Origin of the sequence: Erysipelatoclostridium sp. MSK.23.31, assembly GCF_019125875.1 — a bacterium.
GTDB lineage: Bacteria > Bacillota_I > Bacilli_A > Erysipelotrichales > Coprobacillaceae > Thomasclavelia > Thomasclavelia ramosa.
Map to the genome: position 1 here is coordinate 1 of NZ_JAHOCB010000022.1, position 57,671 is coordinate 57,671.

Below are 57,671 nucleotides of genomic sequence, written 5' to 3' on the forward strand. Positions count from 1 at the left end.
TCCAATCTGAAATTTTGGTAAGAAAAAAGCAGTCAATCCTAAGACTAACTGCTTTAAAAGCTATTAAACTGTATTGTATAGAAAATTATTTTTTTGACGTTCCCCAGTCAACCAGCATAAACAAAGCGATACCCATACCTGCAATCAAAAAGAAAATACTTATACTTTTCTTTTTTACTAATCCAACAATACCTATGATTATTAAAAGGATAGAAACTATTAACGACATATAGAAACAGAACTTCGCCCATTTTCCACCTTTATTACTAAAATATTCTTGTCTTTTGTCACTAACTCTACATTCTAAGAAATATTCTACTAATCCACTACTTAAATATTTTACAATATCTTTAATAAGTTCCACAATATCACTTCCCATATAAAATTATAATATCTGCTATTTGTGGGGTATTATAACACTTCTATGTATGCTTTACAACAATTTATGCACCAATAATCTTGTTGAACAGCTCTAACAGTACATCTTTCACACCGCCAGCGTTGAATACCAAACCGACAGCAATCAAGGCAACTACTAAGAAGCCGATAAGTTTGGAAAACTCACGCTTGAACCCTAAGTAGATACCGATAACCACAATCGCCATAAGCACTAAGCTCTGTGCGTTTGATAAAAACCATTGATATAAATTTTGTCCGAAATTCATTTAATTGTCCTCACTTTCTTTTAATTGTTTCATTTCACAGTCAGCTTCTTTGCCGACATTCAAAATACACATCAAGACTACGCCGATACCCATTCCCATAGATACCAGCAGGAAGTCTTTTAATAATACCCACATTTTTTATCACTCCTAACTTTCTATCAAATCTTTTGCAGGGGTCGTCTGCTGTTTGATTATCATTTCATGCTTTTCTGTGAGTTTTGCCTGCTGTTCGATTGTTTCCATGTAGTCTGTACCGTTTCCCTTATCAATCTTTTTCAGCATTTTCAAGGTTGGTGCTACCTGCCTTTGTACCCAACGTAATGTACGGTCTAAGGTGTAAGGCTCTGGCTTTGTCGTCAGCTTCAAACTCTGTCTGTTATCGCCGATAAACCAAGCCCAGCGGTCATTGAGTTTCCAGTCATTTTTTCGCTTGTCGGGTTCTTCATCAACAAACCGCACATACTGGTTGATGATAGAAAAGGCGGTCTGCTCTGCGTCATAATAGGTCAGCAAATCTCGTACTGCATAATAGGCACGTTCATTTCTAAGCCGTATCTCAAAACGGTTGATAATGTCGGCTTCTTCCAGAGGTGTCCCTAACTTGACATACTGCTCATAGTCCTTTTCATAGATACAAAAATACACATCTGATTTCAGCGACCCAAGATAAAGGGTACGTCCCATATATTCTCTGTCGTCCTCTCTGTGCTTGATAAGCTCGCCCGACTGGTAAAACTTATAACTTCTGGACTTTCCGATATATTCCCGTTTCCTGCATTTTTCCGCAAGCTCTGGAATATCCAAAATGCCCGTATGGTCGTTGATAGCAAGGTCGATACGCTTCATCACGCCACCGTCTATGAGTGCGTCCATGAGGAAGTCATACCAGCTTCGTTGCTGTGCCAGCAGGTAACTTTCAAACTGTCGGCAACCACGCCCCTTTAACTCTAAAAGGACACCTTTTTCTTCGTCAGCCGACGTATAGATAAAGATGTCCCCTAAAGAATAATGCTCCGTATAACTGTAATGTCCGTAATCTTCATGGAGCATATAATTGATATTCAGTTTTAATATATCTTTGATGATGTGCTGTATATCCAGCGTGGGAAAACGAATTTTTACATAATCAAACAGCATGGTAAGCGGTGCTTCTGGATTGAACCTTGCCACTTCCTTGTGCAGAGTTTCCAGAAGCTCCTTTGACGGCTTCATTTTTCCGCTTTCTATCTTGTTGAGATATTCCCTTGTGATACCAGAAGCCAACGCCAGCCTGCCTTGTGAGATACCGTAAGCAATCCGTTTCTCCCGTAATTCTTTTATCCATTGTTCTTCATTCAGAACCATACCCCCAATCTGTAAAGTGTGAAGTTTTTTAAGGCGACTTCACAACTGATTTTTGCTAGAAAACCATGCCAGAAGCCTTATGTTTCCTATGTTTTTTGTCTATTGTCTATTTGCAAACGTACCCCTCTGTTAGATACCGAGGGGTTTTACCTGCTGGCGTGGCTTCGCCACACCAGCAACGGCTAGTCCGTGCCGTCGCCTTTCGCTTCGCACGTCGCCGTCCCGTCCTGCCTTGCTTGAGCAAGAGAGCCGATAGTCTGCAAAAAATCATGTCCTTTCGGGACTAAAGGCGTGTAAAATTCGCTTATCACGCTTGTTCCCACATCACAATAGCCACGCCCCTTGATACGTTTCTGGAAAAACTGCTTTTTCACATCTGAACCAAAAAGCATACCGTAACCTAATTCGCTGATACGCCCAAGTCCCACACGGAAATTGAAGTTATCTCTGATACCGTCCGAGAAATACTTTGCGTCTGGACGCTGACAGGCAACGATAAGGAAATAACCTGCTTGTCGTCCTAACATAACGATTTTCTTTAACTGGCTAAGTAAGCCCACGCTTTCTTTCGTCCCCAGCATTTCAAAAAATGCCACATATTCATCAAAGATAAGAAAGCAGGGTGGCAGTCCCAGATAGGCATAGTTTTCGCCCGTCTTATAGTTCGGGTGTCGCTTCATTTCCTCACTTCGCTGTACCATGCCCTCATAAAAGGCATTGACGCAATCAATCATTTCTTCTTTGGTGTGATACACATTTTCCATAACTGTCCCTAAGTCTGCAAGGTCAGCGTTCTTCGGGTCTAAGATATAAAGGATAGCGTTGGTATGCAGTAAGGCTTCAATGAGTGTCAGCAGAAAATAGGTTTTACCGCCACCAGTCCCACCAGCAATCAAAGCGTGAGGGAGTGCGTCATATTCCCAGACAAGATTTTTCATCAGTCTAAGACAGCCGTTCTCTGCCCGTACTTCATCAATGGTAATGCGGTTCGCTATCATATCATAAAGCAGGGTATATTCGATATAGCCATCATGCAGGGTCTTGTCGGTCAGCTCACAATACAAGCCACTTTCCAATTTATCCTCTAACCGTAAAAGCTGGTCTTGATATTTCCCCAGCGTAATTTCACAGCGGATATGAAGCAGTCCCTTTTCCATTTGATAATAAATCTTTGGAAACCAGACTATTTTTTCCCTTGATCTGCTTTGCAGGTCAGTAAAAAAAACGCTGTCTTGTACGGTATCAGCTTCATACCACTTGTTTTCCAGTATCATTCGTGCCAGCTTTTGACGGTGCAGTAGCTTTTTGAAACTGTCGTAACAGAAGCGATAATACAGAAAAGCGACCAATGCACAAACACCAGTCGCTATCAGTATGGTTATGAAGTTGTAAAGGGAAAGCGTAAAGCCATTGTCTAATAAGCTGAAATGTTCCCAGTCGGTACGCATGAGCTGTTTTGTATTTAATAGCAGGATAACCGCTACGAACACAAACAGGAGTGTCCCCATTGAAAAGCGATAGACAAGGTTCTTATCGCTGGCTCTGATACGGTGTCCTTTGTTTAAAATCATTCTCATAAATCAATCACTCCTTTCTGGGTATAAAAAAAGCAGTCAATCGTATAGACTAACTGCTTTGTGTGCATGGATATGAAGTTGTCAAACTGGAATTTTTCCAACTCATCGACTTTTTGTAGGCTTTGAAAAAAATAAAAGATATATTCCAAAACCAATTTTAATCAGTCCGTCAATAAATGCTAAAACAATGAATGGAATTATTGGAAGAAATATTCCTATTATAGCATTAGCAGAACATAAAATTGCAATCCCTATCATTGAAATACCATGAACAAAATAGAATGGTATAAAATGAATTCCAACAGCAAGAAAAGTCATTAGCCAAATCATTCTCCAATTCTGCATTGGAAAAAATGAACCTGCTAAAACAAACATGAGTGGAAACAAAATAGCTATAGAAAAAATAGCCATATTATTTTGAAATTTCGACGATTTCCCATAGGATAATTTTGTTACCACTTTTTTGTTTATTACAGACAAATAAAATCCAACAATAAAACCTACAGTAAATATAATAGGGTGTATTTTTTTCTCTCCGCCAAAGATAGCAGAAACTATAATAACTACACCAATAATGATAAACCACAAACCACAACATCTTTTGTCATTATATTCTCGGATTTCATCTTTTTGATAGCCTAAAAATCCCACACACTTTCCTCCTCAAATTCCATTTGTCGCTTTCTTCATACCCATATTATAACAGTTCCGTATATCCTCTACAACGAAAATCTATTCAGCAAGTCTATTTTTTCGGTTGTCCCTGCGGTGTATGGTTCTGTGAAGTGCCTGTGTTCTGATTGCCTTTATTCTTCAGTACAATATCTTCTGCCTTTACATACCAGTCCACATCTGCACCCGTATAGGTTTTTCGTGATACCGTATCGGCTACGGGATTGACAAGCTCCACGACTGCATTGTAAGGAAATTCCCTTAACGGTACTTCTGGCGGTACGGACACGGGGATAATTCCACCATGCAGACTGCACTTCAAATCATAGATACGCTTTTTAAGCTGGGTACTCGGTGTCCCGTCCTCATTTTGCAAGAACACATCACGCACCGCTGTAAATTTTAATTCTCCAAATGTTTTCTCTTTGTCAATGACAAATCCATTTGATAATCTCATAAATTCTTCACTCCTTTACTTTTCTTCAACTGCTACAATATCATCAGCAACTAACACATAATCGGTATGTCCCATATCCCCGATTGCATAACCTCTGCCGTATAACTTTGGATTGACAAGTTTTACTTTCTGCTCATACTTGAAATGCTTTTCGCCAGCCTGCACGGGAATTTCTACCACAACATTTTCCCCTCTCTGTACATCTGAATAAAGGTTGTAGCTTCTTCTTGCGAAAAATCTGCGGTTATCTTTATCTCTCTCAAAAACATGGTCGCTTTCGCCTGCAAATTCAAGAGTTCCAAAAGACTGTGCCATATCTGGCACGACATATTTCATTTCCATAGTGTTTTACCTCGTTTCTTTCTATATTTGATAAGTTTTTTGATTGTGATTTCTTATTCTGGCGGTTCGGGAAGTACCAGCAATCCCACCGATAGTAAAGGGTAAAATAAATGCTTACGCACCCTTGACTATCCGTGTTCTTGCAGGTAAGTAGCAGACAAGCCAGAATAAGCGGAAGTCTGCCGTTTGACAGCTTCGGCGGAGAGCGTGATTTTTCTTTTCTCATATCGTTACCGCCTTATGATTTCTTCGTTTGACGGCGTTTGTAGAAGAAGATACCTGCCAGTCCAGCACCAGAAGTTAGTAATAATGCAAGCAGTCCGTAAAGGTTCGTGTTATCGCCCGTTTTTGGACTGTCTGTTTTATGCGGTGTATTTGGTGTCTGTGACGTTTCGGGTTTCTCTGGTTCTTCTGGGACTTCGGGTTTTTCCTTAAAGGTAATTGTCTGTCCCTCGTCCTCAATGTCCTTATGCTCGGTAACTTTCTTCGGCTCGTCTGGATTGCTCAAATCGTACAATTCTTCAAAGGTTACAAGCTGTTTACCGTCAAGAGAAGTAGCGTCAAAGGTAAAGGCAACTTCCACTTTCATAGTTTCGCTGTCTGCGGTAAAGGTGTAATCACTTTCCGCACGTTTTCCATTGATAAGAAGCTCTGCATTTTCTTCTTTCAACATCTGCCAGCCTACAAGTTTGTACTGTGTGCCGACTTCTAAGCCCTCTAAAGTTACGGTATCAATGATTGTTACCTCTTTTCCAGCTTCAAGCTCTTTGTTGCCGTCTTTATCGGTAGCAGTCGTATGTATCTTGATGATACGCTCTGTGATAAGTACCGTCTGCCCGTCGTCCTCAATGTCCTTATGTTCCGCAACTTTCACGGGTTCGTCTGGATTGCTTAAATCGTATAATTCCTCGAATGTTACCAGATTTTTACCGCCAAGCTCGGACGCATTGAATGTATAAGCAATTTCCACTTTCATTTCCTCATCATCAGCGATAAAGGTATAATCATTTTCTACACGCTTTCCGTCAATGATAAGCTCGGCGTTTTCTTCCTTTAACATCTGCCAGCCTTTCAACTTATACTTTGTGCCTTTTGTAAGTCCGTCTAATTTAACCGTATCAACGATTGTTACCTCTTTTCCAGCAAGGATTGTCTTTTCGCCGTCCTTGCTGGTCGCTGTGGTATGGATAGAGATTTCTTTTTCGTATTCATCAGTCAGCGTTCCTAAATCAATCACAAGATTATTTCTTGATACCACGATTTCAAAAGGTGGGATAAGTTCAAAACCTTTGTTACTGTCGCAACGCATTTCTTCAATGATGTAGGTATCATAAGGTAACGCACCCTTGCTGTCGTCTGGTTCAGAAGTTCCAAACCATACACCGTCCTCGCTGGTCTTGCCTGCGTTTGTATTGTGCTTATGAGAAGCCCATTCAGCAGAAGTGGAGAATTGCCCGTTATCATCAGTTACCACGACATGATTTTCGCCCGTCGTCTTGCTTGTGATCCTAAAGGGAACATCAGCAAGACGCTTGTGTGTGCCTGCACCGATTTTTACACCCTCAATATCTCCACGCTTAATCTGATTGTAGATAGAATGGTCTTCGTCGGTTAAGTCCACGATTTTTCCATTTTCTGTGATTGTAAAATCAATCGGTTTTGCACCGTCAGTTAAGTAACCGTTGGGAGCTTCACTTTCAACGATACGGAATTTTCCATAAGGTAAGAGGTCAGAAGAAGTAGAAGCGATACCCTCAATATCTGTACGAATAGTTTTTACGACTTCTTTTTTCTTGTATAGCTTGCCCTCAACCAATACTGCATTATCATTTAAGGAAATGATGTCAAAAGCAGTATCTTTCAAAGTGGCACTTCCTTGTGGCTTTGTATCGCCCGTTTCTAAATCTCGTTTCTGAATTTTGACACCGCCACGGATAACCTTGTCTGATACGGAAAACTGGTTACTTCCAGATAATACGGCAAGGTCGCCGTCCTCGGTAATCTGTGTAAGGTATAAGCCTTTTATCTGCTCGGACTTATCGCCAGCCTGCATATATGCACCCTCTAACAAGTAGCCGTTTGGAGCTTTTGTTTCTTCTACGGTTAGCGTTCCAAGTGGAAGAACCGATTTGCCGTCCTGCATATAGAAACTGTCGCCAGATACCTTGTATGCGTCCGCTAATTTTGTGATGTAATGAGTTGTCCCGTCGCTGTCTGTTTCAGCAATTGTCTTTGTAACCCATGTACGAGTAGCTTCGGCAGGGAGATTGTTTTTCGTATAGAAGCCTGCATAATACTTCCATGTAAATTCCGCACCTGCTAGAGAAGCGTTCCCTTGCGAATTGTCTTTCTGTGTTTCCATATCTATCTTGAAAAGCTCAATCAAAGTGTCTGTTACTTTCGGTGTATCTGATACTTTCAAAGTCGCTGTTTTTCCAGCTTCAACCTTTAAGGAATATACAGTTTTATCTACTTTATATCCTGCTGGTGCGGATAATTCCTTGATATAGACTGTGACTGCTTTTACCTCTACAATATCTGTATTGCCGTTTTCATTAGTCGTAAGGGTGGCAAGCTGTTTTGTGCAGTCCTTATCAGAAAAGACACCGTATGTTGCACCAGCGATAGAGTAATTCCCGTTACTGTCGGTAATGCTGGTATTACTGGAAGTCTTTTGCAGTTTCGCATTTCCGACATTTAATTTCGCCCAGAATTGTCCTAATTCCTGCCCCTCGCCAGAGTAGATATAACCGCCACATTCATAACGTCCTTTATTTTCTTTGACAAAGGCTTTTGCACCAGCGTACACTTCGTCCTGCGTCGCTTTTGGAATTTCATCATAAGAAGCTCTCACGTTGTCGCATTGCCAGCCAAGATGTACGCTCAATCTCTGCCAGACAACAAGCTGTCTTAAAAGGTAAGCGTGATTTTTACTTATTCCGCTGTGGCTGTCTGTGTACTGTTTTACATATTCGATAGATAAGGCAACGTCGCTTATCTGGTCGGCACTCATACGAGTGCTTGCGTCAGCTCTGGTCTTGTAACCATTCTTAAAGTCTGTGTTAATGTCGATACAGTAAGCGTCCTCGCCCTCAACGGTCAAATGTCCCTCATTAAAGGTAGAACCAATCGAGCCGTCATTCATTATTTTTTCAACGATACCGACACGTTCTGCACTTTCCGTCCAGTATTGCTTACTTTCTGCATGAACGGGTGTTGTCGGCAAAGCAGTAACGACAGTCGCAAGAGCTAAGAAGCCCGTACACAATCGTTTTAACATCTTTTTCATAAGTCTAATGCTCCTTTCATTTTGGGTAATAAAATAGCCGTCCAATAAGAACGGCTGGAAATAGAAAAGGAACGTCATTTTAGGCGTTCCATAATCTATAAAATATTCAATTTTTTATACTGATGTGTTGCTCATCAAAATCTCAAATTAAGGTTATTTGACACCAATTTTGACACCAATTTTTTGTATATTGACGATTTTTGATGAAATATGATAAATTCATAAAACCCGTGAAAAGCCTGTAAATAGGCACTTTACGGCACTCTATGAACTAAGACAAAAGCTACGCTGTAATAACAATAGGAAAGTGCTAAATTAGTCAAAAATAAAAAGTCTCTATTGAGACTTTTGGTTAATTATAAAGCTGCAACGTTTGCTGCTTGTTCACCACGATCAGATTCAACGATATCGAAGCTTACTTTAGCACCCTCTTCTAAAGATTTGAATCCACTACCTTGGATTGCAGAAAAGTGAACAAATAAATCTCCACCTGTATCTTTTGTAATAAATCCAAAACCTTTTTCACTATTAAACCATTTTACTGTACCTGTATTCATCAGACGTACCTCCTATTTTTATTATAAAAAGCATTACTATAAAAAAAGCAGATGCTAAGTTGCTTATAAATACAACTTTCACATCTGTAAGTTAAATATTCATTGCTCGTTACTCATATATAATATCACAGCAACAATAAGAAGTCAACCAATATCAGAATAATATTTCAATTTATATTTTATAATCTTTTTAACTTAAATTATTCCTAAATCAATAAATTCATAATAGACTCCGTCTTCATCAACACTTTTACAAATTCGATCAGCTATTTCCTTAAGCCGAGCACTGCCATTGTCCATGACCACTCCACATTTGACTGCATCGATCATTTCATAATCATTCATACTATCACCAAATCCAATTGTGTCTTCCATATCTATATTTAGATAATCAACAATTCGTTTGATTCCTGTTCCTTTATTATCAAGTTTTGACATTATTTCACCATTAATATTTTTACTGCCAAACATATCATGTACTACAAAGTTAAAGTTCTCTTTCAATTCTTTAAAAGCATGATCGAAATCTTCCTGCCTCATTGCAATAAAGGATATTTTATGAATTCCACGACCATCGTATTCATTCATATCTCTTACATTAAATTTATCACTTTGTTCAGCTTTTAAGCGTTCCATCTCCGAATTAGTCGCTTCCTCATTATTTCCACCTACAAAAAATTCCATCATTTTGGGTGACATATATGTAATATCGGTACACTCATAATTATATACGATATTATTACGATTAAATACATCGCAAGCTTTTTCAATTAATTTACGATCATAATAACGGCTATGGACTACTTCATCAGCAACTTCGATATAGCTTCCAGCACTAGCAATAAAACCATCAAAATTTACTTCCTCTAACTCATTTCTAATTCCTATCTTATTTCTTCCTGTACAAATAAATACTTTATGTCCCTGATTACGGGCTAGAGTGATTGCTTTTTTTACCTGCTCAGTCATTTTGCCATGATTAGCAACCAATGTTCCATCAACATCTAAAAAAATTGCTTTTTTCTCCATAACATTCCTCCTTAAGATTATTTATTATATAAGTATACCTATTTTAAAGAATATTTGTATTCTTTTTACAAAAAAAGAAAAAGGGAAGTACTAACACTTCCCGTGATCATGATGATAACTATCTACTAAACTATTAGTGCGGCTATGACAACCAGTACCACAACTACCACAATTTCCGCCACAACTAGATTTACCATTAGCTTTATCTTTTCTGATTGAATTGATTGCTAATAGGACTGCAAATAATAAAATGACACTAACGATGATAGTCGATAAATTTTCAATTAGCCAGTTCACTGTTATCACCCTTTCTATTTTTCAGTTACAGTTTTATTTAAATCGATATTTAAACGATTGTCTTCTTTATATGGTCGAACTAATAGATAAACAAAACCAATCACTACTAATATAGCAATTACTGTAGCAAATGTAAATGTTCCAGTAATAACTAAATTTCCAATTTGATAAACACTAAATGCTACTAAATAAGCAAATACAGTTTGATACACAATTGCAAACGCTGTCCAGCGACCATTATTCATTTCTCTTTTAATTGCTCCCATAGCAGCAAAACATGGTGCACATAATAAGTTAAAGATTAAGAATGAAAATGCTGCAATTTGTGTATAGCTTGCTGCTAAGGTTCCCCAGATTTCTGCTCCATCGTCAGCAACCTCTGCAAATCCATATAAAATACCGAATGTACCAACAACGTTTTCTTTAGCAACTAAACCTGTAATCGCAGCTACTGCAGCTTTCCAATCACCCCAACCAAGTGGTGTAAATATCCATGCAATTGCATTACCAATTGATGCTAAAATACTATGATCTAACTGAGTATCTTCTAACATTGTAAATTGTCCATCGACAAATCCAAAGTATGAAGTAAACCAAACTAAAATACTTGATAATAAGATAATCGTTCCAGCTTTTTTAATGAAAGACCATCCTCTTTCCCACATACTTCTTAAAACGTTAGTAATCGTCGGCATATGATACGCTGGTAACTCCATTACGAATGGTGCTGGTTCACCAGCAAAACGTCTTGTTTTCTTTAAAATAATTCCAGAAGTAATAATTGCAGCTATTCCAATAAAATATGCACTCGGTGCTACCCAAGATGCACCACCAAATAATGCACCTGCAATTAACGCAATAATTGGTAACTTAGCACCACAAGGAATAAACGTAGTTGTAATAATCGTCATTTTTCGATCACGATCATTTTCAATAGTACGTGATGCCATAATTCCTGGTACCCCACATCCAGTTCCAATCAACATTGGAATGAATGATTTACCTGATAATCCAAATTTTCTAAAAATTCTATCCATAATAAATGCAACCCGAGCCATGTATCCACATGATTCAAGCACCGCTAAGAAAAAGAATAACACTAACATTTGTGGAACGAAACCTAATACCGCACCTACCCCAGCTACGATACCATCTAAAATTAAGCCATTTAACCAGGCCGCAGTTCCTAAGGATTCTAATAATCCTTCAATTAAGCTTGGAATTGATGGAACTGCTAGTCCAAATAAACTCCATCCATCACCAAACACACCTTCATTTGCCCAATCAGTCGCCCAAGTACCAACAGTAGTTACTGAAATATAATAAACCACAAACATTACTACTGCAAAGATTGGTAAGGCTAACCAGCGGTTTGTAACAATGCGGTCAATTTTATCAGAAACTGATAATTGATCATGACTATGTTTTTTATAACAATCATCTATAATAGAAGTTATAAATTGATAACGTTCATTAGTAATAATACTTTCTGCATCGTCATCTAATTCTTTTTCACTTTGATCAATAATTGTTTCAACATTAGGTACACTACTCATTAATCCTGAAATTTTATCATCACGTTCAAATAATTTAATCGCATAAAAACGTCGTTGTTCCACTGCAATATCACTTGGCAACATTGCTTCAATCTGGTCTAATTTTTCTTCAACAGCACTATCAAATTTATGAATTGGTGCATTTATTCTTTTAGAATTAGCTAAAGTAACAGCACGATCAGCCGCTTCTTTTATTCCTTTTCCTTTAAGAGCAGAAATTTCAACAACTTGGCACCCCAATTCTTTTGATAATTTTTTTACATCAATCTTATCATTATTTTTAGCAACGATATCCATCATATTGATTGCCATAATAACAGGAATCCCCAACTCCATAATTTGTGTAGTTAAATAAAGATTTCTTTCTAAGTTTGTTCCATCAACAATATTGATAATTGCATCTGGTCTTTCTTGAATTAGATAGTTACGTGCCACTACCTCTTCCAAAGTATATGGCGACAAAGAATAAATACCAGGTAGATCCATTAATTTAACATCTTTATGACCTTTTAATTTACCCTCTTTTTTCTCTACTGTTACCCCTGGCCAGTTTCCAACAAATTGATTGGAACCAGTCAAAGCATTAAATAGCGTTGTTTTCCCACTATTAGGATTCCCCGCTAATGCAATTGTAATTGACATTTTTTCACCCTCCTATATATTTTACTACTATAATACTTCAATCATTGCTGCATCGGCTTTACGCAAAGATAGTTCATATCCTCGTACTTTAACCTCAATTGGATCACCTAATGGTGCAACTTTACGAACTAGTACTTCTGTCCCCTTAGTAATTCCCATATCCATGATTCTTCTTTTTACAGCTCCATCTCCATGCAGTTTCATGACTCTCGCACTAGTTCCACATTTTACATCTCTTAGCGTTTTCAATTAATTATCCCCCTTTTAATAGTTAAATCATAATTTTATTAGCCATCTCTTGACTAATCGCTACTCTTGATTCTTTAATTTTAGTAATTAGATTTCCTTGGTTCTTACTTACAATAGTAACTGTCGCTCCTGTTGTAAAGCCTAGCGATTCAAGAAATAATTTTACTTCTTGTTTTCCTCCGACTTTTTTTATGGTCTGTACTTCACCAATTGTCGCCATAGTTAAAGGCATCATCATCACTTCCTCGCTTTTTCTTGTTAGTCCTATCTAACTACTGTTATGTTATACCTGCCTAACTTAAAAGTCAATAGTTGCCAAGAAAAAAGTTAGGATATTTTAACTTTATCAGCAAAAAAAGAAGGATTTCTCCTTCTTAGTCTAAATCTTCTCCATTTGATTCAAATGCTTTTTTAACCCAATGATATGATTTTTTAGGAATACGTTTTAAATCACGAATATCCTTATTAGTACGGTTTACATAAACAAAACCATATCGTTTATCCATATTACACATACTTGCTAGAATATCAATTGGTCCCCAAGTAATGTAACCTAGACATTTAACGCCTTCTTCAAACATTGCATTTTTCATTTCTTTTATGTGATCACGATGATAATTAATACGATAATCATCTTCGATTGTTTTATTAGCTGCTAACATTGTATCAACTTCTTCTTGCGTCATATCTTCACGCCATCCAATTCCGTTTTCAAGAACGAAAACCGGTAAATCAGAACGTGTTGCTAAATCATTTAAAGTCCATCTAAAACCAACAGGATCAATTTCCCAACCCCATTCATTAGCTTCGCAATGTGGATTTTTAACTGTATGTTCTCCAACTACTTCATGATATGGTCTTGTATAATCAAATTCACCTTCAGTAACAGTATTAGAGCGATAATAACTAAAAGCAATATAATCTACAGTATACTTTAATAATTCATCATCGCCTTCTTCAAATGTTGGCATCCATCCACGGTTTTCTAAATATGCTATCATATAATCTGGATATTTTCCTTTAGCAAAAACATCACAGTGGAAACCATTCATATATTGATAAGCTTTCCATGCAAATAAATTGTTCTTTGGCGTATTTGAATATGGATAAATATTAGTAACTGCATTCATACCGCAGAATTGAGCATCTGGCTGTAATTCTCTTAATGCTTTGACAGCTTTACAATGAGCAATAAAAACATTGTGATTGACTTGATATAAATGTTTAGCTGGGTCCACACCTTCAGGAATTTCTTCAGCGTTAGATACACGCAACATCATCCCATGTAAATTTTGTTCATTAAAAGACATCCAGTGTTTAACTCGATTACCAAATCGTTCGATACATACACGAGCATATCTTTCAAAACAGTCAACAACATAGCGTGATGCAAAACCATTATGTTCTTTTACTAATTTATAAGGCATATCAAAATGCACTAAAGTTATCATAGGTTCTATACCAGCAGCAATCAATTTATCAATTAGATCACTGTAAAATTTAATTCCTTCTTCATTTACCGGTTCATCTAAAGTCCCATCAGGAATAATTCTTGACCAGCAAATTGAAAAACGGTAAAAATTGAATCCCATATCTTTCATTAAAGCAATATCTTCATCATAACGATGATATTCATCAATTCCTACTGACCAGTCAGAAAATTCTGGATCAGTTGGTCTAACGTCATAAATACAAACGCCTTTTCCACCTTCGTTACGAGCTCCTTCAGTTTGAAAACTTGATACTGAGCCACCCCAATAAAAATTATCTGGTAATTTCTTTTCCATTACAATACCTCTCTTTCATATACCATTTTAGTTAATCTGTAAAGATAAGTAAATGAGTTTTTCTGACCTTATAATCAAGTTTCATATTTTATTTAATAAATACCAGTTTTATGAAACAATGTTTCATGATATACTAAATAGAGGTGATTTTATGAGTATTATGACTCAATTAGAATTTGAATTAGATTTCTCCAGTTCTGAAAAAACAATTGCGAAATACATATTAGATAATGGTGAAGATATTCTTAATTTATCAGTAAAAGAATTAGCTAAACAAACTTATACTTCTCCAGCAACAATTGTTCGTCTTTGCCGTAAATTAGGACTTAATGGCTATGGTGACTTTAAAATCAAATATTCAGCTGAATTACAGTTTGATAAAAAAAACAAAAAACGTGTTGACGTCAACTTTCCTTTTGGAAACACCGACTCAAATAGCCAAATTGCATATCGGATTGCCAATCTGCATCAAGAAGCTATTGAAGACACCTTAAACTTAGTTGATTTTAAGAACCTTGACAAAATTATTAATTTACTCGATCAAGCAAGACGCATCTATCTTTTTGGAAATGGTAATTCTTTATTAGCTGGTTTTGATTTTCAACACAAAATGATGCGAATTGGTAAAATGGTGGAAATGCGAGCTCATGCTGGTGAGCAAGGTTTCTTATCATATACTTGTAGTCCTGATGATGTAGCCATTCTTATATCATATTCCGGCGAAACGAATGAAATGGTAGAACTTGCGAAATTTTTAAAAAAGATGCATGTTCCCCTTTTGGGTATTACTTCTATCGGGGATAATCAATTATCAAAATATTGCACTTATATTATGAATACAGGATCACGAGAAAAGATATTTTCTAAGATAGCTCCTTATTCATCCAAAACATCGATTTCTTATTTGCTTGATTTGATTTTTTCATGTATCTTTAGATTGAATTATGATCATTATATTAATGAAAAAATTAATCGTGATAAATTATTTGATCACCGTCATCCTTATAAAAGTCCCATCAATGATTAAAAGGCTGTTTGAGCAGCCTTTTAAATTTCAACAATTTGTCCGTCCTCTATTTTTAATTGAACATCACATTTTTGAGCCAATGATGGCGAATGAGTAACAATTATAATACATTTATTAGCTTGATGAGCTAAATCGATAAATGTTTTTAAAATTTCTTTAGAATTCTTTTCATCAAGATTACCCGTAGGTTCATCAGCTAAAATTAAATCAACATCTTTGGCAATTGCACGAGCAATAGCAATTCTTTGTTGCTGTCCTCCAGAAAGTTTGCGAATATCTCGTAAACTTTGTTCTTTTGAAAGCCCTAATTTTTTTAAAATATCCAGGCAATATTCTTTTTTATTCGGGATCTTCCGTCCAGCTATTTCAATTGCATTAGCAACATTTTCATAAGCATTCATATAATGAATCAAATTATATGATTGAAACACAATCGAAATGTCATTCCGACGATATTTATTTAATCCAATCCTTGCAGTATCTTGGCCTTTAAAAATAACTTTTCCACCTTTTGGCTTATCTAAACCACCAGCCAATACAATAGTTGTTGTCTTCCCGCTACCGCTAGCGCCAACAATTGCATAGATTTTTCCTTTTTCAAAACTATAATTAGCTTTATTCAAAATACTTACATTACTAGAACCATCTAAATAATGGTATGAAACATCTTCAAAATTCAAAATTGTTTCCATCTCTACCCCTCCTTCTTCACAAGAATCTCACGTGGTGATAATCGTAATACATAAGCAGATGGAATAGCGATTGAAACAAGACAAATTGCAATTGTAATCCCCGCTAATTGCATTACTGTAGTAGTTGTTAAAGACACATCTAATTCTGTATTTTCCGGTCCATTAAATGCTTGATCGAACATTTTATCATTACCGGATGTCGAATTAGTGTTATTGCTATCGTTATTTTGATCTCTGATTTCCGGCATCTGCATTTGAACTTGATTATTGTTCGTTCCAGATTCTAGCATATTTCCAACTACATTTGATACTAACTTTCCGGTACCTAGTGAAATAACAAAGGCAACAGCCGCAATCAAAAGCATCTCAAATAATTGTTGTAAAATAATTTTCACTTTACTTTGTCCTAATGATAAAAATACACCAATTTCATAATATCTGCTTCTGATTGTTAAAATTAAAATCAAGCATAGAATAGCACTTCCGGCACCAATTACAACGATTAAAAACATTGTTGCAAATGATTGAGTATTTTCTAAACTACTTACATTTTGCTGATATAAACGATCATTTGCATCAAGCGTATATGTCTCAAAATCGATATCACTCTTTTTTTGTGCTAAGGTTTGAAAAGCTTCAATATTCTCAGGGTCATCTAAATAATAAGTTGCCGATGTAATATTTGTTTCACTCCCCGATAATGTTTGACCAATAGATAAATCTGTATAAATTGTATTAAACGGATTACTTTGCCCAGGTCCACCCATTGTTTTAGCATCTGTCACCTCGTAGATTCCGACAATAGTTAATTGTTGTGTTACTATTTCTTCATTTATAGTAGTATAAACTGTAAATGTATCACCTACATTTAAATCATTATCAGTAGCTAAATTTGTTTCAATGACACAATTATTTGTTCCGGCATCATCACTTGATAATAATCGTCCCTGTTTTAGAGTACTACTTTCTTCTGTGAAACTATCTAAATATTCCATCGTCGTATTTGCACTGATTGAAAAATCTCCTTGATTTGCTGATTGGAAATTTTCTTGTCCATCAGGACGTTCCATTGTTTGATTATCTTGACTTGTGGTCAATTCAACAGCTGTAATATCATCGCTACTTGCTGTGGTTGAAATAGCATAATTATAATTTTTTACATATTTTAAATCTTTTAACTGGTCAGCCATCGCAATTGTAACACTTGCTGCTACTTCACTAACTGCTTGCCCTTTTTCACGTTGACCCATCATATTTTGCATATTTGTTGTCAATGTTACATCATTGCCAAGTGATGTTCTAATTTGCTCCATTGATTTTTTCGAAGCACTCTGGATTGACAAACCTGCAATAATCAAGTTCGCAATTACTGTCATTATTACAAATAATAAAACTGTCTTGCCAATATTCTTTTTAATACTTAGAAATGCATTTTTTAACATATCTTAACCTCCTGAAAAAAATATAGCAAACTATAGTTAAGGATAAAATCGTTCAATTATGTAAAAAAATAGGAAACTAAAGTTAGTTTCCCTTATCTATATTTAATTGTAGAATCTTCTTGATTTCCTGATACAACTATTTCATCATCACCTAATTGATCTTTAGCATTGTCATTACTTGACTGTTGCCCATGTTTTGGTTTTTTCATAAATTCACCTCAATAATATTATGTACTATTTTTAATATTTAATTCAAAATTTTTAAAAAAATATTATCAAATGGTACTTCTTATACTAGACTAATATCTACCGCAATAATAATTATTCATTTCGACTATCTTTGATTCTTTTTATGTAATAAAATAATCTTAATAGTTTTTATTCATATAATATTATTTACATTTTTATAAAAAATAAGACTGTTTTACAGTCTTATTCATCACCAAAGCAAATTCCAATCGCTTTTGCAGCTTTTACTAATTCACCATTAGGATCTACATGTTTTTGTTTTCCAAATTTAGCATCACCGATTACTTCCTCTAAAGATGTATAAGACATTTCTTCACCTTTTAAAGTAACAACATTACCAAATTTACCTTCTTTAATCAGCTCAAGTGCTTTTACACCAAAACGAATTGATAAAATACGATCATATGCTTGGATATCTCCTCCACGGATGATATGTCCTGGATTAACTGAACGAACTTCATGGTTAGCAATTGCCTGTTCAAGATCATCAGCTACCTTTGCAGCTAATCCTGAATAACGAACTGGATCAGGACTATCTTCAACGATTTTTCCAATCACCTTAGTCCCATCAGCATATTTAGCACCTTCTGCTACTGCAATTACAGTGTATGGATAACCTTCAGCGTCGCGTTTTGCAACGTGCTTAACAATGTTATCAATTGTAAATGGAATCTCAGGAATTAAGATACATGAGGCATTTCCTGCCATTCCTGAATATAACGCAATCCATCCAGCATCTCGTCCCATCAGCTCACAACAGATAACTCGATGATGTGATTTTGCCGTTGTATTTAACCGGTCAATAAATTCAGTTCCTACTGAAGAAGCACTGATAAATCCATAAGTTAAATCAGTCGCTGGCAAATCATTATCCATTGTTTTAGGGATACCAATTACATTAACGCCTTTTCTTGAAAAATCACGAGCACTTGTTAAAGTACCATCACCACCTAAAACAACCAGCACATCGACACCAGCTTTTTTTAAGTTTTCGACACCAACATCAGAAACGTCTTTTTTTACCTTTCCGCCATGACCATCATCAACAAGATAGTCGAATAAGTTATCTTTATTAGAACTATATAAAATAGTTCCACCTTCTTTATAAATATTCTCTACCTTATCAACTGTCAATTCTATGTAATCATTGTTATAAAGACCACGATAACCATAAACATAGCCAATAACTTCATACCCGTATTCATTAATAGCCGCTTTGGTTACTGCTCTAATAACAGCATTTAACCCGGGGCAATCTCCGCCTCCAGATAATAATGCGATTCTTTTTACGTCTGCCATAAACATCCCTCCATAAACTTTATTATATGATTTTTTATAATAAAACTCAATAAAAATGTTACCGTTTACATAAAATACGCAATATTTATAAAATTCAACAAAATATTATAAAAAATATTAACTTCTGCCTTAAATAAACAACATCTATTTATTATAAAGATGACTACATTACTTTTAAAGATTCAATAAATAATTAAATTATTATTATAAAAACAAAAATATCTACTTTACGTTATAATATCTTTATAGGAGGGGTCTCCATGAGAACAAATGAAGTTGAAAAAATCACAGGTTTAACTAAACATGCCATACTTTATTATGAAAAAGTGGGAATCATCCGACCCAAAAGAACAAATAATGGTTACCGTAACTACAGCCATGACGATTTACAAACGTTAAAACTTGTGAAATTTTTACGTAATTTAGATATTTCAATTGATGATATCAAAGCAATCTTAAATAATAAATGCAGTTTAGATGACTGTTTAAAGATTCATAAGCGCAACATTGATCAAACAATTTCTGAATTAGAAGATCTTCAAAATACAATATCAACATTCAAAGATATGCATATTCCACTAATTCCTGCATTAGAAAATATTAAATTAGTTCCAGAGAAAAAAGGGCTTGGATATCGAAAAACAAGTAAAACAATAGCTTATAATCGCCCACTAACTAGAGCCATGGCAATACGACAGGTCATTTCTGCAGGAATTATTGCTTCGATTTTTACTTACGGTATTTATATTTGGATTTGGAGCGAAAAATGGTATTATTTAGAAAATTTATATTTTGTCGCAGTCGTCTTTTTAATAAATATTTTAATTTTTATTTTTGCTAACTTCCAATTTATGATGCATCTTTACGATAAATCAAGAAACCAATCTATTGAATTTTTAGAAGAAGGAATAAGAATTTTCAAGCGTAAAAATTCTTTTCACCATTTTAAATATGTACTTTCTGCCTTGATTAATCAGCATTATAAATATCAAAAGTTTTATTTCTACCAAGATATTGAAAAACTTGTCGTTCAAACTAGACAGCGTTTTATCCCTCTTTATAGTTTAGGTACTGGAGGCCCAAGCACTGATATGTATGAAGTAGATATCACACTTTATTTTAGTGATGGTGAAACTTATTTTTTATTGGGACCTGAAACATTTAATAATGACAGTCAGCTGATTGGACATATTTTAACAGAGAAAATTCCCAATATTGTAGATCCCGACAATATCCTAACAGCTTACCAAAATAAAATAAATCTAACCGATTACATAACATCACAAAAAAGTATGATTTCCAGATAATAGAAATCATACTTTTTTATTCTAGTCACTCAATATTTTTTATCTATGATTATTTAAATATTCTTCAATGATCCAAACTGGCATTCCAATAACAGTCTCTAAGTTTCCTTCTACTTTAGCGACTAATGCCTTACCTTCACCTTGAATTGCATAAGCTCCTGCTTTACCTGGCCATTCGTTTAAATCAAGATAAGCGTTAATTTCTTCATCAGATAATTTTTTAAAAGTGACTTTAGTTCCATCATGGTAAGTAGAAACTTTTCCATTATCAATGATTGCTACCGCTGAGTAAACAGTTTGGGTCTGATCAGATAACAATTTTAACATTTCATAAGCTGCCTGACGATCAGCAGCTTTTCCCAGCATCTGATTTTCTAAACATACCATAGTATCTGCTCCAATAACAATATCACTAGGGTATTTTAAAGCAATGGGTGCTGCTTTTTGATAAGCTAACTTCTCTAAACGTAAAGGAAGTGCCAAACTTTCATCTAGCACTTCCTCAATTTCTTGAAAGTCGATTATAAAATCAAACTTATGTAATTCTAATAATTCTTTTCTTCTAGGTGAACTACTAGCAAGAACAAGCCTTTTCATTATTCTGCCTTTGGTTCCTCTTTAGGTTCCTCTTTAGGTTCCTCTTTTTTGATTGGTTTAGGAAGTAAAGCCTTGCGTGAAACATTTACTTTTCCCTTATCATCAACTTTAGTGACTTTAACTTTAATGATATCACCTAATTTTATCACTTCACCCATTTTTTTAGTTCTTTCATATGCATAATCAGAGATATGCAAAAAACCATCTGTTCCGTCAAACAAATTAATAAAAGCATAATTATCTTCTACTCTTACTACTTTACCATCATAAACTTCGCCAACTTGCGCTTTTTTAACAATTTTTTCAATTAGCTCAACTGCTTTATTGATTGCAGCTTGATCATAATGATAAATAACAACTGTACCATCTTGTTCAATGTCGATCTTAACACCATCAGATTGTTCAATGATTTCATTGATTGTTTTACCCCCCTGACCAATAACCGCTTTGATTTGATCCGGTTCAATCTTCATCATTTGTACTTTTGGTGCATATGGTGATAATTCATCACGTGGTGCTGCAATCGCATCCATCATATTTGCCATAATTTGTTTACGAGCTACTTTAGCTTGAGCTAAAGCCTCTTGTAAAATTTCTTTCGTAATACCATCAATCTTAATATCCATTTGTAATGCACAAATACCCGCATCAGTTCCTGCAACTTTAAAATCCATATCTCCTAAATGATCTTCCATTCCTTGGATATCTGTCAAGATAGTATATGCATCCCCTTTTTTTACTAGTCCCATAGCTACTCCAGCTACTGGTGCCTTAATTGGAACACCGGCTGCCATTAAGGCCATTGTCGAAGCACAGATAGAAGCCTGTGAAGAGGAACCATTAGATTCCAATACTTCAGAAACCACTCTAATTGTATAAGGAAAAGCTTCTTCACTAGGAATCACTTGTGCTAAAGCTCTTTCGCCTAAAGCGCCATGCCCAATTTCACGACGACCTGGAGCACCCATTCGTCCTGTTTCTCCAACTGAATATGGCGGGAAATTATAATGATGCATAAAACGTTTTTGATCTTCTAACCCTAATCCATCTATTTTTTGATGTTCTCCAATTGCACCTAATGTTGCAACCGATAAAACTTGCGTTTCACCACGTGTAAATAACGCTGACCCATGAACTCGAGGTAACAAATCAATTTGCGAATCTAATGGCCTGATTTCATCGATTTTGCGTCCATCCGGTCTTATTTTATCTTCAGTAATTAATCGACGTACTTCATCTTTTTCTAGATCATGTAAAATGATTCCAACTTGTTTCATCACATCAGCTTTTATTTCTTCATTTTCATATTCTCTATTGTCATATTCCTCTGTCACTTGAGCGATTAGATCATCAATTGCTCCATATCTCTCTAATTTACCGGGAATTGAAACTGCTGCAGCCATTTCGGCTTTAGCACGTACTGCAACTTCTTCAACTAAATCATTATTTAATTCAAATAATGGAATTTCAATTTTTTCTTTTCCACAAGCCTCAACTACTTTTTCTTGGAAAGCAATTAATTCTTTGATTTTTTCATGACCAAACAATAATGCTTCCAACATTACCTCTTCACTAACTTCTTTAGCATCAGCTTCAACCATATTGATAGCATCTTTGGTTCCAGCTACCTCTAAATTTATTAAAGAATTCTCTAGCTGTTCTGGTGTTCCGTTAACAATGAATTCACCATCAACCAAACCAACGTTGACCCCTGCAATAGGGCCATTAAAAGGTATATCAGAAACACATAAAGCCAGTGATGCACCTAACATAGCCGCCATTTCTGGAGTTGCATCTTGATCTACAGATAAAACGGTGTTAACACTTTGCACTTCATTTCTAAACCCATCTGCAAATAATGGTCTAATTGGACGGTCAATCATTCGAGCTGTTAATGTCCCATGTTCACTAGGTCGCCCTTCTCTTTTTAAAAATCCACCTGGAATCTTTCCAACTGAATATAATTTTTCTTCATAAGTTACTGTCAATGGAAAAAAGTCAACATTTTTTGGTTCTTTCCCTGCCACAACAGTTGATAAAATAACTGTATCATTATATCTTACCAATACAGCTCCATTAGCCTGCTTAGCTAATTCTCCTACTTCCACACTTAGATTTTTACCATAAAAATCCATACTAAACACTTGTTTATTCATTCTTTCACCTCATCTATTATCCTAGCCATTATAACATATAAATTTGCATTTCAAAACAATTTATTACTTAACTACTGCAAAAGAGATTAAAAAGATGCTATAATATTGATTAGAGGTGATTTTATGAATGAAAATGAATTAAAAAGTTTAGAAGTATACAATGAAAAGTTTAAAGAAGACCCAACTTCCTTCAATGATTTTCAGGCCAATGATTACATTAAACTATTGAAGAAAAGCGACAACAATGAAGAGGCAATTGAGGTTGGAAAGACATTTATGTCATTATGTCCAAATCTTCGCGGATATCTGAATCAATATGGGTATGCACTTTATAATAAGTTCATCAATATTGATGATGAAAAAATTAGAGATAATGAAGATCTTTTCTTTAGTGTCTTAAAAGATATTTTAGCTGTATGCAAACAGGAACGTTATTCTCCAATGGAACCTTCAGTAAATCGTGCTATTAAATATTTACAACGTGAAAAACCTGAAGATCCTAACAAATTAGTTGAAATGCTTGATTTACTTGATCCTAATCTATTAGATGATAAACCATTTACTAATGATGAAGGAAAAGAATTTGAATCTAAAAAAGAACGCTACTATCGATTAAAAGTAAAAGCTCTATACGAGGCCAAACGTTCAAAAGAATGTGTTGATACTGCTAACAATGCACTATCTCTATCTTTAAAATGGCATTTTAATACATTGCAATGGATTAATTATCAAAGAGCGTGTTCATTAGTCGAACTAGAACAATACGATGAAGCTAAAAAAGTATTCTTATCTTTACATAACCGAATCCGTAATGTTAATTTCTACGAAGTTCTTTATAAAACTAATGCTCAAACAGGCAACATTAAAGAAGCAAATGCTTATTTACTATATGAATTTTTTGAAAATGGATATTCAATTAATCATTTAGGAATTTATACACGCTTGATGGAGGCTACACAACGTACTGAAGACCCGATGTTAATTGAAATTGTAGATGCTTTCTTAACAAAATTAACTGCTGAAAATAATCGTGAATATACTCCAGTTGCTGATTATGGTGAAAAATATAACGATCAAACATCAGAAGAATTATATGATGAATTATATGAAAAAGTAATGAATAATTTAGGTAAATATGTAGAACGTGTTGAAGGAACAGTTGTTCATTATAATAATCAGCGTGGTCTTGGGACTATCTCGCGTTATGATGAAGATGGTATTTTCTTTAGACAAGCCGATTATGTTTACGATGAAGATGTTCAACGTCGTGATAAAGTTGAATATACCCCAATTGAAACATTTGACAACAAGAAAAACGAAATTACAAATAAAGCTATTTTAATTATTACTACTGAAGAATATCTGGATTTTGGATATTAAATAATGGTTATTAGGAAACTTCCTAATAACCATTATTTTTGTCTATCTAAAAATTCTTGCATTGCTTTAATACTCTCATTTGAAATCACATGTTCAATTAAACAAGCGTCTTTATCAGCAATTCCTTCGTCTATGTTCAAAACTTCAACAAATAATTGTTTAATTGTTTGATGTTTACCACAGATAAACTCAGCCGTTTCTTTCCCTTTAGGCGTTAGTTTTACATCCGCATACTTTTCATATATAACATAGCCATCTTTAGCCAAAACCACAACTGCATTATTGACACTTGGTTTAGATACACCTAAATGCTTAGCGATATCACTGACTCTAGCTTTTTTTCCATCTAATGAAAGTTCATAAATTAATTCTAAATAGTTTTGCATCGCAATTGACATTTCTTCCATTTGTTCCACCTCATTAAGAATAATCATATCATAATATTACTTCATCAGCAACTTATATGCCCATATGCAATAGGCTTTTATGCATAGTAATAATTGAGGTGAAAAAATGGAATATTTATTATCGTTAAATCCATTTATAATTGTATTAATTGTAGCAACATTTAACTGGTTAATGACCTTCTTTGGAGCATCGTTAGTTCTATTTGTTCGCAAAGCCAGTCAAAAACTCATTTGTATTGCTCTTGGCAGTTCTGCTGGAATTATGGTTGCTGCTTCATTTTTTTCATTATTACTTCCAGCAAAAGACCAGCTTGAAGCTGGAGGTAAACTTGATTTACTAATCATTCCATTTGGTTTTATTTGTGGTGTAGCATTATTGATGTTGATTGATAAACTGCTCCCCCATGAACACATGATGTCACATGAACAAGAAGGAATCAATCCAGGTCGCTTTTCAAAAAACAAGCTATTAATGTTAGCTATGACCTTACACAATATTCCTGAAGGTTTAGCAGTTGGTGTGGCATTTGCAGGATGTCACGATGGAAATTACTTACCAGCTTTAATCTTAGCTCTAGGAATTGGTATCCAAAATTTTCCTGAAGGTACTGCTATTTCTTTACCTATGCATCAATGCGGAAAAAGCCGTTTTATTGCCATGATGTATGGACAATTTTCTGCTATTGTTGAAATCCCAGCAGCATTATTAGGCTTTATTTTTGCCACTCTAGTCAATGGAGTTTTACCATTCGCTCTTTGTTTCGCAGCCGGTGCCATGTTTTTTGTCTGTATTGAAGAATTAATTCCTGAAGCTAATGCAACTGAAGGAATTGATTTGGGAACAATAAGTTTCATGATTGGTTTTGTCATTATGATGTCTTTAGACATTCTTTTATCATAAATACTATTTAAAGTAATTTAATTTGTTTAAATCCTAAACAAAAAATACTTTTTTAGAAATAAAGCTATTTATCCTAATTTTACAAGTTTTATTATATTGACAAATAGAACTTCATAACGTATTATTTTAGGTAACAATCTATTAAACAAAGACAGTGAAGTGAAGTAGTAAATATGACTTAGATATCAGAGATATTGTGGTTGGTGCGAACAATACGTTAAGAAATATTGAATTCATCATGGAGTCGGATACTGATAAGTAGGTAATCATCGGTGGCTAGCCGTTATCGTAGTAAAGTTTTACACTTATGAAGATTATTAATGTGAGTTAATAATAAACTTGGGGTGGTACCGCGACTTTGTCGTCCTCTATCGAGGGCGACTTTTTGTTTAATAATTGAAAATATGGAGGGAATAAATATGAAAAAATTATTAAAGGCATCTTTAACTGTAATGATGGCACTAACTCTAAGTGCCTGTGGGGGAAGTAAGGATGTTAATATTGGCATTGTTCAATACGCAGAACATCCCGCATTAGATAATGCTAAAAAAGGATTTTTGAAAGCATTAGAAGACAATGGCTATGGTGAGGACAATGTTGCATTTGATGACCAAAATGCTCAAGGTGATGGATCAAATTGTACAACCATTGCTGATAAATTTGTTAACGATAACGTTGACTTGATTTTCGCAATTGCTACACCAACTGCTCAAGCAGCAGCAAACAAAACAACAGAAATTCCAATTGTTTTATCAGCTGTAACAGATCCTGCTAGTGCTAAATTAGTAAAAACCAATGAAAAACCTGGCGGAAATGTAACTGGTACAAGTGATTTAACACCGGTTGCTGATCAATTTGATTTGTTACAACAATTACTTCCTGATGCCAAAACAATCGGGATCATGTATTGTAATGCCGAAGATAACTCAATTTTCCAAGCTGACATTGCTAAAGAAGAATGTGCTAAACGTAATTTAACTGTAGTTGATAAATCTGTTACTGATTCTAATCAAATACAACAAGTTACTGAGTCATTAATTGGAAAAGTAGATGCTATTTACATTCCAACTGACAATCTCTTAGCCGAAGGTATGGCAACCGTTGCTCAAGTTGCTAATGAAAACAATTTACCATGTATTGTTGGTGAAAGTGGGATGGTTGAAAATGGGGGATTAGCCACTTATGGTATCGATTATTATAATCTAGGATATCGTGCTGGTCTTCAGGCTGTAAAAATTTTAAAGGGCGAAGCTAAACCTGCTGATATGGCAATTGAATATTTACCTGCTGAAGAATGTGAATTAACAATAAATGAGAAAGTTGCTAAAAAATTAAACATTACAATTCCTGATGATCTTAAATCTAAAGCAAAGATGGTGAATAAGTAATGAGTTTTATCTTAGCTATTCAAGGTGCAGCATCACAAGGAATCCTTTGGGGAATTATGGCTTTAGGGGTCTACATCACTTTTAGATTATTAGATTTTGCCGATTTAACAGTTGATGGTAGTTTTGCCACTGGCGGTGCTGTTTGTGCTGTTGCTATTGTCAATGGAATAAATCCTATTCTTGCTGTTTTATTAGCTATAATTGCTGGATTTGTTGCCGGAGCTATTACTGGTCTATTACACACTAAATGTCAAATACCTGCGATTTTAGCAGGTATCTTGACCCAAATCGGCCTTTATTCAATTAATTTACGAATCATGGGAAAAAGTAATACACCTTTACTTCAAAGTGATACTATCTTCAAAGGTTTATCAAATACTTTCAATCTATCACAAGCATGGATTACTTTAATCATCGGAATAATTTGTGCGATAATCGTTATTTTAATATGTTACTGGTTCTTTGGAACCGAAATTGGTAGTGCTATCCGTGCTACAGGAAATAATGAACATATGGTTCGAGCACTTGGTGCTAATACAAATACAACTAAATTATTAGGTTTAATGATTTCTAATGGTTTAATAGCAATGTCTGGTGCATTAGTAACCCAATCTCAAGGTTATGCCGACATTAAGATGGGAATTGGAGCAATTGTTATTGGTTTAGCTTCAATCGTTATTGGAGAAGTAATACTAGGAAGAAAGCCTGGTTTCATGTTTACTTTAACTGCTATTATTGTTGGTTCAATTTTGTATCGTATTATTGTTGCAGTTGTTTTACAATTGGGTCTAAGTACTGATGATTTAAAACTGTTGACAGCTTTATTAGTAGGTATAGCATTAACTGTACCTGTTATGGTAAGTAAAAGAAAACAAATTGCTACATACAAAAAATTAACAAAGGAGAAAGAGAATGCTTAAATTAGAACATGTAAGTAAAACTTTTAACCTTGGTACTGTTAATGAAAAAAAGGCTCTTCAAGATTTGAACCTTACTATTAATGATGGAGATTTTATTACAATCATCGGTGGAAACGGGGCTGGTAAAAGTACGACTTTAAATATGATTGCTGGGGTTTATCCAATTGACTGTGGATATATTACTATTGACAATCAAGACATCTCGCTCGCCGATGAATATAAACGTGCCAAATTTATTGGACGTGTTTTCCAAGATCCTATGATGGGAACAGCAGCTAATATGGAAATTCAAGAAAATCTGGCTATGGCTTTTCGTCGTGGTAAACGTCGTGGTTTAAGCTGGGGAATCAGCAAAGAAGAAAAAAAACAATATCATGAAGCACTAAAACGTTTAGACTTAGGTTTAGAAACAAGGATGTCAAGTAAAGTTGGTTTGTTATCAGGAGGACAACGTCAAGCTTTAACATTACTGATGGCAACACTTCAAAAACCCAAAATTCTTTTACTTGATGAGCATACTGCAGCATTAGATCCTCGAACCGCTAAAAAAGTTCTTGATTTAACAGAGGAAATCGTCACTGAACAAAAGCTAACTGCTTTAATGGTAACACATAATATGAAAGATGCTATTAATATCGGTAATCGCTTAATTATGATGGACAAGGGCCGTATTATTTATGATGTCAACGGTGAAGAAAAAGCCAAATTAACAGTTGATGATTTACTTAAAAAATTCGAAGAAGCAAGCGGTAGTGAATTTGACAACGATCGCATGCTATTAGGATAGAGCTGATTCCAGCTCTATTTTTTTATTACTAATAAGTGGCCCTTTTCTGGCACACAATAAAAAACATCTTCTATTTTATCTACACCTTGTTTTTTCAACTCTTTTTTTAACCAATTTATATCCCGGTTGAGCAATTTTAAATTATCTTCATCAATTATCCCATCACAGATTAAAGCATCCGGTAATTCTACTACACACTGATCTTTAGGAATAATTGAAAGTGAACCATTTGTTTCTAATAAAGCAAATTCAACTTTAGAAATACTATCAATATCATTAACTCGTAAATGATGTGATAAATCATCAACAGTATATCGTTGCTTTTTCATTATTTCTTGATCCAATTTTCCTTTAAAAATAATGTATGTAGGTCGTCCTTCAAAAATATCGCGAAGTTTTTTTGATTTCATTGTTATCATTGAAACAAGTCGATCTACAACAATCAATGTAACAGTTGCAACCACACCATGATAAAAAGTAAAATCGCTGTTTCCTATCGTATCTGTCATGATCTCGGCAATAATTAAAAATACTACAAAATCAAATACATTTAATTGACTAAATTCTTTTTTACCAAAAATTCTTAACAAGATACTTAAATAAATATAAATGCAAACACTAATTAAAAATACATCGAAGATATTCATATTTCACCAATCCTTAAATATAATATTAGTAAGATAACAAGGAGGAAATATGAAATCATATTTAAAAATATACCTAAAATTCGCTTTATTTATCCTTATCACCTTTACTATTACTAGTCTTATCATGGCCGGAATTATAAGTTTTATTCATTTATCAAATTTTATCTACCATAGTATTATTAATATAATTGCTGGAATCATTATGATTGTATGGGCATTTTGGCTAATCAAAATATTTCAAAATAAAGCAATTATTCACGCTTTACTATGTGGATTGATCTTTGGAATTATCGCATTAATGGTAAATATTGAAGACATTAATCTAATTAATATCCTTTCAAGACCAATCATTTTAATTATCACTACCTTAATTTTACAATTATATACAAAAAAATTAGACGCTTAATATCTTGGCATAATCAATCCGTAATGATAATGTTATTATACAGGTGGCAATCTCTTTAATTACCTCATATACCAATCATCTAGTTAATCAACTTTATATACAAATCCATAGAATATTTCATCTTTCCAAAGATAATTTCCCTTAAAGAATGATTTAAACAGTTCTTACAAAATACTGATTAAATCATTCTTTTTCTATTTCTACTTATTAAAATTGTTTATAAAAAAGAACCTTACTTATTTTGCAGTCTAAATAGTAGGTTCATTTTATAAGTTCTAGTTTTTAAACTCAATGTTAACAATTTTTACATCATAAGGATCTGCAACCCCAACTGTTACAATTTCATTTACTCCATGACCTAAAACAGCTTTTGCTAATGGAGATTCATTTGAAATCTTTCCATTTAAAGGGTCTGTTTCAGTATATCCAACGATTTGGTAACTTTCAGGTTCAGCATCTTTTTCTGATAAATCTAAGATTGTTACAGTAGTACCGGGTTTTACTACTTTTAGATCCATTTGTTCTTCAGAAATAACTTCAGCATTTTGAAGCATATAGTCAATTTCTTTAATTCTTGATTCTAAATGTGCTTGTTTTTCTCTAGCAGCATCGTAGTCAGCATTTTCAGATAAGTCACCTTGAGAACGTGCTAATTGTAATTCTTCAATAACTTTAGGTCTTTCGACATTAATCAAGTTATCTCTTTCTTGTTCTAATTTTTCTACCCCACTTTGGGTTAACAATACTTTTTCGTGTTCCATAATATCACCTCGTAGTCTCTAATATAGCATAATTCTATATAAATATCTAGTCCTAATATCTTCACTAATCAACTATTGAAGATATTTTTGTTAACAATAAATCAATTGCTACAGTGTTGCTGCTTCCTTCGGGAATTATAATATGAGCATATTTTTTCGATGGTTCAACAAATTGTTCGTGCATTGGTCTTACTGTTGTTAAATATTGTGTACATACCGAATCTAGACTCCGCCCTCGTTCTTCAAGATCGCGTCTCAACCGACGAATAAAGCGAATATCTGCATCTGTATCAACATATACTAGAATATCACAGCGTTCTCTAATTCGTACTTCATTTAACACAAATAACCCTTCAAGAATAAAAACATCACGACAATCAACTATTTCTACTATTTTGCTACGATTATGCTGTTCAAAATCATAAGTCGGTTTTTGAATACTTTTCCCTTCTTTTAATAAATCAAGATGTTCAATCAATAAATCCATATCAAAAGCTAAGGGGTGATCATAGTTAGTTAAGACTCTTTTATCCATTGATAAATGTGTTTGATCTTTATAATAGTCATCTAATTTAATAATTCTAATTGTATGGCGTCCTTTAAAACAGTCATAAAGCTCTTGTGCAATAGAGGTTTTTCCTGAAGCACTACCTCCCGCAATACCAATAATAACTGGCTTTTTCATCAAATCACTTTCCTTCCCATATCATCCTTTTGTAATTCAACACTGACCGGTATTTGTAGAATCTCCATTGGATGATTAGCTACTTCAACTTCTTCATTATCAGCATTTATAATTTTTGTTACTGGCACAACAACATTTTCGTGATATGGGCTAAAAAACTCAATTTGATCACCAATTTTAAAATAGTTACGTTGTTCTATTGTAGCTATTTGATTAACTTGATCATAGCTGATTACTCGGGCACAAAATTCTTGTGTAGGATGTTCATCACGTTGATTATATAACTGCTTATCGTTATCCGCCTGATCATCAAAGAAACCAGTGCATAAGGAACGATTAGCCGCTTTTTGTATTTCACGATAATATTTCTCAGTCAATTCAAAATTATCAGGATCATTACAATAATCATCAATTAATTTTCGATAGGTCGAAACAATTGTTGCAATATAATGCAATGACTTCATTCGACCCTCAATTTTAAAAGAATCGACTCCTAGTTCAATCAATTCAGGAATATGATTAATTAATGCCATATCCTTACTTGACATGCTAAAAGGAATTACACCATCTTGATTAATTTTTTGATTACCTTGATATAGATCATAGTACCAGCGACATGATTGTGAACATCCACCCCGATTAGCATCACGACGTGAAAAATAATTAGACAACATGCAACGACCTGAATAATGAATACACATGGCACCATGAATAAAATATTCAATATCTACATCAGTTTTATCTAAAATAGTTTTCAAATCATCGTAACAAACTTCCCGACCAAGCACTACTCGATCCATTTTTAAATTTCGATAAAATTTAATTGCTTTTGTATTTAAAGTTGATAATTGTGTTGAAACATGAACTTCTAATTTTAAATTCAACTTTTTAGCAATTGACATAATATATGGATCAGCCACAATAATCGCTCTAACACCTGCTTGATCAAGAGCCCGCAGATATTCTTCAATCCCATCAAGATTATCTTGATGTAGAATAATATTGCATGTCACATGAACCGCAGCGCCATACTGATCAGCAAAGGTTACTGCCTCTTTAATATCATCAAGTGTAAAATTTGAGGCTCCAGAACGTAATGAAAATTCTTTTCCACCCACAAAAACTGCATCAGCACCATATTGAATGGCAACCTTTAGCTTTTCTAAGTTACCAGCTGGTGCCAATAACTCAGGTTTTTTTATTATTACCCTTTTTCCGTTAATTACTTTACTTACATTTCTCATTTTCTTCCCGCTTTCTTACATCATCAATCTTATAAACAGTTGCATCAAACATAAAGCTATGATGATATTCGATATTTGGATCCAGTTGATAAAGTTGCGATATTAATTCCTTAGCGACTTTTCCGTAAGTTCTATTTCCAACGCTGATTAAAGCATCTTGATATAAATTAACGATTTCTACTAACTTTAATTCATCGACGTATAAAGATTCTATGTAGAGGTAATCAAAATCTTGAAAACTACTCATTATGTCTAAGCCACACATTTGCTGTTTACTCAAAATATGACATCCATATTGATCCTCATAAATATGACAACTATAATTTACACCATTTGCCTGAATCGTCAGATCATCTGATATTCCAATTGGAATATCCTGATTGATTTCCTTAAAATAATTAGTCAATAGCTTTCTTTTTGAATATGCCATATATTCAACACCATGAACTTGAATCATTGTTTTAACATTAACATTTTTAGCAATTATTTTTTTTTCTTCAAGCGGTATCTCCCGTGCCAAAAAAGCACCATTAATACCTTGAGTTCCCAAGTAATTTAAAGTTGCTTGATTAGTATTTAATGTATCTGGATGATAAATCATCTCAAAATCAAAATTATGCTCATTACAAATCTGTAAAACACCAAAATCTTGAAATAAAATTCCATCAACTCCAATGTGACTCAATCTAATTAAATGCTTTTCTAAGAAATCGATATATTTTTCTTCAACTAGTGCATTTACTAAAACCCATACTTTTTTATCACCTAGGACCTTTTTTAAATTGGCGATTTCATCATACTCAAGCGATAATGCTTGACGACATGAAAAATACTTTGCCCCAACGACAAAATATTCAACACCAATATCCACATAATCATAAATAAATTTTTTGCTATTTAAAGATAATACTAACTTCATTGTGCCACCCTTTTTCTTATCACACAAATACCATCACCAACATGATGATATTCAACATCATAAAGTTCGTTATCAAAGATCCAATCTTTAAAACGCTTTATTTTTTTTACCAGTTGTTTTGTATTTCGATTCTTTATATTATCAATATCAAAAATCATACCATGAAAATCTAAATTATCAACAATACAAATACCTTCGTCTGCCACTAAAGGCATATATTTTTCAAAAAACTTTTGATATTGTGCTTTAGCTGCATCAATAAACAAACAATCATATTTTTTAATTTTCAAATGCTCTAAATCAAATGATAAAGCATCACCATGATGAATAATGATTTGACTTTTTAAATTATTTTCTTCAATATTTTTTACAGCTTCTAAATATCGTTCCTCATTTAATTCAATTGTTTCAACCTTAAAATTATTAATATTACTTACCAACATCATTGCTGAATATCCAATCGCACTACCAATCTCTAAACAACAATGACAATTATGATGTTTAAAAATTTCAATCATAAATTCAAGCCCTTCACGCTGCATTACAGGTATATTTCGGGCTAAAGCATCAGCTTCTATTTTTTCATAATATCTCATTTTAATACCATTTATTTTCCTTTACTACTTGTTGATGTTCTTCATATGTTTTTGAATAGATGACTGACCCGTCTTTCAAAGCAAAGAAGAACAAATTATCAGTCTTTTGATAATTCAGACATGCTTCAATAATGTTTGTTGAAACTGTACTGATTGGACCGACTGGTAACCCTTCATACTTATATGTATTATATTTAGAATCGACTGATAAGTGATTATACGTTACTGCTACCGTTTTAATTTGATTTGCATAATTTACAGTTACATCACTTTGCAGACGCATTGGTTTTTCCAAACGATTCATAAAGACACCGGCTATCTTAGCCTGATCTTCTTTTTGGCCAGATGACTCACATTGTACAACTGATGCTAATGATAAAAATTGATGCATCGATACTTTATTACCACTAATCATAAAATTACTGATTTTGTCTTTATAAGTACTTAAATTACGATCCATTTGATCCAGCATCATCTTTGTAACATCTTCAATCGATGTCTTCTTTGAAGTAATTACATATGTTTCTGGACCAAAATACCCTTCTAACGGGAACATAATATCAGCACTCAAAATACTTTCATCCAAAAACCAGTATTTTTCCACTAAAGTTTGCAAATATTCTTTATTTGTCCATTTCTCTAATACCTCGGTACTATCGATTTCTAATCCCTTTGCTACTTGTTGAGCACATTCAGGTATACGGTATCCATCTAATATCGTAATTTTAGCAGCAGATATATAATCCTTATCTCCTTCCAAAATTGTAAGAATCTTCTTTAAATCCATATTTTTATTTAAAACATAAACATTCGCTTTAAAACTATAACTATTAAACTTTGTATAGATACTAGCAACTGTTTTGCTTTTTAATAGACCTGCCTTATCAAGCTGATTTAAGACCGAAGATGTTGATCCAGATATTTCAACTACTACCTCTTCACTTTTAGAAGAAACAGCACCTTGGCCATTGAAATAAAAAAACACTAAAGCTAGTACAACAATCGTTATTCCAGCAATTGCTCCAATAATAATTTTCTGAGTTTTTTTCATATTCTCCTCCGTCTTAACCATTATATGATATTTTTAGCGCTTATTCAACTTATCTACCGATAATAAAACATGCTTCGTCAGTATATTATGCCAAAAAAAGAGATGAATAATCATCTCTAATAAATAGTCTCAAATTTTGTAATGCAAACCGGCTCACTGACTAGATATGAGTATTTGGTTTCAAAAAGCATTCCGCCTCTCTCATCGCGGTATTCATAACTTTCAACTACTCCACCCTTTTGGCAAACTGCAACAATCCAACGATCTTTAAAGATTGCAATATCACGAGCATTTGGTGAAGTATCAACAAAATCTTTATAAGTCAATAAACCTGTTTCTTGATCTACTAAAAATAATGCTAAACTATCATGACCACGATTAGTAACAAAAATACGCTCCTCTTTTTCGCTAAAAAGCATTTGTCCAGCTAAGCTAGGCTCATCATATTCATCTTTTGGATATGTATCGATGGTTTGAATTAATTCAAATTTCAAATCATTATATTTGTAAACACAAATTGTATTAGATAATTCATTTAAAACATACGCTATTGTTCCAGCCTGGTTGAACATAATCTTTTTAGGTCCAGATCCTGGTTCTAAATCAAATGAATGTTCTTCATCCAAAATAATCTCCTTTGCTTCCATTTTAAAGAGCAGTACTTTATCTAATCCTAAGTCAACAACAATTAAACGTTTTCCATCCGGAGTAAAATCGACAAAATGAGGGTGTGGTTGATTTTGACGTTTTGGATCGATACTATGTCCTTCCAATTTATAATTAAAAATAGGTGCAACTAGTTTTTTCTTATCAATTTTTGCCACCATGATCTCACCGTTATAATAATCAACAGCATATAATTTATCTGCTGTTTCATGATCACCATTAGCACAAGCATGCATATATGTTTTACCTTTATCACTAATTCGCGATACTAATGCTAAAATATCAGCAGTTGCTGCATATGAACAAATTCCACCATCACCACTTGTACCTGTTCTATTTTTATATGTAACACACACAAAGCGCCCATAATTAAAGCTATAGACAGGGTCTGAGGGTGTTTTAAAATGCTTTTTATAAAGTATTTCTCCATTTTCAATATCTACTTGAAATGTATAAATACCACGTGTCTGATCATTTCCATATGAATTGACAAAAAATGATTCAGTAACTCTTTTTTTTCCAAATAATCCCATTAAAGCCATTTCTATACCACCTTTTCTAGTTTAAGAGAAAAAAGCTAAATAATTTAGCTTTTATTAGTTATCGCAGTTACAGTCTCCATGATTACCGCAACATTCATGTTCTTCATCATTATCATGACAGCATCCATTTCCATGGTTTCCACAACATTCATGACCTTCTTCACTTTCAGCCATAAAACTTTGGAAAACTTCTTCAACCATTTCCCATTCTTCCGGTGTTTCTATAGGGAATAATTGTCCAGCATCATCATAGATTGATGCAAATACACTAGGTTCTTCAACTGTTGTATCATAATACAACACATATTGTTTTCCTAATTCCTCATTATTAAAAGTAAATAATACTTCAAATTCTTTTTCATTACCTTGATCATCGATCACTTGGATTTTATTTGCTTCCATTTAAATTCCTTTCTATTGGGCATCTAAGTAGCCTTGTAAAATCGCTACTGCAGCCATTTTGTCAATTACCTGCTTCCGTTTCTTTCGAGAAACATCAGCAAAGATAAGTTGATCTTGAGCTACTTTAGTTGTAAGTCGCTCATCAATTAAAACAACATTGAGACCCGGTACTTCTTTTTCTAACATTTCTTTAAACATGATTGATATTTGTGCACGCTCACCCAAATCACCATTCATATGTTTAGGTAGCCCAAGTACAACCGTTTTGATCTGATGTTCATTAATTAAAGCAACAACGTGCTTTGCGGCTCTATCATAATCATCATCTCGAAAACGGTAAGTCTCAATTCCATGAGCTAACATGCCTAAAGTATCACTGATTGCAATACCACAGGTTCTTGAACCTAAGTCCAACCCTAATATCCGTTCCATCCTACTTCTCCAAATATGATTTGACTAATTCTTCAATAATTTCATCACGTTCAATTTGCTGGATTATATTTCGAGCATTTTTATGACTTGAAATATAAGCAGGATCATTAGAGATTAAATAACCTGCAATTTGATGTACTGCATTATAGCCTCTTTCATTTAATGCATCAATTACTGTTTTAAGATTTTGACGAATCATCTCACGACGCATATCTTCAGAACTGAATACTTTTGTCTTTGTTAAGTCTTGCATATTATTCGACCTCCTTTAAGGCTTTGCCTATAGAATTATTTTACACCAATTACTTAGAAATTAAAAGAAATTTTTAAGTTCTCCCTTGATGTTGGAAATCTTATCATTAATTGGGCAGCCACCTTGAGCAAAATCCGGCTTTCCACCACCGCGACCATCAACAACTGCATTGATTTTTTTAATAATATCACCAGCTTTATATCCAGTTGCAACATAATTTTTAGTCACCCCGACAAAGTATGAACATTTGTCCTCAAATTGTGTTACTAAAATTACAATTCCTTCTTCAATTTTATCTCTAAAATCAAAGGCAAGTTGTTTCGCTTTAGCAGCATCAATCATTTCTTCTACAAACAACACTTTAACTCCATTGATTTCTTGAATATCATTGGCTTTACTTGCTGCATTTAGCGCATTTAATTGTCCGCTTAATATTTCAATCTCTTTTTTAGTGTTGGAAAGTTCTTCAGTTAATGCAGTAACTTTTGCAACTACTTCTTTACGATTTTTAAGTTTTAAAATATTACTAATAATATCAACCGTTTCTTTTTCTTGAACTAACGCTTGATAAGCAGTCTTTCCAGTAACCGCCTCAATTCGACGCACTCCACTACCAACACTCTCTTCAGCCTCAATTTTAAATAATCCAATATTTGCACTGTTTGAAACATGACATCCACCACATAATTCCATTGAATAATCACCGATTGAAACAACCCGAACCTTATCGCCATACTTCTCATCAAACAACGCCATAGCACCACTATTAATGGCTTCATCTTTAGTCATGTGTGCAATATCCACAGCAACTCCATCAAAAATGACATTATTAACCTGATTCTCAATTAATTTAAGTTGTTCATTTGTTATTTTTTCAAAATGAGTAAAATCAAATCTTAAACGATGATCATCAACATAAGAACCAGCTTGATTAATATGTTTTCCAATAATTTCTTTTAAAGCTGCTTGAAGAATATGAGTAGCACTATGGTTAGCAATAATCTTATTTCGCTTAGCTTTATCAACATCTAAAGTTAAAATATCACCAACTCGAATCGTTCCTGTCTTCAATTTAACGAAATGTAAATGCTGTTGATTTGGTGCTTTTAGCACATTAATTACTTCACCCTGACAATTTTCATTATAAACATACCCAGTATCTGCACATTGACCACCCATCTCAGCATAAAAAGTTGTTGTATCAAAAATGACTTCTCCATAATCATCAATTCGATCTGTTTTAACACCATCTTTAAATAATCCAATAACTACACTATTGATATTTGTTGGATCATATTCAAAATTCGATGGTAAATCAAAGGCCATTAAATCAGGTTTCTGACTTGCCATACTTTCACTATCAGTACGTGCTCCACGCGATCTTTCTTGTTGTACTTTAAGCTCTGCTCTAAAAGCCTCTTCATCAACTTTTAAATCTGATTCTTCAGCAATTTCCAAAGTCAATTCAAAAGGAAAACCATAAGTATCGTATAATTTAAAGGCATCCTTTCCACTAATCACACCATCAGTATTTTTTGCAATAATACTACTTAATAATTTTTCACCATTTGTTAACGTCTTATGAAAAGCTTCTTCCTCTTTTTTTACTAAGTCACTAATATAACTTACTTTTTCTGGTAGATAATCATAGAATTCTTTCATAATTTCGCTTACAACATCAACTAAATCATACATAAACGCTTTTTCGATTCCAATTTGCTTGCCATAACGAACAGCTCTTCTTAAAATTCTCCTCAAAACATATCCACGACCTGCATTATCAAATAATGCTCCATCAGCAAGTGCAAATGTTACAGTCCGGATATGATCAGCAATAACTCGATAAGCCATCTTATTTTCTTGATATGAAACATTGGCTAATTTTTCTACTTCATGGATAATTGGTAAGAAAAAATCAGTATCAAAATTTGTTTCTCCGCCTTGGATAATACTAGTAATTCTTTCTAATCCCATCCCAGTATCGATATTTTTTTGTGGCAACTCTTTATAATCTTCACGAGCTACTCCTTCTTGTGAGTTATATTGTGAAAATACTAAATTCCAAATTTCAATATATCGATCATTTTCTAATTCTTCATAAAACAACTTTGTTCCTAAACCATCAGGATCATATTTTTCCCCACGATCATAAAAAATCTCTGAATCGGGTCCACATGGTCCCTCGCCAATTTCCCAAAAGTTACCTGGTGTTTTTAACATATGATCAACAGCAACACCTTTGACATTAACCCAATAGTCATAAGCTTCCTCATCATGATCATGAACTGTAATATATAATTTATCTTTTTCAAAAGCAAACCATTTTTCATCAGTTAATAATTCCCACGCAAAATCAATTGCATCTTTTTTAAAATAATCACCAATTGAGAAGTTCCCTAACATTTCAAAAAATGTATGATGACGAGCTGTTTTTCCAACGTTTTCAATATCATTAGTACGAATTGACTTTTGAGCATTTGTAATTCGTGGATTATCTGGAGTTATTGTTCCATCAAAATATTTTTTAATTGCTGCTACTCCAGCATTGATCCATAGTAAAGTTGGATCGTCATTAGGAATTAATGAGTGGCTAGGTTCAACTTTATGACCTTTGCTTTCAAAAAAATCCAAAAACATTTTTCTAACTTGATTTCCTGTTAATTGTTTCATCTTGTTCTCCTTTACAATATAAAAAGTCGCCCTATTGCTAGGAACGACTTTAATCGCGGTACCATCCTAGTTCATGAAAACTCATGCCCTTACTTGACTGGTAACGTAGCCTACACGGTAATCTTTAATTACTCTCCAAAGTAGCTTTCCTATAAAATGATAAGTATTTTCACCAGCCATACTTTCTCTGAAAGATCTATTTTATAGTACTTTTCTTTTTCAACGATTTACCAAATTATAAACTATCCAATTATATTTTTCAAGACTATTAATTTATATCTTTACATCTTTGCTTTGAGTTCATACATCATATCTTCAACACACTCACATTCACTCAACAAAATCATTAGTGATGCAACTGTTAATCCAATTAGTATTTTGCTTCTTGTCATCATATATCTCACCTCAGTATAGTTTACCTTTATTCAAGAAAATCATACACATTTAAGGTTTCAATTGTTTTAAAACGACTTTTTAAGCTTGTTTTTCGACGACTGTCTTGATAATTTGCTAAACCATGCATAAAAGCTTTAGAGCTTCCTAAAATAAAGAGAGACTGTTTTGCTCTTGTAATCGCTGTATATAATAGATTACGCCGTAGCATAATATAATAATCAGACAAGACCGCCATAATAACGATTTTAAATTCATTTCCCTGCGATTTATGAATCGACATACAATAAGCATGAGTAATTGTGTTAAAAGTATTACTTGTATATTCAACAAAATTACCATCAAAATCAACAATCAGTGTATCTTGCAAATATTCAAAATTATCTTTTCGACATATTTCAACAAGCGTTCCAATATCACCATTAAAAACATCATCATCAGGTCGATTTTTTAACTGCAAAATTTTGTCACCTACACGATATTCCTTGCGGCCAATTTGATATGAATCATTAAATTCATCAATCGGATTAAAAACATCTTGTAAAGCATCATTCAAAGCATCGATTCCAGCCACTCCCTGATACATTGGTACTAGTACTTGAATATCATTTGTGTCATAACCTTCGTCAATTGCTTTTTTTACTATTATCTTAACATTTTTTACGACATCATAGTTTATGCAAGGAAAAAAGTTTATATCCCGATATTGCTCAAAAAGATCCATATTTTCAATTTCATTATGAATAATATGATGAGCCAATTGAATAATTCCTGAATCCTTAGCTTGTCTGAAGATTTCATCTAGCTCAATCGTTTTCACTCCAGCTTCCATCAAATCCTGTAATATATTTCCAGGTGCAACCGAAGGCAATTGATGGTAATCACCGATAAATAATACTTTATTGATTCCTCGACCCGCCTCAAAAAGTTTACTCAACAATAAACAATCGACCATTGAAAACTCATCAATGATCAAAACATCTAAATCTAATGGATTGCTTTTATTCATAGCAAATGTGTTACTATGAAGATCCCATTTTAATAGGCGATGAATCGTACAAGCATAAATTCCAGTTAATTCTGTCAATCGTTTTGCAGCCCGACCAGTTGGCGCAACTAAACCAATTCGATCATCTGGGTACAATACCGAATACACTTTTAAAAGTGCTTGAACAATTGTCGTTTTCCCAGTTCCAGGTCCGCCTGTCAAAATCATGCAAGAAGACTTTAAAAAATAATTTAGGGCTTCTTTCTGCTTGGCAGCATAACATATACCTTGAGTCTTTTCATAATTTGTCAACAATCGTTCTACTTCTTTTTCATCAAAAAGTTCATCGGGTTTATTTATCCGTATTTTTAAATATTCAGCTATATTTTTTTCAGCCTCATCCATTTCAAAATAATAATACTTATCACCACGTTGAATAATCAATCCTTCATCAATCAATTCATCAAGATATTCATTAAACGATACTTCTTCAATATTATATATTATTTTAGAAAACATTATTTTGATTTCATCAAGGTAACAGTATGTACTCCCAGTATTAAACCCATATTGCTTAATACTGTAAATAATCCCAGCTTTAATTCGATTAGGATTATCAAGTGTCCCACCTGTTTTTAAAGCTAACTCATCAGCTGTTTTAAATCCAATCCCATCAATATCCTCTACTAGTTGGTACGGATTGTTTTGAAGTATTTCTAATGTTTTTTCTTGATAATATGCTTGAATCAAGCCCAAGTTTTTCAGACTGATACCATGTCCCATAAAAAACTGCATTACTTCTTGATCATAATCACCATTAGTCAATGCTTCATAAATTATTTCCCGCCGTTTTTCAGTCATTCCTCTAACCAAATCTAAATTATGTTTATCTTCTTTAATCTTTTCAAGACACTCTTCACCAAGTGTATTTACTATTTGTGTTGCCAAAGCTTTACCAATCCCCTTAAATAGCGGACTAGATAAATATTTAATAATTTCTTCACTTTCTTTTGCATAAATGATACGATATTCTGATAATTTAAACTGTTTACCATATTTAGGATGAATTTCGTAATCACCAATAAAAGCATATTTTTCATAATCATTAAAATTATTCATATAACCATTCATTGTGATCAACTTATCTTCCTGCTCAACTTCAATTAAAGCAACGATATAATTAGAAGATTCGCTATAAAAACGAATCTTCTTAATATAACCTGTATATTCAATCATTATAAATACTTGATTGGCTGCCCATCTTTATAGACAGTTTCAATCGTTCCACCACCAAGACAAATATCACCATCGTAAAAGACTGCAGCTTGGCCTGGAGTCACCGCTTTTATTGGTTTATCAAAAGTTAAGTAAACAGTATCTTCATCAATAAATTCAAGTTGAATTGGATTATCTGGCTGACGATATCTAAACTTAGCGTTACATGCAATTTTATCTATTGGTTTAGTTGAAGCAATCCAGTTCACATCAGTAATCAGAGCCCCGGTTGAATATAACCAATCTTTTTGATCTCCTTGACAAATATATAACACATTTTTATCATAGTCTTTCCCAACGACAAACCATGCATCACCTGGACCACCAATCCCTAATCCTTTACGCTGACCAATAGTATAGTACATGATTCCTGAATGATCACCAATCACGTTCCCAGTTTCTATATCAACCATTTTTCCAGCTTGAGCTGGAATATAATTTTGTAAAAACTCTTTAAAATCACGTTCTCCGATAAAACAAATTCCGGTACTGTCTTTTTTATCTGCTACTGGTAAGTTCAATTCTCTAGCGATTCGACGAACTTCTGTTTTATCTATTTCACCTAAAGGAAATAATGAGTTTTGTAGCTGTTGTTGATTTAATTGACATAGAAAGTATGTTTGATCCTTATTATTATCAAGGCCTTTTAACATCACCGAATCTGCTCCTTGATAATGTTTAACTTGGGCATAGTGACCTGTAGCAATATAATCTGCATTTAAAGTTTTAGCAAAATCTAAAAAAGCTTTAAATTTAATATGCTTATTACATAATATATCGGGGTTAGGTGTTCTACCTTTTCGATATTCATCTAAAAAGTATGTAAATACATGATCCCAATACTCTTTGATAAAATCCACCCTTTTAATAGGAATCCCAAGACATTCAGCTACAGCCTTGGCATCATTATAATCTTCTTCTTGTGGACAGATATCATTATCATTAGTAGGATTACCTAAAATATCATTATTTAACTGGCTATCCCAATTACGCATAAACACACCAATAACATCATATCCTTGTTCTTTTAACAAATAAGCAGCAACTGCTGAATCGACACCACCACTTAATCCTAATACTACTCTTTTTGACATTCTCGTCACCTCACCGTACTATAATACCATTATTCGATTTAAAAAACTACTACTTTAAATCAAAAAAAAAGGATGAAATATCCTTTCTTAACCTAATCTTGACATTGGTAACATTGCTGCTCCGATTGCTCCACAATCTTCTAATTTTGTTCCTAATAACGGAATATATCCGCGCATTCCTACATGAATTTTTGAGTTAAATTGTTCTACTAAGCGATCATAGAAATATTCACGAGATTTCATTACACCACCACCAATTACAAAACAGTGCGGATCAACAGTGTGAGCAATATTAGCAAACATTGTTGCTAATTCTGAAATACATTCATCAACTATACTTTGTGCTTTTAAATCACCTTCGCTAGCCAATCTAAAAACATCTCCAGCATGATTTACTCTATCTTCTCCTAAAAGTTCTTTACCTTTACGAGTAATTGCAGTACCACTAGTTTCTCCCTCAGCAGCCCCTGGATTTAAACCTCCGAATTTATAACCATTGTTTTTAACAATAATATTCCCAATTTCTCCAGCATGTCCTCGACCACCAGAAACTAATTTACCATCAACAATAAAGGCTCCCCCAATTCCTGTTGAAATAGTCACATAATAACATGTCGGATAATCTTTTCCAGCACCTAATAAAGCTTCTGCTAATCCAGCAACATTTGCATCGTTATCAATAAAAGTTGGTAAATTAAAACGATCTGCTAATTTATCACAAATTGGATAATTTTCGAATCCAGGTAAATTTGTTGCCATGATCATTGTACCTTTTACTGTGTCAACAGGTCCAGGTACTCCAATACCAATTCCACTTACACCTTGTAAACCACCACAAATTGATGTATCTAAACTTTCAATTTGACGAATGATTTTAGCACATACATAGTCAGGACCATTTTCTCTTTCAGTATTATCTTTTACTTCACTATAAGTTTTACCATTTTCATCCACCAGCAAAGTACGAACATTAGTCCCACCTAAATCAATTCCAATATAGTATTTCATATCTTTCCTCCTATAATCTATGTAAATAATTATACAATAAACAACTCTTTATTTAAAGGTGTCTATAACAAACTTTTCTCTATTTTTTCAAACAAAGCCGGCACAGGGCAAATTATCTCTTTATCTTGAAGATAATTTAGTACACCAAAGGTTTTTACAAATTTTATTTTATAAGCATGCAGCAATTGATTATTTAAACCAAAAGTCTTCTTAATATATTTATTCAGTTCAAAATCTCCATATTTACGATCACCAATAATTGGGTGTTCAATACTTGATAAATGTACTCTGATCTGGTGCATCCGTCCAGTTATTAATGTAACCTCAACAAGACTATAATCACAATTATATTTTAACGGCCTAACAATCGTTTCCATCGTTAAAGCCCCAGGATAGTCTTTCTTTACTAATTTAACTTGAGCCTGATTCTCTAACTTGACCATATATCCGTGTAAATTTCGCTGATGACTCAATTGTCCGCGACAGATCGTTAAATATTTTTTTTCAATGCAATGACGTTGCTTTATCATTTCATTGAGATTTTGCAAAGCTGCCAAAGTTTTACCAAAAATTACAATTCCACTAGTATTCCTGTCTAAACGATGAACTGGTCCTGGCATAAAAGTATTTTCTCGACTTAGATCTAGTTCATTTTTTGAAGCAAGATAACTTAAAACCTGATTTGTTAAAGTATTAATGCTTTCATTTGCATCCTCATGAACTAAAAGCCCTGCTGGTTTAAAAACAATCAATACATGTTTATCTTCATAAAGAACACTAAACGTTCTATTAACTTCATAGATACTTTTGGTTTCTGTAAATTCTTTGAATTTATCATCATATAAAAACATTTCGACCTCATCATCTAATGATAAAATATATTTTTCATCCACTTTTTTCCCATTTACTTTGATATCTTTTTTTCGAAACATTTTATATATAAAATTATTTGGAGCATTAACTAGTAACTTTTTTAAATATTTATCAATTCTTTGATTAGCATCATTTTCTGTTATTTTTAATTTTTTCATTATATCACCTTGAAACATTATAACAAAATTTGCTAAAAACGCCTAATACTTTTATTGTAACCCTTTACATTTTATGAAACTGATGCTATAATTGATTTTGTTAAGTGAAGTATTTCGCTTTACATACCCCCTATTATCACCCTTACGTGAAATAATAGAAAAAAGTATGCACCCCCGCATACTTTTTTTGTTATACTTTTAATGAGGTGAAACTAATGGAAAAGAAAATATCATCAGAAATAATCTATGATGGAAAAATTATCACTGTTTATAAAGACAAAGTAGAATGTGAAAATGGGAATCTCGCAACTCGAGAAGTAGTTCGACACCACGGCGGAGTTGGCGTTCTTGCTATTGTTGATGGCAAAATTTTATTAGTAAAGCAATATCGGTATCCTAATGCTGTAGATACTTTAGAAATTCCTGCGGGTAAATTAGAATTAAATGAAGATACTGCTATATGCGCTTTACGAGAATTAGAAGAAGAAACTGGCTACAGTGCTAAAAAGATAAGTTTAATTTCTAAGTTTTTACCAACTCCTGGTTATAGTGATGAATGGCTTTATGTATACGAAGCTCATGATGTTTACAAAGTCGAAAATCCTTTAGAGTGTGATGAAGATGAAGTAATTGAATTAATTAAAATGGATATTGATACCGCTTATCACAAAGTAGTTAATGGCGAAATCTTTGATTCTAAAACAATGATTGCAATTTTGCATGCTTATATTAATAAAAACAAATCATAATGATTTGTTTTTATAAAAAAAGTTTCACCAAAGTGAAACTAAACAATCTAATTGGCGGTCTGGACGGGACTCGAACCCGCGACCTCCGCCGTGACAGGGCGGCATTCTAACCAACTGAACTACCAGACCAATATAATGGCGGAGACAGAGGGATTTGAACCCTCGCGCCAGTTTCCCGACCTACACCCTTAGCAGGGGCGCCTCTTCAGCCTCTTGAGTATGTCTCCGTCTGTTGCTTAAACATAATATCATATGTAAAAAGTTTTTGCAATAATTTTAGCCAACTTTTTTCTATAAAAACTTACTCTACCTGATAAAAAAGCAAATTATTTCGTTTAAATCAGTCTTATTTAAAAAATAATTTTTTTATTTTTTTAAAGGAGCAGACCCTTGCTCCTTTTATCACACTAAAATAACATAACAATTATTCCAACACTAATTCCCAAAACAATTGCAAAAGTAACATCGCTCAAATAATGGACAAACAAATACAATCTTGAAAAAGCCATTAATGCAGCAAAAATCATGCAAATAAAGCCGACTCTAGGAAAAAAGAAACATACAGTCGTTGCGCATGCAAAGCTTGAAGTAGTATGTCCTGAAGGAAATGAATAATCACTCGGAACTGGAATCAACATTTCAACATCATGATATGTATGACATGGTCGCTTACGCCTTACAATCGACTTAATTGTCACTTGACCGATGACTGTTGCTAATATTAGCGCTGCCAGCATTTTTTGAGAAAGCAGCTGTGTTTTATCATTAAGACTTAAAAGTAAAATTAAAACAAGCCAAATCATTCCAAAATCACCAATTCCAGCAATAAACTTCATCGCACCACTAAAAAAACGATGATGATAAAACTGCGGGAAAAAGTGCGATGTTTTAACATCTATTTCTTTAATCTTCTGCAAAATTCGCATCATCTTCCTCCGCTTCTGTAATTAATAAATAAATCATTTTAACTATATAGACTATTATTACATTAAAAATAATGAACAATACTAATTTTACTGCCATTGTCGATAATAAACCATTACCCGCAATTAAACTAGAATAATCAGGAATAAAACTTAGTAGAGCATTTAAGCTGTTAAAAATAACCGCATATATGGATAAAACTAGATTAACATAAAAATCAATAATGCTTTTAATTATTCCAGCAACAATACCTGGTCCCTGAATAAAATCTTCAAAACCGATAAAAATTATTAATCCTAAAAATGATATCAGTCCCACCACGATAACAGTATAGACAAAATTAATAAAATAAGACAATAGTCCCCGTTTTTCTAATAATATTTCATCATTTGACTTTTCAAATAATTCTCCCTCTTCCAACTTAGTTCCAGAATTACCATTAATAATATCCATCAATTCATTAACGCGTTCAGGATCACATCCTATCGCTGTTCTTGTTTTTGAAAATTCATCATCCTGATATAAATTCTCTCTTTTAAAAACAGTATCGGCAATTTCGTTGTCAGTTTCTGAAACTTCTTCTGACTCTAAAACCTCTTCAATTGACTTTTCCAAAGTTGCAATACTTTGGGGATTAGAAAAATGTTCATCATCCACTGGCGCTACAATAACATCTTCATCTTCAAATAACGATGTATTGACGGTATCAGCTTCACGATTTGCAATTTCTCCCAAAAAATAATGATATGTATTGCGAACTAGTTCAATCAACTGCTGATCATTTTGATACTCTTCAAGCAGCTTAGCGTATGTTTTATCTAGTGTTTCAATATCCATATCACTAGACATCCCTAATAACGGCGAAAATATTTCCATTGTATCGTAACGTGCAAAAAGAAAAATATTAATAATTTCTAAATTATTTCTTGCAATTTTAAATACCCTTGGACCAATCGATTCTTGTACCAAGCATAAATCACTTAGATAAATTACATTGATTAAACATTGATTAGCTGCATAAAGAAGATTTGGATAGTTTGCAATTACAATTGCCTCACTTGGTTTGCAGTTCATTTGTTCAAGAGTTGTTTTTAAAACAGCAGTATCTGGTAATGGTAGATTATCGCTATCGCCGCCAATAACAAAATCAACTTTGTCATACAATCTTGTTAATTGTAAATATTGAATTGCACGTTTTGTTTTATGAGTTGAAACCACAGCAATTTTAATCTCTTTTTGTTTAAAAAATTGTAACAGTTCATCCGTTCCCTCTTTTTTTATTGTCTCAGGCTTTAACTTTGCATACTCGTATAAATCACGTTCAATCAACTTATTAATATCATCGGGATTAATATCTTTAGAAATTGGAAAATCGTTATACATTGTTTTCATATTTCCAAGGGCTTCCTCGAAAATATCTTTAGTTAATTCAAAATTGTGAGTTTTACAAATCCTTTTAAAATAATTAAATCTAAGCCGATTTAGATCTAATAATCCTCCATCCAATGATAAAATAACTACTTTTATATTGTTAATAGTTTGTTTGTAGAACATTGCCAGATCACTCCATTCACCTAGTAATTATAGCATAGCTAATGTCATTTTTCATTAAATTTAACTTGCTTTTATGTTTAAATAGGTGTATTATAATATCTGTCCTCTCTCCTTAGCTCAGTTGGTAGAGCAACAGACTCTTAATCTGTGGGTCCACGGTTCGAGACCGTGAGGGGAGACCATTAATAAATTTCCGTAATTCTTATTTATATAAGTTTTACGGTTTTTTTATTATAAAATCATAACCACGCCTAAAAGACGTGGTATGCACCCGCCCTGTAAGGGCATGCTGTTGCGCTAGTCATTCGACCACTGAACGCCTTGACAGCCGCAACGTCATTTGCTCACTGACCCTCAAAGGGTCTTTTACTTTTTTTCTTTTTCTTGTACCCTTCACTGGTTCTCCTGTGAACGGGTCAATAAATTCTTCCATACTCATTTGATCACTCAACTTATCTTCCGCTAACTGATTTTGAATATATTCTCTCACTGTCTTCTCGTTCTTTCCTACTGTATCTACAAAATAGCCTCTTGCCCAAAATTTTCGATTTCTATATTTATATTCCATACTTGCATGACGATCAAATATCATAAGCGTTGACTTGCTTTTCAGGTATCCCATGAACTCCGCCACAGAATACTTTGGTGGTATTTCTAATAGAAGGTGAATATGATCAGGACATAACTCTCCTTCTATCAGCTCTACTCCCGGTTTTCTTTCAATTAAGGTCTTTATAATTAATCTTATATCATGTCTTAATTTATTGTATATTGCCATCCTTCTAAATTTTGGTACTATTACAATATGATATTTACATCTATATGATGTATGTGATAAACTTTTTGTGTCTTTCATAGACTAACCTCCTCGTTATTTTATTTGCAGCTGCCAGGCTACAATTATTATATCACGAGGAGGTTTTTTACCCAGACGCTAAAGCTTTATTGTTACCACGCGCATAGCACGTGGTTTTTGTTTCACAATAAAAAACACTATGTCATGCATAGTGTTTAAAACATCGTCGCCATTAACAATACTGCGATTAGATTTTTTGCAGCATGTAAAATGATCGGAGCTATAATTGTTTGACGTTTTTCATATACGATTGAAAAAGATAAACCTGCCATCATATATGGAATCAATTTAATCCATTCACTCATATCACCAGCTAAAATATAGCTGTAAACATGTAACAAGCCAAATAGGAATGCTGAAATCAAATGAGCCCAAACCATATTTTTTTGTCGTAAACTGTTGAAAATCAGACCTCTAAATAACAACTCTTCAATAAATGGTGCAATAATTACTGATTGAAAAAACATTAATAGAAAATTAGATTGCACAAGAGTTTCCACTAATGTCTGGTTAGCTGCTTCGCCTGATTGAGGGGCTACAAGATTGACAATCAGTTCCCCTGCAATTGAAAATAAATATGCTAAACCAATCCCGATCGTAAGCACCCATATTATATTTTCCAAAAAGTCTTTTTTAAAAACAAGCCAGTTTTCTTTAATAAAACCCTTAAACACAATAATCAAAGGAATAGCAGTTGCAATTCCGATGAATAAATTAAAAAATGCATTTAAACTATTAGTTGAAAAATCATTAGCTATATATACTGTATATAGCTTCAAAAAATAATTAATTACAATTGGTGCAAAATAAAGATACCAGGGAAAAATCAATATGACCCCTATCGCCTTTTGCCTACTATTTAATTTAATTTTTTTTATCAAATTCAAATTAACACCTCGTTAAATATTATTTTTATCTTCTAAATCAATTTCTTCAAAAAATACCGCTAAACTAGTATTTAGTTCAGCACCAAACAAATAAGTAGTCAAAGCCGCCACGATAATATTCAAAATTAATGGAATCGGTAAAATCATCTCAACAACAGCAGAAAGTACTAATACTAAGATAGCCCATCCTAAATATGACAAATACAGCATAAATAAAGTTCGTTTATGTCCTTTCATTAAACGAGCTGATTCACTCATTGCCTTGGCACCGCGTATATTATATTTTTCTAATACAAAAGGTGTTAAAGCAAATACCAAACTATAAATAAACGCTACAATTGCAATAATGATGATACCAATAAAAAAGATTACTCCTAGTGTTCCTAATGCTTCAATTACAGTTGGATCATTTAAATATGCACTTACATTAGTAGAGTATACAGCAGCTTGCTCAATAATTGCTCCTAATTGAGAAAAAACATTACTGTCTACTGTAAATCTAGCAATTACGAATATGATTAATCCAAGCAGCATCATAATCACCAATAATAATATTTCTCTAATAAAATATGTGCCAAATAAATCTTTAAAACGTCTTAATCCGACTACCCCATCTTGTTCAATAGTGACCTCATCACCTTGTTCATTGACTGTTTTTAATGCAGTTACCACATTCCCATGACCAAAGGGCAACATTATAATAGTTACAATCAATGAAAGAAATGGTATCACCCCGCCAATTTCTGAACCAATATAATTAGCCAAAGTTGTTATTACACTAATAAACACAAATACTGTAACTATATTATTACGATTAACTAAAACACTTTTAGCCTTTAATTTAATATCACGAACATTCATCTTTCCTCTACCTCCATGGGGCTATTATAGCAAATATCTGACTCAAAAGGAAACTATTTAATATCCAAGCTTGTCTTAATTGCTTGATTGATCAGATTCATTACTTGGCTATCAATCATTCCAACTTTTTCTTTAATTCGCTGTTTATCAATCGTTCTAATTTGTTCTAGTAAAACTACACTCTTTTTTTCCAATGAACTGCAATCAACCATCACATGGGTTGGTAACGGATTTTTTGTTAATCGTGAAGAAATTGGCGCAATAATCACTGTTGTCGAATATCGATTGCCCTTATTATTTTGTAAAACAATCACAGGTCGATATCCTCCTTGTTCACTCCCCACTACCGGAGATAAATCAGCATAATAAATTTCCCCTCTATGTATCATATCTACAACTCCTTTAGTGCAGTATATGAATTAGAACTTTTTTTATTCTATGAAAATCTTTTTACTAATCGGATAATTATGATATGATATTTGCGTGGAGGTAAAAAGATGATAACAGCAGTAATTTTTGATATGGATGGTTTAATGATTGATAGTGAGAGAGTTACATTCGAGGGATATAAGCATGTATTAGCTAAACATAATTTAACATTGTCATTAGAAGCCTATAAAACTCTTTTAGGAAAGCCTGTTAAAGCAGTCTATGAGCTTTTCCATAAAGATTATGGCGACGATTTTGATGTTGAGGAAACAATTAAAGCAGTTCATCAATATATGGCTGACTTATTTGAAAATGAAGGGGTTCCTTTAAAAGAAGGATTAATTGAGTTACTAAAGTATTTAAAAGAAAACGACTATAAAACAATTGTTGCAACCAGTTCACAGCGTCATCGTGTTGATCATATTTTAGAATTATCTGGTTTACAAAAATATTTTGATGATTCCATTTGTGGTGACGAAGTAACAAAAGGAAAACCTGATCCTGAAGTATTTTTAAAATCATGCCAAAAATTAGGAATTACGCCCGATGAAGCTCTGGTTCTCGAAGATTCTGAATCCGGAATTAACGCTGCCTATAGTGCAGGCATTAAAGTAATTTGTATTCCTGATTTAAAATACCCTGATCATAAGTTTGCGATAATGACTAATAAGATCATGGACAATTTATCAAATGTCCGTGATTATTTGGCGAATGAAAATCATTAAATAAACACCAAGAATTAATTCTTGGTGTTTATTAATTTATCGATAAACATAACAATTCTTTGTGTATTATGACCATCTTGATATTTAAAAAACATATCTCTAAATGCCTTAATATCATATTTTTTATTACCTTGCAAGGCTGCAATAACTTGCGTTTCATTATAACAGATTGCTCCGGGCATGACCCTTCGATAATCCACAAAACATCCTAATGTTTCAATATATTCATCTAAATCCGGAACAAAAAAACACATTGGTTTATTTAATAAGGAATAATCAAAGATAATTGATGAGAAATCAGAAATCAAGACATCACAAACTGCGAATAAATCATGAGTATTTTCATGATTCATATTAATCACTCTAGAATCGTCTGATAGCGTAGTTTTCAATAACAATGGGTGAAATTTAAAGATTATTACGTATTCTTCTCCCAGTGCATTTAAAACTGCTTGAGCATCAAAGTCAACTGTTTTAAAACCCTGATAAATATTTCCTCTAAAAGTCGGTGCATATAAAATAACCTTTTTTCCTTTTAGAATCGGATATCTACTATACATACGTGCTTTCGCTTGTGTTAAATAATATGGATCAACAAGATGATCCACACGTGGCATTCCTGTAATAATAACGCCCTGCTCGGAAACGTTGAAAGCTTCTTGATAAGGCTGCTTCCAATAATCACTATTTGCAATCACATAGTCATAATTTTTAATAGGATATTCACGTTTGATAGCATTTCCAAACTTTTTGATTGCTCCAGTCGCATGCCATACCTGAATAACTTTAACGCCAGGTCGTTTAAAATTACTAATTACATAGTTATTGTCTGTAATCAAAACAACTTTAGAAGTATTAATTACATAAATTTGCTTAATACAGTTTAACATATACAAAAAATTGTTAATTAAACTTTTTTTATTATAATTTATTAATACCATTTTTAAACTATATTTGTTTTCTTTTTTTAACTCCTGATAAATAAGTTCAAGATCACTTTCAAGTTGATTCGACTCTAATGAAATAAAGGCTATTTGTCCTTGCTTGATTGAACATCTTAAAACAAATATATTGGCTATTTTTAAGATAATATTAATAATAATTTTCTTTATTCCCATCTCATCACCTACTTTAATAAAATTTCAATAACCCGTTTACTCGCATTGCCATCTTCATGATTATTAAACTGTTCATTAAATATTTGCAATCGATTATAGTCAAATTTTTCAGAGAAAATTTTTTGGATCAATTCATCCTCACTTTCAATAACATCGCCTGGTAAATCATGATAAATATCTAAATAAAAGCCTCTTAACTCATCACGATAAGTGTCTAAATCATACATAAAAAAATAAATTGGTCGTTTTAATATTGCATAATCAAAAAATACACTTGAATAATCTGTAACTAAGACATCGGCAATTAAATACAAGCTGCTAATATCTTCTTTAGGATCAATGTAGTAGACAAATTCTTTAACTGCCTCTAAATCAAAATCATTTACAATTAAATAATGGGGTTTAAAAATAACAATATAATCTGTACCTAGAATTTTTTGCCACTTTTTAAAGTCAACTTCTAATTTAAATGTATACCCTTTTAAATTATATGAATTGTCACGCCAAGTTGGCGCATATAAAATTATCTTCTTACCCTCAGGTAAATTTAATTTATCTTTTATTTTTTTTATATCATCAGAATTATAATTTGATAAAATATCATTTCGTGGATATCCCGTTTCAATCAAGCGCTCTCTCTCAATCGCAAAAGCACTTTGAAAGACTTCAGTTGTAAAAGCACTAGGACTAATCATATAATTATACTTACTTACATCATTATCGTAGGTTGAACGCATTTCTTCAACGCTCATTTCACTACGATAAAAGGTTGTTCCTTCTGGAACTTCAATATCATGTGCTAATTTTTTTAATGGTGTCCCATGCCATGTTTGTAAATAAACTTGGCTATCTTTTTTCAAAACATATTTTGGGAGCTTACAATTAGCAATCCAATATTTACTACGCGCTAGATAGAAAAAATAAGCAATACTAAAATACTCAATAATTCTAGCATTTTCAATTTTTAATTTTTTTTGTTTATGATTTTTTATTGCATAAATGCAACGATAATCAGCATATTGTGAATGTTTTGAAAGATATTGGTGAATTGCCATTGGATTATCAGAATAACCGCGACCATGAAAAGAAATAAAAAGAATTGTTTTTTCCTGACAAGGAATAAATCGATATACGAATCGATATAAAATTCTGATTAACTTACCGAGTAGTTTCTTTAATATTTTCATTTACTTTCCTCCCATAAAAATAAGGGGTAAACCCCTTATTTAAAAACTGCTTCAACAACTCGCATAGCAGCATTCCCATCTTCCCATGAACAAAAACGTTCATAAAATTGTTCATAACGTTGTTGATATTCTTGATTCAAACTATTCAGATTCTTGATTTTATCAATAACTTCTTCAGTAGTATAAACCAATGGTCCTGGTAATTCTGTTTCCATATCAATATAAAAACCTCTTAATACATCACGATATTTATCTAAATCATACGTATAGAATAACATCGGCCTTTTTAAATTAGCATAGTCAAAAAACACACTAGAATAATCCGTAATACAAATATCACTAATTAAATAAATTTCTGTAATATCATCATACTTACTCAAATTATACGCAAACTCTTCTAGTCCCGTAACATCTAATGCATCAGCAATATAATGATGTGTTCTTAACAATACAACATATTCATCACCAAGCTGCTGCTTTAATAAATCTAAATCTAATTTCAATTTAAACTTATATTTACCATTTCCATAATACTCATCATCACGCCATGTCGGAGCATACAAAATAGTCTTTTTATCTAGAGGAATCCCTAATTTTTTCTTCAATTCTAAAGCTATTGCATCACGGTTTGGTAACGATAATAAATCATTTCTTGGATATCCTGTTTCCAGCATGTTACCATCGTACATAAAACAACTTTTGAAAATATCACTAGAGAATTTATTCGGTGCAATCAAATAATCCCATTCTTGTTTTTGACGATAAAATTGAGCTTTATAGGTCGGCGAAGCAGCAGTAACCTCTTCTTGATCAAACGCTAAACGTTTCAGTGGCGTTCCGTGCCACGTTTCTAAAAAAACTTGTTCCTCCCGCTTTCTAAACCATAATGGCTGACGAATATTAAAAACAAAATATTTAGAAACGCCTAAATAATAAGCATATTCCCTTGTGAATCTTTTGACAATCTTACCTTCGTAAGGCAATTTTTCTTTAGGATCATTTAATACCCAAATAAACTTATATTTACCTGGATAATTCTTCGCCAAATATTCATAAATATATTTAGGTGAATCTGCATAACTTTTTCCCATAAAAGTTTCAAACATAACCGTATTTTCTTCAAGCGGTTTATTAATATATTTATGACGATATAAATATTTATTCATCTCGTTTTTATTTTTTAAGATCTTTTTAAACTTTATTTTTGCTAAATGCCGGCTTACAGTCTTCTTTGCTAACTCAAGATCACCATTTAGACCAGCTTTGATCATTTTTTTACTATAACGAGAACTTTTATTCAATAAACGAGGATGAATATTTTTTAATATTTCTCCCATTGCTTTAAATCGTTCGTTACGCCAAATATCATCTTTACTGCGACGAATCTTTCGTGCAAAAAACTTTGTGTAATATCTAAGCATTTTCGAATCTAAATAATAACGAATATAACTATCTGGAGCTACTAAAGAAGCACTATAGCGATAAGCCATCAAAAATTCATCAAATTTATTTTCAGAATCTTTTATTTGTGATAAAGCAGGTGTATTGATTGGATCATTATGTTTTCTTTTAACAAAAATTGCTTGTTCAACACGATCAAAACTCTTTGCGTAATTAACTAATTGGATTACAAAAGGAACATCAGTGTAATAGAAAAAATCTTCGTTAAAACGAATTTGATGCTCATCAATCAGTTTCTTTTTTATTAAAACATTTAAGACAGAAATATTACGAATAGCATGTCGGCTCCGAATTAAAACATCTACCATATATTCATCAACATTATTTTGGTCATATACTTTTTCAATAAATTTATCATCATAATCATGATCTTTATCTTTTAAGTTTAATTCATTATTTTTTTCATCACCCATGGTCTCAAAAACTTTCTTTTTGAACCATGTAAAGCGTCTAATTCCTGCAACTAAATCTAAATCATTTTGATTAGCACAAGTAATTAATAATTTTAAAGTATTTGGCATCAAATAATCATCACAATCAATAAAATAGATATATTCACCACTTGCATGTTCTAAGCCAATATTTCTTTTTTTAGCAACACTAGAATTTTCTCCAGCTTCAAGGATTTTTAAATTAATATCATACGCTTTGATATCTTGATCAATCTCTTTTTTATTATTTACAACAAGTAAAGTTTCATAATCATTTAACCGCTGTTCATAAACACTTTCTAGACAATCATGTAAATACTGTTTGTAACGATCGTAAGGGATAATTATACTAAGTTTCATCTTTACACCTATTTATGTAGATCGTCCTTAATTTTTGTTGTTGAAATACCA

The 57,671-nt window shown here is 33.1% G+C and carries 58 protein-coding genes, 3 tRNA genes and 2 other annotated features (1 of these 63 running past the window's edge); of the genes, 11 read left to right on the forward strand and 50 right to left on the reverse strand.

The genetic code is table 11. The features are described from left to right. Positions 1-85 precede the first annotated feature (85 nt). The 16 genes from KSU54_RS10725 to KSU54_RS10800 form a co-directional block, all read right to left on the reverse strand. The gene (locus tag KSU54_RS10725; RefSeq protein ID WP_225305307.1) at positions 86-364 is read right to left on the reverse strand and encodes a hypothetical protein; all 279 of its coding nucleotides are present in this window, start codon (positions 362-364) and stop codon (positions 86-88) included. Between the two features lie 79 nt (positions 365-443). Further along, on the reverse strand, positions 444-665 hold the full coding sequence (locus KSU54_RS10730) for a hypothetical protein (protein ID WP_002323342.1): 222 nt from the start codon (positions 663-665) through the stop codon (positions 444-446). Beyond that, positions 666-800 carry a DUF3789 domain-containing protein gene (locus KSU54_RS10735; protein WP_002322987.1) on the reverse strand — a complete coding sequence of 45 codons (135 nt, stop codon included), beginning with the start codon at positions 798-800 and terminating at the stop codon, positions 666-668. 12 nt (positions 801-812) lie between these two features. Next, the gene (gene mobT / locus KSU54_RS10740; protein ID WP_077726088.1) at positions 813-2,009 is read right to left on the reverse strand and encodes a MobT family relaxase; all 1,197 of its coding nucleotides are present in this window, start codon (positions 2,007-2,009) and stop codon (positions 813-815) included. A gap of 182 nt (positions 2,010-2,191) precedes the next feature. Continuing rightward, positions 2,192-3,586 carry an FtsK/SpoIIIE domain-containing protein gene (locus KSU54_RS10745; RefSeq protein ID WP_115283172.1) on the reverse strand — a complete coding sequence of 465 codons (1,395 nt, stop codon included), beginning with the start codon at positions 3,584-3,586 and terminating at the stop codon, positions 2,192-2,194. Positions 3,587-3,688: 102 nt separating this feature from the next. Beyond that, the gene (locus tag KSU54_RS10750; protein WP_117791828.1) at positions 3,689-4,237 is read right to left on the reverse strand and encodes a DUF6609 family protein; all 549 of its coding nucleotides are present in this window, start codon (positions 4,235-4,237) and stop codon (positions 3,689-3,691) included. A gap of 94 nt (positions 4,238-4,331) precedes the next feature. Continuing rightward, on the reverse strand, positions 4,332-4,715 hold the full coding sequence (locus tag KSU54_RS10755; RefSeq protein ID WP_021361569.1) for a YdcP family protein: 384 nt from the start codon (positions 4,713-4,715) through the stop codon (positions 4,332-4,334). Positions 4,716-4,730: 15 nt separating this feature from the next. After that, positions 4,731-5,057: a YdcP family protein gene (locus KSU54_RS10760; RefSeq protein WP_117660862.1), complete on the reverse strand. Its 327-nt coding sequence runs from the start codon at positions 5,055-5,057 to the stop codon at positions 4,731-4,733. Between the two features lie 238 nt (positions 5,058-5,295). Then, positions 5,296-8,346, reverse strand: coding sequence for an SrtB-anchored collagen-binding adhesin (locus KSU54_RS10765; protein WP_117791829.1), 3,051 nt, complete (start codon positions 8,344-8,346; stop codon positions 5,296-5,298). Positions 8,347-8,702: 356 nt separating this feature from the next. Beyond that, positions 8,703-8,903 (reverse strand): cold-shock protein, encoded by a 201-nt coding sequence (locus KSU54_RS10770; protein ID WP_003538140.1) that lies wholly within the window; start codon positions 8,901-8,903, stop codon positions 8,703-8,705. Between the two features lie 195 nt (positions 8,904-9,098). Beyond that, positions 9,099-9,932: a Cof-type HAD-IIB family hydrolase gene (locus tag KSU54_RS10775; protein ID WP_009300610.1), complete on the reverse strand. Its 834-nt coding sequence runs from the start codon at positions 9,930-9,932 to the stop codon at positions 9,099-9,101. A 90-nt stretch (positions 9,933-10,022) separates the two neighbouring features. Beyond that, positions 10,023-10,229, reverse strand: a complete 207-nt coding sequence (locus KSU54_RS18885) for a FeoB-associated Cys-rich membrane protein (protein WP_008791789.1) — start codon at positions 10,227-10,229, stop codon at positions 10,023-10,025. A 14-nt stretch (positions 10,230-10,243) separates the two neighbouring features. Then, on the reverse strand, positions 10,244-12,427 hold the full coding sequence (gene feoB / locus KSU54_RS10785) for a ferrous iron transport protein B (protein ID WP_003538136.1): 2,184 nt from the start codon (positions 12,425-12,427) through the stop codon (positions 10,244-10,246). Positions 12,428-12,454: 27 nt separating this feature from the next. Then, entirely contained in the window at positions 12,455-12,676 is a 222-nt protein-coding gene (locus KSU54_RS10790; RefSeq protein ID WP_003538135.1) for a FeoA family protein, read from the reverse strand. Between the two features lie 22 nt (positions 12,677-12,698). Beyond that, positions 12,699-12,914 (reverse strand): FeoA family protein, encoded by a 216-nt coding sequence (locus KSU54_RS10795; protein WP_008791790.1) that lies wholly within the window; start codon positions 12,912-12,914, stop codon positions 12,699-12,701. A 136-nt stretch (positions 12,915-13,050) separates the two neighbouring features. After that, entirely contained in the window at positions 13,051-14,463 is a 1,413-nt protein-coding gene (locus tag KSU54_RS10800; protein WP_003538133.1) for a glycoside hydrolase family 1 protein, read from the reverse strand. Positions 14,464-14,614: 151 nt separating this feature from the next. Between KSU54_RS10800 and KSU54_RS10805 the strand changes: the two genes are divergently transcribed. Continuing rightward, a complete protein-coding gene (locus tag KSU54_RS10805) occupies positions 14,615-15,490 on the forward strand; it encodes a MurR/RpiR family transcriptional regulator (protein WP_008791791.1) in 876 nt (291 codons plus the stop codon). A 20-nt stretch (positions 15,491-15,510) separates the two neighbouring features. On the opposite strand, the gene KSU54_RS10810 is transcribed toward KSU54_RS10805, so the two are convergent. The 3 genes from KSU54_RS10810 to KSU54_RS10820 all read right to left on the reverse strand — a co-directional run bounded on the left by KSU54_RS10810 (position 15,511) and on the right by KSU54_RS10820 (position 19,172). Continuing rightward, positions 15,511-16,182: an ABC transporter ATP-binding protein gene (locus KSU54_RS10810; protein ID WP_008791792.1), complete on the reverse strand. Its 672-nt coding sequence runs from the start codon at positions 16,180-16,182 to the stop codon at positions 15,511-15,513. 2 nt (positions 16,183-16,184) lie between these two features. After that, a complete protein-coding gene (locus KSU54_RS10815) occupies positions 16,185-17,624 on the reverse strand; it encodes an ABC transporter permease (RefSeq protein WP_117791830.1) in 1,440 nt (479 codons plus the stop codon). 432 nt (positions 17,625-18,056) lie between these two features. After that, positions 18,057-19,172, reverse strand: a complete 1,116-nt coding sequence (locus KSU54_RS10820; protein WP_003538129.1) for a 6-phosphofructokinase — start codon at positions 19,170-19,172, stop codon at positions 18,057-18,059. A gap of 260 nt (positions 19,173-19,432) precedes the next feature. On the opposite strand from KSU54_RS10820, the gene KSU54_RS10825 reads away from it, so the two are divergent. Continuing rightward, a complete protein-coding gene (locus KSU54_RS10825; protein WP_003538128.1) occupies positions 19,433-20,479 on the forward strand; it encodes a MerR family transcriptional regulator in 1,047 nt (348 codons plus the stop codon). A gap of 39 nt (positions 20,480-20,518) precedes the next feature. Here KSU54_RS10825 and KSU54_RS10830 read toward each other — a convergent pair whose 3' ends face one another. Both KSU54_RS10830 and pnp read right to left on the reverse strand, forming a co-directional pair. Next, the gene (locus tag KSU54_RS10830; protein WP_003538127.1) at positions 20,519-21,076 is read right to left on the reverse strand and encodes a Maf family protein; all 558 of its coding nucleotides are present in this window, start codon (positions 21,074-21,076) and stop codon (positions 20,519-20,521) included. Next, complete coding sequence (pnp, locus tag KSU54_RS10835; RefSeq protein WP_003538125.1) at positions 21,076-23,232, reverse strand: polyribonucleotide nucleotidyltransferase; 2,157 nt, start codon at positions 23,230-23,232, stop codon at positions 21,076-21,078. The genes KSU54_RS10830 and pnp overlap by 1 nt, the downstream gene beginning before the upstream one ends. Positions 23,233-23,355: 123 nt before the next feature. Between pnp and KSU54_RS10840 the strand changes: the two genes are divergently transcribed. Continuing rightward, a complete protein-coding gene (locus KSU54_RS10840) occupies positions 23,356-24,612 on the forward strand; it encodes a hypothetical protein (RefSeq protein WP_003538124.1) in 1,257 nt (418 codons plus the stop codon). A 32-nt stretch (positions 24,613-24,644) separates the two neighbouring features. Here the strand turns inward: KSU54_RS10840 and KSU54_RS10845 are convergent, their stop codons facing one another. Then, positions 24,645-25,019 (reverse strand): metal-dependent transcriptional regulator, encoded by a 375-nt coding sequence (locus tag KSU54_RS10845; RefSeq protein WP_008791797.1) that lies wholly within the window; start codon positions 25,017-25,019, stop codon positions 24,645-24,647. Between the two features lie 106 nt (positions 25,020-25,125). On the opposite strand from KSU54_RS10845, the gene KSU54_RS10850 reads away from it, so the two are divergent. The 4 genes from KSU54_RS10850 (at position 25,126) to KSU54_RS10865 (ending at position 29,015) form a co-directional block, all read left to right on the forward strand. Next, a complete protein-coding gene (locus KSU54_RS10850; protein WP_003538122.1) occupies positions 25,126-25,920 on the forward strand; it encodes a ZIP family metal transporter in 795 nt (264 codons plus the stop codon). Positions 25,921-26,065: 145 nt separating this feature from the next. After that, positions 26,066-26,292: a binding site (T-box leader), on the forward strand. A gap of 47 nt (positions 26,293-26,339) precedes the next feature. Further along, positions 26,340-27,308: an ABC transporter substrate-binding protein gene (locus KSU54_RS10855; protein ID WP_008791798.1), complete on the forward strand. Its 969-nt coding sequence runs from the start codon at positions 26,340-26,342 to the stop codon at positions 27,306-27,308. Continuing rightward, complete coding sequence (locus tag KSU54_RS10860; protein ID WP_003538120.1) at positions 27,308-28,228, forward strand: ABC transporter permease; 921 nt, start codon at positions 27,308-27,310, stop codon at positions 28,226-28,228. Before KSU54_RS10855 ends, KSU54_RS10860 begins: the two co-directional genes overlap by 1 nt. After that, a complete protein-coding gene (locus KSU54_RS10865; protein ID WP_003538117.1) occupies positions 28,221-29,015 on the forward strand; it encodes an ABC transporter ATP-binding protein in 795 nt (264 codons plus the stop codon). The genes KSU54_RS10860 and KSU54_RS10865 overlap by 8 nt, the downstream gene beginning before the upstream one ends. A gap of 14 nt (positions 29,016-29,029) precedes the next feature. Here the strand turns inward: KSU54_RS10865 and KSU54_RS10870 are convergent, their stop codons facing one another. Then, the gene (locus KSU54_RS10870) at positions 29,030-29,662 is read right to left on the reverse strand and encodes a YetF domain-containing protein (protein WP_003538116.1); all 633 of its coding nucleotides are present in this window, start codon (positions 29,660-29,662) and stop codon (positions 29,030-29,032) included. A 49-nt stretch (positions 29,663-29,711) separates the two neighbouring features. Between KSU54_RS10870 and KSU54_RS10875 the strand changes: the two genes are divergently transcribed. Continuing rightward, positions 29,712-30,068, forward strand: coding sequence for a hypothetical protein (locus KSU54_RS10875; protein WP_008791801.1), 357 nt, complete (start codon positions 29,712-29,714; stop codon positions 30,066-30,068). 275 nt (positions 30,069-30,343) lie between these two features. Here KSU54_RS10875 and greA read toward each other — a convergent pair whose 3' ends face one another. From greA to KSU54_RS10950, 15 genes are all read right to left on the reverse strand, one after another. Beyond that, the gene (gene greA, locus KSU54_RS10880; protein WP_003538114.1) at positions 30,344-30,829 is read right to left on the reverse strand and encodes a transcription elongation factor GreA; all 486 of its coding nucleotides are present in this window, start codon (positions 30,827-30,829) and stop codon (positions 30,344-30,346) included. Positions 30,830-30,893: 64 nt separating this feature from the next. Further along, entirely contained in the window at positions 30,894-31,514 is a 621-nt protein-coding gene (udk, locus tag KSU54_RS10885) for a uridine kinase (protein ID WP_003538113.1), read from the reverse strand. Beyond that, entirely contained in the window at positions 31,514-32,758 is a 1,245-nt protein-coding gene (locus KSU54_RS10890) for a peptidase U32 family protein (protein ID WP_009009065.1), read from the reverse strand. The genes udk and KSU54_RS10890 overlap by 1 nt, the downstream gene beginning before the upstream one ends. Beyond that, positions 32,742-33,677 carry a U32 family peptidase gene (locus KSU54_RS10895; protein WP_117791832.1) on the reverse strand — a complete coding sequence of 312 codons (936 nt, stop codon included), beginning with the start codon at positions 33,675-33,677 and terminating at the stop codon, positions 32,742-32,744. Before KSU54_RS10895 ends, KSU54_RS10890 begins: the two co-directional genes overlap by 17 nt. Beyond that, the gene (locus tag KSU54_RS10900; RefSeq protein ID WP_003538109.1) at positions 33,674-34,273 is read right to left on the reverse strand and encodes an O-methyltransferase; all 600 of its coding nucleotides are present in this window, start codon (positions 34,271-34,273) and stop codon (positions 33,674-33,676) included. Before KSU54_RS10900 ends, KSU54_RS10895 begins: the two co-directional genes overlap by 4 nt. Before the next feature lies 1 nt (position 34,274). Further along, the gene (gene mltG / locus KSU54_RS10905) at positions 34,275-35,324 is read right to left on the reverse strand and encodes an endolytic transglycosylase MltG (RefSeq protein ID WP_008791803.1); all 1,050 of its coding nucleotides are present in this window, start codon (positions 35,322-35,324) and stop codon (positions 34,275-34,277) included. 116 nt (positions 35,325-35,440) lie between these two features. Then, positions 35,441-36,532 carry a beta-propeller fold lactonase family protein gene (locus tag KSU54_RS10910; RefSeq protein WP_003538107.1) on the reverse strand — a complete coding sequence of 364 codons (1,092 nt, stop codon included), beginning with the start codon at positions 36,530-36,532 and terminating at the stop codon, positions 35,441-35,443. A gap of 54 nt (positions 36,533-36,586) precedes the next feature. Beyond that, positions 36,587-36,934, reverse strand: a complete 348-nt coding sequence (locus KSU54_RS10915) for a DUF1292 domain-containing protein (RefSeq protein WP_003538106.1) — start codon at positions 36,932-36,934, stop codon at positions 36,587-36,589. A gap of 12 nt (positions 36,935-36,946) precedes the next feature. Then, positions 36,947-37,366 (reverse strand): Holliday junction resolvase RuvX, encoded by a 420-nt coding sequence (ruvX, locus tag KSU54_RS10920; RefSeq protein ID WP_003538105.1) that lies wholly within the window; start codon positions 37,364-37,366, stop codon positions 36,947-36,949. 1 nt (position 37,367) lies between these two features. Continuing rightward, entirely contained in the window at positions 37,368-37,619 is a 252-nt protein-coding gene (locus KSU54_RS10925; RefSeq protein WP_003538104.1) for an IreB family regulatory phosphoprotein, read from the reverse strand. Between the two features lie 60 nt (positions 37,620-37,679). Beyond that, positions 37,680-40,289 carry an alanine--tRNA ligase gene (alaS, locus tag KSU54_RS10930; RefSeq protein ID WP_003538103.1) on the reverse strand — a complete coding sequence of 870 codons (2,610 nt, stop codon included), beginning with the start codon at positions 40,287-40,289 and terminating at the stop codon, positions 37,680-37,682. Positions 40,290-40,325: 36 nt separating this feature from the next. Beyond that, positions 40,326-40,521 (reverse strand) — a binding site (T-box leader). Between the two features lie 189 nt (positions 40,522-40,710). After that, positions 40,711-42,906 (reverse strand): SF1B family DNA helicase RecD2, encoded by a 2,196-nt coding sequence (gene recD2 / locus KSU54_RS10935; RefSeq protein WP_009009062.1) that lies wholly within the window; start codon positions 42,904-42,906, stop codon positions 40,711-40,713. Beyond that, complete coding sequence (mnmA, locus tag KSU54_RS10940; RefSeq protein WP_003538101.1) at positions 42,906-44,039, reverse strand: tRNA 2-thiouridine(34) synthase MnmA; 1,134 nt, start codon at positions 44,037-44,039, stop codon at positions 42,906-42,908. The genes recD2 and mnmA overlap by 1 nt, the downstream gene beginning before the upstream one ends. A gap of 87 nt (positions 44,040-44,126) precedes the next feature. Beyond that, positions 44,127-45,047, reverse strand: coding sequence for an ROK family protein (locus KSU54_RS10945; RefSeq protein ID WP_003538100.1), 921 nt, complete (start codon positions 45,045-45,047; stop codon positions 44,127-44,129). A 62-nt stretch (positions 45,048-45,109) separates the two neighbouring features. Next, complete coding sequence (locus tag KSU54_RS10950) at positions 45,110-46,078, reverse strand: RluA family pseudouridine synthase (protein WP_020994348.1); 969 nt, start codon at positions 46,076-46,078, stop codon at positions 45,110-45,112. A 215-nt stretch (positions 46,079-46,293) separates the two neighbouring features. Between KSU54_RS10950 and KSU54_RS10955 the strand changes: the two genes are divergently transcribed. Next, the gene (locus tag KSU54_RS10955; protein ID WP_020994347.1) at positions 46,294-46,827 is read left to right on the forward strand and encodes an NUDIX hydrolase; all 534 of its coding nucleotides are present in this window, start codon (positions 46,294-46,296) and stop codon (positions 46,825-46,827) included. 52 nt (positions 46,828-46,879) lie between these two features. Here the strand turns inward: KSU54_RS10955 and KSU54_RS10960 are convergent. From KSU54_RS10960 to KSU54_RS10975, 4 genes are all read right to left on the reverse strand, one after another. Continuing rightward, a tRNA-Asp gene (locus tag KSU54_RS10960) sits at positions 46,880-46,956 on the reverse strand. Positions 46,957-46,963: 7 nt separating this feature from the next. Continuing rightward, positions 46,964-47,054, reverse strand: a tRNA-Ser gene (locus tag KSU54_RS10965). A gap of 180 nt (positions 47,055-47,234) precedes the next feature. Beyond that, on the reverse strand, positions 47,235-47,753 hold the full coding sequence (locus KSU54_RS10970) for a phosphatase PAP2 family protein (protein WP_008791810.1): 519 nt from the start codon (positions 47,751-47,753) through the stop codon (positions 47,235-47,237). After that, complete coding sequence (locus KSU54_RS10975) at positions 47,731-49,305, reverse strand: HAD hydrolase-like protein (RefSeq protein ID WP_117791833.1); 1,575 nt, start codon at positions 49,303-49,305, stop codon at positions 47,731-47,733. Before KSU54_RS10975 ends, KSU54_RS10970 begins: the two co-directional genes overlap by 23 nt. Before the next feature lie 106 nt (positions 49,306-49,411). Here KSU54_RS10975 and KSU54_RS10980 point away from each other — a divergent pair. Then, positions 49,412-49,487 (forward strand) — tRNA-Lys (locus KSU54_RS10980). 119 nt (positions 49,488-49,606) lie between these two features. Here the strand turns inward: KSU54_RS10980 and tnpA are convergent. The 4 genes from tnpA to KSU54_RS11000 form a co-directional block, all read right to left on the reverse strand. Continuing rightward, positions 49,607-50,161 carry an IS200/IS605 family transposase gene (tnpA, locus tag KSU54_RS10985; protein WP_335755763.1) on the reverse strand — a complete coding sequence of 185 codons (555 nt, stop codon included), beginning with the start codon at positions 50,159-50,161 and terminating at the stop codon, positions 49,607-49,609. 155 nt (positions 50,162-50,316) lie between these two features. Continuing rightward, positions 50,317-51,048: a CPBP family intramembrane glutamic endopeptidase gene (locus tag KSU54_RS10990; RefSeq protein WP_008791812.1), complete on the reverse strand. Its 732-nt coding sequence runs from the start codon at positions 51,046-51,048 to the stop codon at positions 50,317-50,319. Between the two features lie 12 nt (positions 51,049-51,060). After that, entirely contained in the window at positions 51,061-51,909 is an 849-nt protein-coding gene (locus KSU54_RS10995; protein ID WP_003538092.1) for a DUF975 family protein, read from the reverse strand. Positions 51,910-51,962: 53 nt separating this feature from the next. After that, on the reverse strand, positions 51,963-52,298 hold the full coding sequence (locus KSU54_RS11000) for a type II toxin-antitoxin system PemK/MazF family toxin (protein WP_003538091.1): 336 nt from the start codon (positions 52,296-52,298) through the stop codon (positions 51,963-51,965). A 108-nt stretch (positions 52,299-52,406) separates the two neighbouring features. Between KSU54_RS11000 and KSU54_RS11005 the strand changes: the two genes are divergently transcribed. Continuing rightward, positions 52,407-53,063, forward strand: coding sequence for an HAD family hydrolase (locus tag KSU54_RS11005; RefSeq protein ID WP_003538090.1), 657 nt, complete (start codon positions 52,407-52,409; stop codon positions 53,061-53,063). Between the two features lie 14 nt (positions 53,064-53,077). On the opposite strand, the gene KSU54_RS11010 is transcribed toward KSU54_RS11005, so the two are convergent. The 4 genes in view from KSU54_RS11010 to tagD are tightly spaced (at most 35 nt apart) and all read right to left on the reverse strand, a layout consistent with a single transcriptional unit that may run on beyond the window. Then, positions 53,078-54,181 (reverse strand): CDP-glycerol glycerophosphotransferase family protein, encoded by a 1,104-nt coding sequence (locus tag KSU54_RS11010; RefSeq protein WP_003538089.1) that lies wholly within the window; start codon positions 54,179-54,181, stop codon positions 53,078-53,080. Between the two features lie 8 nt (positions 54,182-54,189). Then, positions 54,190-55,368 carry a CDP-glycerol glycerophosphotransferase family protein gene (locus KSU54_RS11015; protein WP_003538088.1) on the reverse strand — a complete coding sequence of 393 codons (1,179 nt, stop codon included), beginning with the start codon at positions 55,366-55,368 and terminating at the stop codon, positions 54,190-54,192. Positions 55,369-55,403: 35 nt separating this feature from the next. Then, a complete protein-coding gene (locus KSU54_RS11020; protein ID WP_117791834.1) occupies positions 55,404-57,620 on the reverse strand; it encodes a bifunctional glycosyltransferase/CDP-glycerol:glycerophosphate glycerophosphotransferase in 2,217 nt (738 codons plus the stop codon). A gap of 8 nt (positions 57,621-57,628) precedes the next feature. After that, positions 57,629-57,671: the 3' end of a glycerol-3-phosphate cytidylyltransferase gene (gene tagD / locus KSU54_RS11025; protein ID WP_008791813.1), read on the reverse strand. It continues 344 nt past the right edge of the window; 43 of the gene's 387 nt are visible here — the last part of the coding sequence; its start codon lies beyond the right edge, outside the window; its stop codon occupies positions 57,629-57,631.

Coding starts and splice junctions, on each gene's coding strand:
- pnp (WP_003538125.1), bottom strand. CDS start 23,232: ATGAATAAACAAGTGTTTAGTATGGATTTTTATGGTAAAAATCTAAGT.
- KSU54_RS10955 (WP_020994347.1), top strand. CDS start 46,294: ATGGAAAAGAAAATATCATCAGAAATAATCTATGATGGAAAAATTATC.
- KSU54_RS10830 (WP_003538127.1), bottom strand. CDS start 21,076: ATGAAAAGGCTTGTTCTTGCTAGTAGTTCACCTAGAAGAAAAGAATTA.
- KSU54_RS10735 (WP_002322987.1), bottom strand. CDS start 800: ATGTGGGTATTATTAAAAGACTTCCTGCTGGTATCTATGGGAATGGGT.
- KSU54_RS10805 (WP_008791791.1), top strand. CDS start 14,615: ATGAGTATTATGACTCAATTAGAATTTGAATTAGATTTCTCCAGTTCT.
- recD2 (WP_009009062.1), bottom strand. CDS start 42,906: ATGATTGAATATACAGGTTATATTAAGAAGATTCGTTTTTATAGCGAA.
- KSU54_RS10925 (WP_003538104.1), bottom strand. CDS start 37,619: ATGCAAGACTTAACAAAGACAAAAGTATTCAGTTCTGAAGATATGCGT.
- KSU54_RS10760 (WP_117660862.1), bottom strand. CDS start 5,057: ATGGAAATGAAATATGTCGTGCCAGATATGGCACAGTCTTTTGGAACT.
- KSU54_RS10770 (WP_003538140.1), bottom strand. CDS start 8,903: ATGAATACAGGTACAGTAAAATGGTTTAATAGTGAAAAAGGTTTTGGA.
- KSU54_RS10975 (WP_117791833.1), bottom strand. CDS start 49,305: ATGTTCTACAAACAAACTATTAACAATATAAAAGTAGTTATTTTATCA.
- KSU54_RS10875 (WP_008791801.1), top strand. CDS start 29,712: ATGAAATCATATTTAAAAATATACCTAAAATTCGCTTTATTTATCCTT.
- mnmA (WP_003538101.1), bottom strand. CDS start 44,039: ATGTCAAAAAGAGTAGTATTAGGATTAAGTGGTGGTGTCGATTCAGCA.
- KSU54_RS10815 (WP_117791830.1), bottom strand. CDS start 17,624: ATGTTAAAAAATGCATTTCTAAGTATTAAAAAGAATATTGGCAAGACA.
- KSU54_RS10845 (WP_008791797.1), bottom strand. CDS start 25,019: ATGGAAGAAATGTCAATTGCGATGCAAAACTATTTAGAATTAATTTAT.
- KSU54_RS10820 (WP_003538129.1), bottom strand. CDS start 19,172: ATGGCAGACGTAAAAAGAATCGCATTATTATCTGGAGGCGGAGATTGC.
- KSU54_RS10730 (WP_002323342.1), bottom strand. CDS start 665: ATGAATTTCGGACAAAATTTATATCAATGGTTTTTATCAAACGCACAG.
- KSU54_RS10915 (WP_003538106.1), bottom strand. CDS start 36,934: ATGGAAGCAAATAAAATCCAAGTGATCGATGATCAAGGTAATGAAAAA.
- ruvX (WP_003538105.1), bottom strand. CDS start 37,366: ATGGAACGGATATTAGGGTTGGACTTAGGTTCAAGAACCTGTGGTATT.
- KSU54_RS10895 (WP_117791832.1), bottom strand. CDS start 33,677: ATGAAGTTAGTATTATCTTTAAATAGCAAAAAATTTATTTATGATTAT.
- KSU54_RS10795 (WP_008791790.1), bottom strand. CDS start 12,914: ATGATGATGCCTTTAACTATGGCGACAATTGGTGAAGTACAGACCATA.
- KSU54_RS10825 (WP_003538128.1), top strand. CDS start 19,433: ATGAGAACAAATGAAGTTGAAAAAATCACAGGTTTAACTAAACATGCC.
- KSU54_RS10890 (WP_009009065.1), bottom strand. CDS start 32,758: ATGAGAAATGTAAGTAAAGTAATTAACGGAAAAAGGGTAATAATAAAA.
- KSU54_RS11005 (WP_003538090.1), top strand. CDS start 52,407: ATGATAACAGCAGTAATTTTTGATATGGATGGTTTAATGATTGATAGT.
- udk (WP_003538113.1), bottom strand. CDS start 31,514: ATGAAAAAGCCAGTTATTATTGGTATTGCGGGAGGTAGTGCTTCAGGA.
- greA (WP_003538114.1), bottom strand. CDS start 30,829: ATGGAACACGAAAAAGTATTGTTAACCCAAAGTGGGGTAGAAAAATTA.
- KSU54_RS11020 (WP_117791834.1), bottom strand. CDS start 57,620: ATGAAACTTAGTATAATTATCCCTTACGATCGTTACAAACAGTATTTA.
- tnpA (WP_335755763.1), bottom strand. CDS start 50,161: ATGAAAGACACAAAAAGTTTATCACATACATCATATAGATGTAAATAT.
- alaS (WP_003538103.1), bottom strand. CDS start 40,289: ATGAAACAATTAACAGGAAATCAAGTTAGAAAAATGTTTTTGGATTTT.
- mltG (WP_008791803.1), bottom strand. CDS start 35,324: ATGAAAAAAACTCAGAAAATTATTATTGGAGCAATTGCTGGAATAACG.
- KSU54_RS10910 (WP_003538107.1), bottom strand. CDS start 36,532: ATGGCTTTAATGGGATTATTTGGAAAAAAAAGAGTTACTGAATCATTT.
- KSU54_RS10850 (WP_003538122.1), top strand. CDS start 25,126: ATGGAATATTTATTATCGTTAAATCCATTTATAATTGTATTAATTGTA.
- mobT (WP_077726088.1), bottom strand. CDS start 2,009: ATGGTTCTGAATGAAGAACAATGGATAAAAGAATTACGGGAGAAACGG.
- KSU54_RS10995 (WP_003538092.1), bottom strand. CDS start 51,909: ATGAATGTTCGTGATATTAAATTAAAGGCTAAAAGTGTTTTAGTTAAT.
- KSU54_RS10950 (WP_020994348.1), bottom strand. CDS start 46,078: ATGAAAAAATTAAAAATAACAGAAAATGATGCTAATCAAAGAATTGAT.
- KSU54_RS10860 (WP_003538120.1), top strand. CDS start 27,308: ATGAGTTTTATCTTAGCTATTCAAGGTGCAGCATCACAAGGAATCCTT.
- KSU54_RS10840 (WP_003538124.1), top strand. CDS start 23,356: ATGAATGAAAATGAATTAAAAAGTTTAGAAGTATACAATGAAAAGTTT.
- KSU54_RS10900 (WP_003538109.1), bottom strand. CDS start 34,273: ATGAGATATTATGAAAAAATAGAAGCTGATGCTTTAGCCCGAAATATA.
- KSU54_RS10970 (WP_008791810.1), bottom strand. CDS start 47,753: ATGCGAATTTTGCAGAAGATTAAAGAAATAGATGTTAAAACATCGCAC.
- KSU54_RS11010 (WP_003538089.1), bottom strand. CDS start 54,181: ATGGGAATAAAGAAAATTATTATTAATATTATCTTAAAAATAGCCAAT.
- KSU54_RS10745 (WP_115283172.1), bottom strand. CDS start 3,586: ATGAGAATGATTTTAAACAAAGGACACCGTATCAGAGCCAGCGATAAG.
- KSU54_RS10865 (WP_003538117.1), top strand. CDS start 28,221: ATGCTTAAATTAGAACATGTAAGTAAAACTTTTAACCTTGGTACTGTT.
- KSU54_RS10765 (WP_117791829.1), bottom strand. CDS start 8,346: ATGAAAAAGATGTTAAAACGATTGTGTACGGGCTTCTTAGCTCTTGCG.
- KSU54_RS11015 (WP_003538088.1), bottom strand. CDS start 55,368: ATGAAAATATTAAAGAAACTACTCGGTAAGTTAATCAGAATTTTATAT.
- KSU54_RS10775 (WP_009300610.1), bottom strand. CDS start 9,932: ATGGAGAAAAAAGCAATTTTTTTAGATGTTGATGGAACATTGGTTGCT.
- KSU54_RS11000 (WP_003538091.1), bottom strand. CDS start 52,298: ATGATACATAGAGGGGAAATTTATTATGCTGATTTATCTCCGGTAGTG.
- KSU54_RS10945 (WP_003538100.1), bottom strand. CDS start 45,047: ATGAAATACTATATTGGAATTGATTTAGGTGGGACTAATGTTCGTACT.
- KSU54_RS10755 (WP_021361569.1), bottom strand. CDS start 4,715: ATGAGATTATCAAATGGATTTGTCATTGACAAAGAGAAAACATTTGGA.
- KSU54_RS10800 (WP_003538133.1), bottom strand. CDS start 14,463: ATGGAAAAGAAATTACCAGATAATTTTTATTGGGGTGGCTCAGTATCA.
- KSU54_RS10810 (WP_008791792.1), bottom strand. CDS start 16,182: ATGGAAACAATTTTGAATTTTGAAGATGTTTCATACCATTATTTAGAT.
- feoB (WP_003538136.1), bottom strand. CDS start 12,427: ATGTCAATTACAATTGCATTAGCGGGGAATCCTAATAGTGGGAAAACA.
- KSU54_RS10855 (WP_008791798.1), top strand. CDS start 26,340: ATGAAAAAATTATTAAAGGCATCTTTAACTGTAATGATGGCACTAACT.
- KSU54_RS10870 (WP_003538116.1), bottom strand. CDS start 29,662: ATGAATATCTTCGATGTATTTTTAATTAGTGTTTGCATTTATATTTAT.